The organism is Nonomuraea sp. NPDC050680, from assembly GCF_040654555.1.
Classification (GTDB): domain Bacteria; phylum Actinomycetota; class Actinomycetes; order Streptosporangiales; family Streptosporangiaceae; genus Nonomuraea.
Genome location: NZ_JBFAIF010000005.1, coordinates 285,760 through 343,430, shown reverse-complemented (window position 1 = coordinate 343,430; position 57,671 = coordinate 285,760). Strand labels below are relative to the sequence as shown.

At 68.7% G+C, this 57,671-nt stretch carries 48 protein-coding genes and 2 pseudogenes (1 of these 50 running past the window's edge); 24 read left to right on the top strand and 26 right to left on the bottom strand.

Annotated features, from left to right (window positions below):
• Together AB0H88_RS21510 and AB0H88_RS21505 are read left to right on the top strand one after the other, a co-directional pair.
• On the top strand, positions 1-306 hold the end of the coding sequence (locus AB0H88_RS21510) for a transketolase C-terminal domain-containing protein (protein ID WP_357646968.1). The gene continues 675 nt to the left of window position 1, outside the view; the window shows 306 of its 981 coding nt (coding positions 676-981); its start codon lies off the left edge, out of view; the stop codon is at positions 304-306.
• Positions 299-1,471 carry a 2-oxo acid dehydrogenase subunit E2 gene (locus AB0H88_RS21505; protein ID WP_357646966.1) on the top strand — a complete coding sequence of 391 codons (1,173 nt, stop codon included), beginning with the start codon at positions 299-301 and terminating at the stop codon, positions 1,469-1,471. The genes AB0H88_RS21510 and AB0H88_RS21505 overlap by 8 nt, the downstream gene beginning before the upstream one ends.
• Here the strand turns inward: AB0H88_RS21505 and AB0H88_RS21500 are convergent.
• The 4 genes and pseudogenes from AB0H88_RS21500 to istA form a co-directional block, all read right to left on the bottom strand.
• Positions 1,445-1,696, bottom strand: coding sequence for a hypothetical protein (locus AB0H88_RS21500; RefSeq protein WP_357646964.1), 252 nt, complete (start codon positions 1,694-1,696; stop codon positions 1,445-1,447). The two genes, AB0H88_RS21505 and AB0H88_RS21500, sit on opposite strands and share 27 nt — an antisense overlap.
• A 27-nt stretch (positions 1,697-1,723) precedes the next feature.
• Positions 1,724-1,861, bottom strand: a complete 138-nt coding sequence (locus AB0H88_RS21495; protein WP_357646962.1) for a hypothetical protein — start codon at positions 1,859-1,861, stop codon at positions 1,724-1,726.
• A 383-nt stretch (positions 1,862-2,244) separates the two neighbouring features.
• The gene (locus AB0H88_RS21490) at positions 2,245-2,598 is read right to left on the bottom strand and encodes a transposase (RefSeq protein WP_357646960.1); all 354 of its coding nucleotides are present in this window, start codon (positions 2,596-2,598) and stop codon (positions 2,245-2,247) included.
• A gap of 314 nt (positions 2,599-2,912) precedes the next feature.
• Positions 2,913-3,734, bottom strand: a pseudogene (gene istA, locus AB0H88_RS21485) (IS21 family transposase); the annotation flags it as partial.
• Positions 3,735-4,169: 435 nt separating this feature from the next.
• Here istA and AB0H88_RS21480 point away from each other — a divergent pair.
• The 4 genes from AB0H88_RS21480 (at position 4,170) to AB0H88_RS21465 (ending at position 6,618) form a co-directional block, all read left to right on the top strand.
• Complete coding sequence (locus AB0H88_RS21480; protein WP_357646958.1) at positions 4,170-4,367, top strand: transposase; 198 nt, start codon at positions 4,170-4,172, stop codon at positions 4,365-4,367.
• The gene (locus tag AB0H88_RS21475; protein WP_357646956.1) at positions 4,346-4,891 is read left to right on the top strand and encodes a transposase; all 546 of its coding nucleotides are present in this window, start codon (positions 4,346-4,348) and stop codon (positions 4,889-4,891) included. Before AB0H88_RS21480 ends, AB0H88_RS21475 begins: the two co-directional genes overlap by 22 nt.
• A gap of 302 nt (positions 4,892-5,193) precedes the next feature.
• Positions 5,194-5,502 (top strand): hypothetical protein, encoded by a 309-nt coding sequence (locus AB0H88_RS21470; protein WP_357646954.1) that lies wholly within the window; start codon positions 5,194-5,196, stop codon positions 5,500-5,502.
• A gap of 339 nt (positions 5,503-5,841) precedes the next feature.
• Complete coding sequence (locus AB0H88_RS21465; protein ID WP_357646953.1) at positions 5,842-6,618, top strand: hypothetical protein; 777 nt, start codon at positions 5,842-5,844, stop codon at positions 6,616-6,618.
• Positions 6,619-6,795: 177 nt separating this feature from the next.
• Here AB0H88_RS21465 and AB0H88_RS21460 read toward each other — a convergent pair whose 3' ends face one another.
• Positions 6,796-7,770, bottom strand: a complete 975-nt coding sequence (locus AB0H88_RS21460; protein ID WP_357646951.1) for a hypothetical protein — start codon at positions 7,768-7,770, stop codon at positions 6,796-6,798.
• A gap of 619 nt (positions 7,771-8,389) precedes the next feature.
• Between AB0H88_RS21460 and AB0H88_RS21455 the strand changes: the two genes are divergently transcribed.
• On the top strand, positions 8,390-8,824 hold the full coding sequence (locus tag AB0H88_RS21455) for a hypothetical protein (RefSeq protein WP_357646949.1): 435 nt from the start codon (positions 8,390-8,392) through the stop codon (positions 8,822-8,824).
• 3 nt (positions 8,825-8,827) lie between these two features.
• Positions 8,828-9,253: a hypothetical protein gene (locus AB0H88_RS21450; protein WP_357646947.1), complete on the top strand. Its 426-nt coding sequence runs from the start codon at positions 8,828-8,830 to the stop codon at positions 9,251-9,253.
• A gap of 233 nt (positions 9,254-9,486) precedes the next feature.
• Here the strand turns inward: AB0H88_RS21450 and AB0H88_RS21445 are convergent, their stop codons facing one another.
• Positions 9,487-10,587: an endonuclease NucS domain-containing protein gene (locus AB0H88_RS21445; RefSeq protein WP_357646945.1), complete on the bottom strand. Its 1,101-nt coding sequence runs from the start codon at positions 10,585-10,587 to the stop codon at positions 9,487-9,489.
• Positions 10,588-10,913: 326 nt separating this feature from the next.
• Between AB0H88_RS21445 and AB0H88_RS21440 the strand changes: the two are divergent.
• The 3 genes and pseudogenes from AB0H88_RS21440 (at position 10,914) to AB0H88_RS21430 (ending at position 13,485) form a co-directional block, all read left to right on the top strand.
• Positions 10,914-11,687, top strand: a pseudogene (locus AB0H88_RS21440) (transposase family protein).
• Positions 11,688-12,763: 1,076 nt separating this feature from the next.
• Positions 12,764-13,024: a winged helix-turn-helix domain-containing protein gene (locus tag AB0H88_RS21435; RefSeq protein WP_357646943.1), complete on the top strand. Its 261-nt coding sequence runs from the start codon at positions 12,764-12,766 to the stop codon at positions 13,022-13,024.
• A 95-nt stretch (positions 13,025-13,119) separates the two neighbouring features.
• Positions 13,120-13,485: a hypothetical protein gene (locus tag AB0H88_RS21430; RefSeq protein WP_357646942.1), complete on the top strand. Its 366-nt coding sequence runs from the start codon at positions 13,120-13,122 to the stop codon at positions 13,483-13,485.
• Between the two features lie 44 nt (positions 13,486-13,529).
• On the opposite strand, the gene AB0H88_RS21425 is transcribed toward AB0H88_RS21430, so the two are convergent.
• From AB0H88_RS21425 to AB0H88_RS21410, 4 genes are read right to left on the bottom strand one after another with little or no spacing between them, the layout of a single operon-like run.
• The gene (locus AB0H88_RS21425; protein ID WP_357646940.1) at positions 13,530-19,004 is read right to left on the bottom strand and encodes an amino acid adenylation domain-containing protein; all 5,475 of its coding nucleotides are present in this window, start codon (positions 19,002-19,004) and stop codon (positions 13,530-13,532) included.
• Positions 19,001-25,234: an amino acid adenylation domain-containing protein gene (locus tag AB0H88_RS21420; protein ID WP_357646938.1), complete on the bottom strand. Its 6,234-nt coding sequence runs from the start codon at positions 25,232-25,234 to the stop codon at positions 19,001-19,003. The genes AB0H88_RS21425 and AB0H88_RS21420 overlap by 4 nt, the downstream gene beginning before the upstream one ends.
• On the bottom strand, positions 25,231-26,730 hold the full coding sequence (locus AB0H88_RS21415; protein ID WP_357646936.1) for a condensation domain-containing protein: 1,500 nt from the start codon (positions 26,728-26,730) through the stop codon (positions 25,231-25,233). The genes AB0H88_RS21420 and AB0H88_RS21415 overlap by 4 nt, the downstream gene beginning before the upstream one ends.
• 2 nt (positions 26,731-26,732) lie before the next feature.
• Positions 26,733-28,145, bottom strand: a complete 1,413-nt coding sequence (locus AB0H88_RS21410; protein ID WP_357646934.1) for an AMP-binding protein — start codon at positions 28,143-28,145, stop codon at positions 26,733-26,735.
• 145 nt (positions 28,146-28,290) lie between these two features.
• Between AB0H88_RS21410 and AB0H88_RS21405 the strand changes: the two genes are divergently transcribed.
• Genes AB0H88_RS21405 through AB0H88_RS21395 form a run of 3 tightly spaced genes read left to right on the top strand, consistent with a single transcriptional unit; the run spans position 28,291 to position 31,629 of the window.
• Positions 28,291-28,530: an acyl carrier protein gene (locus AB0H88_RS21405; RefSeq protein WP_225290212.1), complete on the top strand. Its 240-nt coding sequence runs from the start codon at positions 28,291-28,293 to the stop codon at positions 28,528-28,530.
• Positions 28,523-29,767, top strand: a complete 1,245-nt coding sequence (locus AB0H88_RS21400; RefSeq protein WP_357646932.1) for a condensation domain-containing protein — start codon at positions 28,523-28,525, stop codon at positions 29,765-29,767. The genes AB0H88_RS21405 and AB0H88_RS21400 overlap by 8 nt, the downstream gene beginning before the upstream one ends.
• Positions 29,764-31,629 carry a N,N-dimethylformamidase beta subunit family domain-containing protein gene (locus AB0H88_RS21395; RefSeq protein WP_357646930.1) on the top strand — a complete coding sequence of 622 codons (1,866 nt, stop codon included), beginning with the start codon at positions 29,764-29,766 and terminating at the stop codon, positions 31,627-31,629. The genes AB0H88_RS21400 and AB0H88_RS21395 overlap by 4 nt, the downstream gene beginning before the upstream one ends.
• Positions 31,630-31,707: 78 nt before the next feature.
• Here AB0H88_RS21395 and AB0H88_RS21390 read toward each other — a convergent pair whose 3' ends face one another.
• Positions 31,708-32,313 carry a response regulator transcription factor gene (locus tag AB0H88_RS21390; RefSeq protein WP_357646928.1) on the bottom strand — a complete coding sequence of 202 codons (606 nt, stop codon included), beginning with the start codon at positions 32,311-32,313 and terminating at the stop codon, positions 31,708-31,710.
• A 167-nt stretch (positions 32,314-32,480) separates the two neighbouring features.
• Between AB0H88_RS21390 and AB0H88_RS21385 the strand changes: the two genes are divergently transcribed.
• Entirely contained in the window at positions 32,481-33,653 is a 1,173-nt protein-coding gene (locus AB0H88_RS21385) for an FAD-dependent monooxygenase (RefSeq protein ID WP_357646927.1), read from the top strand.
• Here AB0H88_RS21385 and AB0H88_RS21380 read toward each other — a convergent pair.
• The gene (locus tag AB0H88_RS21380; protein WP_357646925.1) at positions 33,644-34,312 is read right to left on the bottom strand and encodes a TetR/AcrR family transcriptional regulator C-terminal domain-containing protein; all 669 of its coding nucleotides are present in this window, start codon (positions 34,310-34,312) and stop codon (positions 33,644-33,646) included. The genes AB0H88_RS21385 and AB0H88_RS21380 overlap by 10 nt on opposite strands.
• A gap of 116 nt (positions 34,313-34,428) precedes the next feature.
• On the opposite strand from AB0H88_RS21380, the gene AB0H88_RS21375 reads away from it, so the two are divergent.
• Positions 34,429-35,844 carry an MFS transporter gene (locus AB0H88_RS21375; RefSeq protein ID WP_357646923.1) on the top strand — a complete coding sequence of 472 codons (1,416 nt, stop codon included), beginning with the start codon at positions 34,429-34,431 and terminating at the stop codon, positions 35,842-35,844.
• Between the two features lie 16 nt (positions 35,845-35,860).
• Entirely contained in the window at positions 35,861-36,697 is an 837-nt protein-coding gene (locus AB0H88_RS21370; RefSeq protein ID WP_357646921.1) for an NAD(P)H-binding protein, read from the top strand.
• Positions 36,698-36,815: 118 nt separating this feature from the next.
• Here AB0H88_RS21370 and AB0H88_RS21365 read toward each other — a convergent pair whose 3' ends face one another.
• From AB0H88_RS21365 to AB0H88_RS21350, 4 genes are read right to left on the bottom strand one after another with little or no spacing between them, the layout of a single operon-like run.
• Entirely contained in the window at positions 36,816-38,810 is a 1,995-nt protein-coding gene (locus tag AB0H88_RS21365) for an NAD-dependent epimerase/dehydratase family protein (protein WP_357646919.1), read from the bottom strand.
• A gap of 47 nt (positions 38,811-38,857) precedes the next feature.
• Entirely contained in the window at positions 38,858-39,790 is a 933-nt protein-coding gene (locus AB0H88_RS21360) for a methionyl-tRNA formyltransferase (protein WP_357646917.1), read from the bottom strand.
• Positions 39,787-40,476 carry a PIG-L family deacetylase gene (locus AB0H88_RS21355; protein ID WP_357646915.1) on the bottom strand — a complete coding sequence of 230 codons (690 nt, stop codon included), beginning with the start codon at positions 40,474-40,476 and terminating at the stop codon, positions 39,787-39,789. The genes AB0H88_RS21360 and AB0H88_RS21355 overlap by 4 nt, the downstream gene beginning before the upstream one ends.
• Entirely contained in the window at positions 40,463-41,467 is a 1,005-nt protein-coding gene (locus tag AB0H88_RS21350; protein WP_357646914.1) for an NAD-dependent epimerase/dehydratase family protein, read from the bottom strand. Before AB0H88_RS21350 ends, AB0H88_RS21355 begins: the two co-directional genes overlap by 14 nt.
• A 207-nt stretch (positions 41,468-41,674) precedes the next feature.
• On the opposite strand from AB0H88_RS21350, the gene AB0H88_RS21345 reads away from it, so the two are divergent.
• On the top strand, positions 41,675-42,484 hold the full coding sequence (locus tag AB0H88_RS21345) for a lysophospholipase (protein WP_357646912.1): 810 nt from the start codon (positions 41,675-41,677) through the stop codon (positions 42,482-42,484).
• Between the two features lie 91 nt (positions 42,485-42,575).
• On the opposite strand, the gene AB0H88_RS21340 is transcribed toward AB0H88_RS21345, so the two are convergent.
• From AB0H88_RS21340 to AB0H88_RS21320, 5 genes are all read right to left on the bottom strand, one after another.
• Positions 42,576-43,181, bottom strand: coding sequence for a hypothetical protein (locus AB0H88_RS21340; protein WP_357646910.1), 606 nt, complete (start codon positions 43,179-43,181; stop codon positions 42,576-42,578).
• A 202-nt stretch (positions 43,182-43,383) separates the two neighbouring features.
• Positions 43,384-43,713 (bottom strand): hypothetical protein, encoded by a 330-nt coding sequence (locus AB0H88_RS21335; protein WP_357646908.1) that lies wholly within the window; start codon positions 43,711-43,713, stop codon positions 43,384-43,386.
• A gap of 149 nt (positions 43,714-43,862) precedes the next feature.
• Entirely contained in the window at positions 43,863-44,345 is a 483-nt protein-coding gene (locus AB0H88_RS21330) for a hypothetical protein (protein WP_357646906.1), read from the bottom strand.
• Positions 44,346-44,605: 260 nt separating this feature from the next.
• Entirely contained in the window at positions 44,606-44,752 is a 147-nt protein-coding gene (locus AB0H88_RS21325; protein ID WP_357646904.1) for a hypothetical protein, read from the bottom strand.
• A 95-nt stretch (positions 44,753-44,847) separates the two neighbouring features.
• Positions 44,848-45,084: a CocE/NonD family hydrolase gene (locus AB0H88_RS21320; protein WP_357646902.1), complete on the bottom strand. Its 237-nt coding sequence runs from the start codon at positions 45,082-45,084 to the stop codon at positions 44,848-44,850.
• Positions 45,085-45,429: 345 nt separating this feature from the next.
• Between AB0H88_RS21320 and AB0H88_RS21315 the strand changes: the two genes are divergently transcribed.
• Entirely contained in the window at positions 45,430-46,245 is an 816-nt protein-coding gene (locus AB0H88_RS21315) for a hypothetical protein (protein WP_357646900.1), read from the top strand.
• Between the two features lie 36 nt (positions 46,246-46,281).
• Positions 46,282-46,878 carry a helix-turn-helix domain-containing protein gene (locus AB0H88_RS21310; RefSeq protein ID WP_357646898.1) on the top strand — a complete coding sequence of 199 codons (597 nt, stop codon included), beginning with the start codon at positions 46,282-46,284 and terminating at the stop codon, positions 46,876-46,878.
• Positions 46,879-47,121: 243 nt separating this feature from the next.
• Here AB0H88_RS21310 and recQ read toward each other — a convergent pair whose 3' ends face one another.
• Both recQ and AB0H88_RS21300 read right to left on the bottom strand, forming a co-directional pair.
• A complete protein-coding gene (gene recQ / locus AB0H88_RS21305) occupies positions 47,122-48,930 on the bottom strand; it encodes a DNA helicase RecQ (RefSeq protein WP_357646896.1) in 1,809 nt (602 codons plus the stop codon).
• A gap of 4 nt (positions 48,931-48,934) precedes the next feature.
• A complete protein-coding gene (locus AB0H88_RS21300) occupies positions 48,935-50,128 on the bottom strand; it encodes an MFS transporter (protein ID WP_357646894.1) in 1,194 nt (397 codons plus the stop codon).
• A 42-nt stretch (positions 50,129-50,170) separates the two neighbouring features.
• Here AB0H88_RS21300 and AB0H88_RS21295 point away from each other — a divergent pair, with 42 nt between their 5' ends.
• The 3 genes from AB0H88_RS21295 (at position 50,171) to AB0H88_RS21285 (ending at position 51,525) form a co-directional block, all read left to right on the top strand.
• The gene (locus tag AB0H88_RS21295; RefSeq protein WP_357646892.1) at positions 50,171-50,932 is read left to right on the top strand and encodes an SDR family NAD(P)-dependent oxidoreductase; all 762 of its coding nucleotides are present in this window, start codon (positions 50,171-50,173) and stop codon (positions 50,930-50,932) included.
• A gap of 28 nt (positions 50,933-50,960) precedes the next feature.
• The gene (locus tag AB0H88_RS21290) at positions 50,961-51,206 is read left to right on the top strand and encodes a type B 50S ribosomal protein L31 (RefSeq protein WP_357646890.1); all 246 of its coding nucleotides are present in this window, start codon (positions 50,961-50,963) and stop codon (positions 51,204-51,206) included.
• Between the two features lie 85 nt (positions 51,207-51,291).
• Positions 51,292-51,525, top strand: a complete 234-nt coding sequence (locus tag AB0H88_RS21285) for a DUF3040 domain-containing protein (RefSeq protein WP_357646888.1) — start codon at positions 51,292-51,294, stop codon at positions 51,523-51,525.
• A gap of 97 nt (positions 51,526-51,622) precedes the next feature.
• Here the strand turns inward: AB0H88_RS21285 and AB0H88_RS21280 are convergent, their stop codons facing one another.
• Together AB0H88_RS21280 and AB0H88_RS21275 are read right to left on the bottom strand one after the other, a co-directional pair.
• Entirely contained in the window at positions 51,623-52,330 is a 708-nt protein-coding gene (locus tag AB0H88_RS21280; protein WP_357646886.1) for a maleylpyruvate isomerase family mycothiol-dependent enzyme, read from the bottom strand.
• 166 nt (positions 52,331-52,496) lie between these two features.
• Entirely contained in the window at positions 52,497-53,234 is a 738-nt protein-coding gene (locus tag AB0H88_RS21275; protein ID WP_357646884.1) for a hypothetical protein, read from the bottom strand.
• Between the two features lie 191 nt (positions 53,235-53,425).
• On the opposite strand from AB0H88_RS21275, the gene AB0H88_RS21270 reads away from it, so the two are divergent.
• Positions 53,426-54,298, top strand: a complete 873-nt coding sequence (locus tag AB0H88_RS21270; protein WP_357646883.1) for a sugar kinase — start codon at positions 53,426-53,428, stop codon at positions 54,296-54,298.
• A gap of 60 nt (positions 54,299-54,358) precedes the next feature.
• Here the strand turns inward: AB0H88_RS21270 and AB0H88_RS21265 are convergent, their stop codons facing one another.
• Complete coding sequence (locus AB0H88_RS21265; protein WP_357646881.1) at positions 54,359-57,622, bottom strand: discoidin domain-containing protein; 3,264 nt, start codon at positions 57,620-57,622, stop codon at positions 54,359-54,361.
• Positions 57,623-57,671: the final 49 nt, after the last annotated feature.

Here is a 57,671-nt window from a genome sequence, read left to right as displayed (position 1 = left end):
TCCCACGACCTGGCCGGGGCGCTGCTCGTCCCGTCGCGCCTGTACCCCTTCGACCCCACCGCCGTGCTGCCGCTGCTCGGGCAGGTGGGGCTGGTCTGCGTGGCGGAGGACGGCAGCGCGGGCGGCACCTGGGGCAGCCACCTCGCCGCCGACCTGCACACCCGGCTGTGGGGCTCACTCCGGCGACCGATTCGCCTGGTCAGCTCAGCCGACAGCGTGATCCCCACGGCCGCCCATCTGGAGCGTGACGTGGTGCTGCAGGACAGCACGATCTGCCAGGCCGTACTGGAGGCGCTCGATGGGTGAGATCCGGGTCCCGAAGCTGAACAACAACGACTCGGAGTACACGCTGCTGGAGTGGCTGGCGGCGGACGGGGCGCGGGTGCGGTGCGATGACCCGCTGGCGACGCTGGAGACCTCCAAGGCGGTGGAGGAGCTGGTCAGCGAGCAGGACGGGGTGCTGACCCAGGTGGTACGCGCTGGCGCGCCGTGCGCTCCCGGCCAGCTGATCGCCCGGATCGGCCCGGCACCGGCCGCTCTTCCGGAGCCGGTCCAGGCGCCGATCCCCGCAGCCGACAGCGGGCCGAGGGCGTCGGCCGCGCTTCCGGAGTCGGTCCCGGCCGCCGATGGCGGGCCGATCATCACGGCGCCGGCCCGCGCGCTCCTGGACCAACTCGGCCTCGACCCCGCGCTGGTGGCCGGGCTGGACATCAAGGTGGTACGCCGTACCGACGTGGAGCGGCTCGCGGCGGCCACCGGCGCCAGCGAGGCCCCCGAAAACGCGGAGCGCGCCACACCCCCCGAGAGCGCCGTACCTTCCCACGGCGGGCAGACCCACCCGCTGTCCAACCACCAGCGCGCCGTCGGCAGGACCGTGACCCTGTCGCACCAGACCATCCCCGCCGGATACACCGCGATAAAAGTCGACGTAAGCCCCGCCCTGACGACCGCCCGAGCCCTGACCAGACGCCTCCGCAAGCTGGTCGGCCTTCCGGACCTGCTCATCGCCGCCGTCGCCCGGCTGCACGCCGACTTCCCATTGTTCTTCGCCGAACTCCTCGACGACAGAACCGCCCACGTACCCGACCAACCACGCATAGGCGTGACCATCGACATGGGAACCGGCCTCTACGTGCCGGTGATCCGCGACCGCCTGTCCGTGCCGGACATCGCCGAACGCCTGGCCGAGTTCCGCAAACTCGCCCAGCACGGCGGCTTCAGCGAGGCGCACCTCACGGGCGGGAACATCGTCGTCACCCTCCACCACGACGCCGACATCATCCTGGCCATCCCGATCGTCTTCCCTGGTCAGGCCTGCGCCATCGCCCTCACCTCCCCCCAGACGGAAGGCGAGCGGACGGTGGCGGCGATCGGCCTGGCCTACGACCACCGGCTGGTCAACGGCAGGGACGTGGTCCTGTTTCTGCAGGCGCTGAAGGAGACCCTAGAGAGTACGCCCGAGAGCCTGTAACCCGACCAGGTCGTCCGGGGTCGCGTCGGCGCTCCTGTCGAGCAGGCCCGGCAGCCGTGACCGCAGCGCGACCGCCGCGAGCACCGCCATCGCCACGGCGAACAGCACGTACATCAGGCCCACCCCGCGCCCGGCGCCGGTGCCGATGAGCGCCCCGACGGTCGGGGCGAGCGGGCCGTCGGGGGCGAGCAGCGGGTCGAACACCGCCGCGCCGTACGGTGCCACGAGCCCGAAGCCGAGCGGCAGTGTGGATCAGGCGATCAGGGTGTTCAGCGCGAACACCCGCCCGTGGAACCGCTGTGGCACCTTGACCTGCACGATCGTGGCGTAGACACCGTTCAGCAGCGTCACCCACAGCGATATCCCGAACGCCCCGACCCCGATCGTCACCAGATCCGCTCGCAACCCCGTGACCAGGCAGAACACCGCTAGCGCCAGCGCAGCCGATACGGGTGCGCCACCTTCGACCTTCTACGGGAGATCATCCTCTGCAGCTGCTGACGAGACGAGATCGCGCTCGGTTACAACGGTACACACTTTGCGCCAGAGTCACTTTTACACGGCCACGGACAGCAATACGGGCAAGGCCATGGATTGGGCCCAGGCGACCGCGCCCGCGATGGTCCAGCTAGGGGCCGTGGGAAATTCGCGGGATGATCTTGTATGGCCCGGGGCCCACGCAGGCTATTTGCCCAGTTCAAGCTGCCTAAAGAGACGAAATAGCCTCCACTCTCCTACAGCGGGTGCCGCAGACATCCGATCTGCCTAAGGTGTCAAGCCGTGGCCTTCGAACGCGGCGGGAAGGCCACATGTTCGTTGTAGGTCGCGCCTTTCTGTAGGCAGTGGTGCAGGCGTCCGAGCATCCGGTTGAAGGTGTTGCGGAGCGCGCTGGAGTGTCGATCGCCTTCGGCGCGTCGACGGTCGTAGTGGGCTGTGGGGCCTGGTGCTCGGAGGGAGGCGAAGGCCCAGACGTAGCCGGCGGCGGCCAGGCGCTGGTTCTTCACCTTGCGGTGATGGACGACCAGGCTCTTGCCGGAGGCTCTGGTGATGGGGGCCGCGCCGGCGTAGGCCTTGAGCGCGCGGGCGTCGGCCAAGCGGGTGCGGTCGTCGCCGAGTTCGGCGAGCACGCGGGCGCCGGTGAGGTCGGCCAGGCCGGGGAAACTGGTGATGATGGCGGCGTCGGGGTGCTGGTGGAAGGCTTGGCTGGTGGCGTCGGCGAGTTCGTCGGCGGCGCGGCAGGCGGCGTCCAACTGCAGCAGTAGGGCTTGGGCCTGGCGGCCAAGAGCTTCCTCGACCAGCGGCAGTTGGCGGAGGTGTTCTTCGCGAAACAGCGTCTGCAGCCGCTCGGTCCAGGTTTCGATGTTGCACTGGCGTCCCGTTCGCCGATCGGCCGGCCGTGAGTGCGGTGAACCTGGCCGCGGCGGATCGGCACCCACGTGGCAAACGCGGCATCCAGGTCGGCCAAGCCCTCGAAACGGCGTCCGGCCAGCACGTGATTGCGCACGATCTCCACCTGCCGCTCGACTCTGCCCTTGCCCGTGGGCCGATAGGCGGCCAGCGGGTCGACCTCGAAGCCGTAGTGCGCAGCGAATGCGACGGCGTCGGGGTGCAGCGGAACCGCCTGACCGGGCCCGACATGCCGTTTGACCACGGTCTTGGTCCAGTCGTAGACGATCGAGCCCGGCACGCCGCCGAAATGCGCGAACGCCCGCCGGTGACAGTCCCAGAAGGTCACCAGATCCATCGAGGCGGTGAAGCAGCAGAACGGGTCCCGCGAATACAACAACACCATGTGGAAGGAGTAGACCTTACCGATCCCGGCGTGGGCGAGCAGGTCACCTTCTTCGCCCCAGTCCACCTGGGCTTGGGCGCCCGGCGTGGTCTCGAACCGGCGGTGCAGCCCGCGCATCCGCTCGGTCGCCACCTCGGTGCCGGCCTCGGCGGCCAGACGAGGTCGCGCCTGGGCCACATACAGCTTCACCCGCTGGTAGGAGCGGTCATAGCCGTGCCCAGCGACCAACCGTTCGTAGATGACCGACGCCTTCATCATCAGATCAGCGCGGAGCATCGCGTCGATCACTCCCGTGTACGGGGCGACCACCTGCGGCTGAGTGCCCTTACGCGAGGGCGCTGCCGGAGGCGTCGCCCCGGCCGGTTCGGTGAGGTACTTCTTGACGGTGCGCCAGTCCACACCGCACGCCTCGGCGACTTCTTTGTAGGTGGCGCCCAACTCGTGCAGGGCGCGGAAACGTCGTATGTTCATCCAGGACTCCGGATCCAGGATCATGGAGGTGGTCATCCTTCGGGTTGTCTGCTTGGCCGCCGACAATCCGAAGGATGATCAACTTCATGGCGAGTAGTCAGGTCAACTCGCCGGAGCCCCACCGACATATGAGGTCGTATCCTCAGCTACATGTGAGGTCGTACGCGGACACCCCCGCCTTCACCGAGCACGCCCACCGGGTTCTTGCCGTCCAGCCCGGACCGGTCACGGTGCTGGGCATCGAGGAGGTACGCCGCGGCCGTGCTCGCTAGGTGCTGGAGGAGGCCACCGGCAGTTGGACGACGGCGGTGGATCGTAGGCATACCGGCTTTGTGGACCTGTCTGGCGAGCAGGGGCTGCCCGGCCAGACCGAGGGCCGCACCATCGCCGCGGTGACCGGCTGGCTCGGCCAGCGAGAGGCGGCCTGGCGCGCGGATGGCCTTGGTCGCGATCACCATGTGCACCATCTTCAAGGCCGCCGTACGTGCGGTGTTGCCCCACGCCACGCTGGTGGTCGACCACTTCCGCGCGGTGCAACTTGCCAACCAGGCCCTGACCGAGGTTCGCCGCCGCCTCGCCGTCCAAGTACGCGGCCGCAAGGACAACCGCCGATGGGGGTGCACAACCGGCTGACCTGCTCCGCGATGCGGATGCACGCCCGCCATCTGGATCCGATGATCGATGACCTGCACGCCAGCCTGGGCCGGCCGATCATGGCCGCCTGGAACGCCAAAGAAGATCTGCTAGACCTGCTCGCCCTGACTCGCCCCCACCCCGACCGGCACGTGATCGCCGACCGGCTGTTTCGCTTCTGCGACCGCTACGCCGCCTGCGGTCTGCCCGAACTTCACCGCCAGGCCACCACCATCGAGACCTGGTGGCCCGAGATCCTGGCTTTCATCCGCACTGGCATCACCAACGCCGGCGCCGAAGGCACCAACCGCGTCGTCAAAGCCATCGCCCGCGACGTCTACGGCTTCCGCAACCCCGAAACCCAGCGGTACGCACTCGCTGCGCAACCACCCGAAAAGGCCGCGGACACCTCAACCCCGCTTAAATTAAGTCGAAGAGCCCGAACGAGGCCAGTCAAGGGTAGATACGTAGTCGCCATAAAGGTTCGAGTTCCAGGAGGTCGACTGGATTGGCAACGGAGATAGCAAGGGCGCAAGTCCCTTGAATGAATGGCAATCCTGCTGCCTACGTAGCCGCGCCAGGACCTGATCGAGTTGGCGCACAGTCAGGACACCGTCGCCTGACCGATCAAGCCCAAGACGTCCACTTAAGATAGCGATGTCAGTTTCCATCCTTCTTTGTCCTGAATAGTCTCGCCAGTAGCGTGTTTTCCAGATTTCTCGCGACGTCAGGCGTGAATCTGATGGAACTACGCCAAATGAGGACGCATTGATGTGTGGGCTGGCATACTCGTGGCACGTCAGCGCGCCTTACCGGAGTACAGCTAATGAGTCTCAAAACCAGGCGAGGGATCGCCGCAGCGGTGGCCGTGGCGATCGCGGCTGCGGTGAACGTGGCCACTGGAATGCTCACCCAGCAGTGGGACCTCGCGTGGTGGATCGCGACGGCCGCGCTCGTGGTGGTCGGCGGAGGGATCCAAGCCTGGTTGACCATTGCCGATCCACCACCGCCCACTCGGACTCAATATATCAGCAACACAAGGGTTAATGGGTCGACGAAACAGATCATGAACGCTCCAGGCGAGCAAAGCGTGTCCGACTCCGACATAGGCGGAGATCTATCGCAGAGCCAGTGAACTGGAGAGATGATGGCTATCAGGCGCCGACGCGCATTATCGCCTTCGCCCGGAACGTGCGGGAACGACAAGCACGAGAAGACTCAAACGGTCGGCGATTCGATTATCCTCGGCAACGTCTATCAGACGATCAACGATTGGAGGTCTGCTCACCGGCTCAGCCTTTTTATACTGACACTAGTAGCACTTTTGGCGACCAGCGCCTTGGTTGTCGTTCTCATATATCCTCAAGGTGCTGGGTCGAAAACTGTTCCCACCTCCCCCCCATCGACACATGAACAAGCCTCACCTTCTGTGTCAAGTGAACGAGTCTCAACTCCAGCGCCAAGTAAACAAGATGTGCGGTTCGCCGTCGTCGGCATCTCAGAGGCCGGACCACTTCAATTAGCCACGCCGGTCGGCGTGCGCCTAAACTCGCAGCAACTGCGATATCTGAAAAAGTGGTCATATACGAACATGGACCCCGCGGGGTATGGCAACCACATCCGCGAAGATCTTCAGGCTGTCGGCGCTGCAAGCGTCGACAAACAGTACGTGAGTATCAAACTTGAAGGTGGACGAAACCGCTCGATATCCGTTGACGATATACGCCCAATCAACATTAAGCGAACAGCACCCCTCGCTGGCGCCTTCGTGAATTTCCCTCCCCAAGACGGTGGCGAAGCTCTTCAAATGATCTTCAACTTTGATGAGGCGCAACCTCGAGCTCGAGACAAGGCCGGTAAAGACTTTGAGGAAGCCAGACCAGGCGGTCTATATTTTCATAATCGTTCCATCACTCTGAGAGAGGGCCACGAGGACTCCGTCGTTATAAAGGCGATCACTACGCGATGGTCTGCCACCTTTAACATACGCATTGACTATCACGTTATAGGTGAGGCTATGGAGTCTAAGCATTTGATCTTAAGCAACAACGGCAAGCCATTTGCCCTCACGGCGCTCCACTGCACCCAGTCCACCAAACTTGTGCCAGACGGCTACATCAACGGGCGTATTTCCTATCAAGATATCTGGGAACTTGGCTCCACTGCAATGGTCCGCGCTGCCAATCCCCGTAACCATCCGATCGGCTCCCCATATTGCCTGCCCCCAGACGCGAAAAAGAGAGCCGCTTGAGAAAACTGTAAGCCAATCACGACAGGAGAAGTTCGGCGAAATCTCGACTCGGTATTCGGTGTTCAGGTTCGGTCTTTCAGCGGACGCGAGGGTAGTTCTGCGGCCATACCGCCGGCAGATTGTATCAGTGCCTGTCTGGGAAACCGGGTAGAGACGAAGACAGCAACCCTGCGTCACCTACCCTTTCCGTGGATCCATAGAGATGTCATACGTCTTTGGATTAACTTCAAAGAACTGCTGACCGTAGAGGACGTCAGCGATGTAGAGGCGATCCAGCGGTGCGAAAGAGCCATCGTGATACGGATCGCCACCAATCCCTGAAACCTTAAACGGGCTCCCGTTATTGTCTACCACTTGTCGCACCGTCTTGTCACCGTCGAGTACGACGAGGACTAGCCTGAACTCACAGTAGTACTTACTCACAACAGCGGCTACTTGAAAAACCGATTGCTCTCCTTGCTTCAGGCTCACACTGTTCTCGTCGAAGTACCGGCCGCGCCAGCGATCCTTTTCCTTTAGTTGCTCGTCTACTATTTGCGCCGAAGGCTTCGCCATGTCGAGATTGAAGCCGATGCCTATGCTAGGGTCGCCACCTTGCTCAAGCGCAATGAATGCAGTGCCTTGTAGAGGGACGCATTTCTTCTCGACCTGCATATCAAGTATGCGCACTGGAGACTCTCGTCGCCCTTCCGCTACTATCTTCAGGCTGAGCCCTCGCGTCCATACGCCACCAATTTTTGGCATGTAGGTGTCTGACTGCTCGCCAAAGAGCTGCGTCGTAATCTCCTTGAGGTCTTTTTTGGAGAAGTCGATCCGGTTTGGGATTGCCCAAGAATAGTCGCCGCTAACCTTTCGTTCAATGGCGACCGGCTTGATCCACACTGGATCAGAAGCTGCCACGGGCTTCTTTGGACTCGACGATGCGCTAGCCGACACGTAAACGCTCGGGGTCGTGGTATTTGCATCGCTTCCGATAACCTTCTTAGCTGTATCGGTCACAATGGTCGTTATCGCGGCTGTAAGTGCAGCAGCAGTAATGCCGGCAAGCCAAACCAAGGGCTTCCGTAGACTTCTTCCCCAAAAGCCTTCAGGCTTTGTCGGTCGCCGCCGCGGCACTCGTGGCGGTTTCTTGATCTTCTTAACCTGCCTCATTTGACCCCGGACTTCGATGAAATCACGCGATGCCTACATCGCCAGTAAACCCTCGCCTCCATGATCCGGATAGCTATTCACGTAGAGTGGACCATAATGATCTTTAACGATTTGGCGGAGGTCTGGCGTGCACCGCCCATTGAGGACGAATGCGGGATTAAACGGGACTGGGGCCAAGCAGTCAGGCTGGAGGCTCCGCCGGCATGCAGTGCGCGCAGGAAGGCGCGGGTCTCATCGTTCCCCAGACCAATGCCGTAAGCAGCGCAGGCCGACGCGCGGGGTCGCTATGGCGATACTTGCGATCGGGGTCGGCACGGCAACCGGCGGCGAACGCCTCGGGACAACCCATCAGCAAGGCATGTAGCCGATGCTGCTTATCGGACTGCCATATGGGGTCGGCGCCGCTGGGCTCGGCCATGACCTTGTCACCCGAAGGGGGAGCCATGGCGCGATGATAGTGGAGGTCACCGACACGTTCGCCGGATTCAAGGCGCCCCGGTTCCACTTACGACGGTGTTGGGCAACGGCCCCCGGCTAATGTGTGGATGTGTCCCTCGCCTCATAGCTCAGCGATCGCACCAGCCCACTCAGCAGGTTCTTGGACGCGGAGCTTTCCGGCGTGGCCGACCTGTCGGCGGATTACCGGGCTGTGCGGCCCGCCGATGCAGACGCGGTGCGCCCCGAAGCTCCGCAGGACGGCACCCGGCCGGCGTGGGGGACTCTAGGCGCCGCGATCGACCACCGGATCCGCCACGCATTCAGCGACCAGCGCACCCCCTCCGAATCGGTCCGCAAGGGCGTAGCGGGCGCTGCGGCTCGACCGTCCCGGCCGGTCCGCCAGGCGGTTACCCAGACCGGCGAGGCGTTATGTGCGGCATTGGCCGACCTCATCGAGCACGAGCGGCCCTACGACCGTGCACAACCGATTGCCCTCGCCTCAGCTTCCGAAGAGGAGCTCAACAGGCTCTGTTATGTCATGGCATGGTTCGAAGAGGTCTATCGTTCTGGCCGTTCATTCCGCGGACGCCGCTCGGCGAGGCCGACCCTGACCTGACCGTTGAGCGGTTACTCGCGACCGTACCCGACTACGCTGTCGCTGACCTGGCCGCACAGGTCCAACTGGCCGACTCCGCGCTCGCTCCGCTACGCGCAATATCGTCGCCCGGCCAGGCCGGAACGGGCCAGGTTCACTGGGTCAGCCGACGTCGGCGATGCCGACGCCGACCTGATCACTGGCGGCTTGCTGCTGGATGTGAAGGCCTCAACCAAGGCCACGGCAGGGCGCAAGGAGTTCTACCAGCTCATCGGATATGTCCTGCTGGATTATGACGACCGCTATCGGATCGACAGTGTGGGCCTGTACCTATCCCGTTTCGGCCGCCTGATCACCTGGACCGTGACCGATTACCTGCGACTGCTGGGCTGCCGCCAATCGCTGGTGGAACTGCGCGAGGGATGCACCGCCGCACTCTCAGCACCCTAACCGGTGCGCTCACATCGCATCGCTACAGCATGAGCACAGGCTCGACGGAGAGGGCTCCGCATGGGGCCGGGCCTGGGAAGAGGTCTGGGCGTTACTGGCCGGCCTGTGCGGAGCACAACCCTTGGTCTTCGCGCCACCTGTGTGGCTGACCGGGGCCAGTGCTCAACCTCCCGGTCCGGCGCTACCAGAATCGCCTCAGCTTCGGTAGAGACCTTGGTGTGCCCGGAGCCTGGTTAGGTGTCAATCTTGAAGTACTGGGTGGCTTCATCGATGCTGAACCTTGATCGGAGCCTGCAGGCTGAGTTCTGGTTAGCAAACATGCCCGGCTTCCACAATGCATGGTTGCGTGGAACCGTTGCTTGCCAATCCACAGGTACAACCCATTCACGACGATCTTGTTCGTCCTGGGGAACATTGGCGTGGACGTAGTTGCCCGCGAGATCGAGTTCCGTCATCCTGCGGGTGACTTCGCCTGTAGTCAGCAAGACCTCCGGGTAGGGACGTGCCTCAGCCGTGACAGTTCCGATACCGACATACCCCGACTGCGGGATGTGAACGAACACCCGCGCCCCGATCGGCAGGGCCCGCAGGGTCCTAGAGTAGAAATCTCCGCCACCAGCGGCGACGAAGCCATAACGGCGTGCGTCTTCCCAGTCGCGTCCCTCTGATTCCTCGCCAAAGCTGACGTACCAGTCCTGCCCGTTCCAGGCCTCTTTCTTGCTGCGGCTTGTGGAGCCAGCGGTTGGACTCGCGGCTTTGGCTTCATCCATCAGCCAGGTACGAGCCAGATAGGACCGGCCGTCGTCTTCGAAGTAGCGGAAGAACAGCACGTTGACTGGGACCTGGTGCTCCGTGGCCAGGTAAGTGACGATCCGCTCAGTGGCTGCATCAATCTCGCTAGCGACAACTGTCAAAGTGTGACCCGTGTTGAGTAATTCAGGAGGGTATGTGCCGAACCATTCCGCAAAAGCTTGATCGAATTCGCCTCCACGTCCCTGTTTTCTCGCATAATCGTCATAGATGGCGCGGATCTCCTCGTTGGCGAGGTTCCGCACCCACGAGCCGTAGTCCAAAACCTGTGCCACGACGTCCCGGGGAGTTCGGTCCCGCTTCAACTCCAAGATATGAAGCGTCCCCTCGGCGTCAATGCCGAGGAGGTCGACAAATTTGCCGTGTGCGGTGGGAACTTGCCTGCCGATCAGGAGTATGGGTAGCCCAAGGATGCTCGGGTCCGTCTCCAGCAACTCCTCCAGCCGTGACTCCAGGGGCATCTTGGATGTCCCTACTTTTGCTGGCCTGCCATCGACCCGCCACAACCCGATCTCCAACGGCACGGCACGTACCTCCAATCATCCAGACGCTGCAGGCTAATGACCAGACCGGTCCTACCAGCAGCCAGCAACTGCTAACAATGACCGTAGACCGGCTCCGATGGATCTGGAACAGGAAATAGCATTCACGCCCTCCCGCCAAGGACGAGGAGCGTTTCGCCTGGTGATCGGCACCTGATTGCAAGCTGCAGTGAGGCTCTTTCATCCTCTGGCGGCAGGGGTAGTGGTCACAGCATGATCGCGAGTTTGGCGTTCGCCTGGGGACGTAAGAAACCCCTGGTAGATGGTTTGATCACCACAACCAGATCCGTCACAACCAGGGGCCTCGGATGCTGTTCTATCGTGCCGCCGTCGATTTGTCGCGTGCAATGCTGAACTACGTCGCTGGGATGATCCGCCGGCGCCGCAAGGCGATCAGGTCGGCCTGGCGGCTGCTCAACCCCGGACAGCAGGCCCTGATAGTGCTGGTCTACCTGCGCAAGGGCGAGACGTTCACCGAGCTCTGAGCCGGGTTCGGCATCTCAACGGCGACCGCGTGGCGGTATGTGGAGGAGACGGTGACGCTGCTGTCGGCGCGCTCACCGAAGCTGGCGCAGGCGTTGCGTAAGGCCCTGCGGGACGGCCTGCACTACCTGGTGCTGGACGGCACGCTCATCCGCACCGACCGCATCGCCGCCGACCGGCCCTATTACTCCGCCAAGCACCGCGTGCACGGGATGAACATCCAGATCATCGCCACAGCAGATGGGACGATCGTGTGGACCTCGGCAGCGCTGCCGGGCAAGACACACGACCTGACCGCCGCCCGCATCTGGGGCATCCTGCGCGCGCTGGACAAGGCCTGGATCATCACCCTGGCCGACAAGGCGTATCAAGGAGCCGAGGGCCCGGTTGTCACCCCGTACAAGGGCAAGGACAAGCCCGAGTCCCAGAAACGGGCCAACCGCGCTCACGCCCGCCTTCGCGGACCGGGCGAGCGCGCGAACGCCCAGCTGAAGAACTGGAAGATCCTCCGCAAGCTACGCTGCAGCCCTTCCAAAGCCGGCCACCTATGCAAGGCCATCGCAGTCCTTCAAAACCACCGCGTCGCTCAGGCCGCCTGAGGATGAAAGGGGTCAGTCATGCCGCCGGGTCGAGACATGCGCGGGATGATCAAGCAAGTGATATGAGCCGTAAAGGCATTTAAGCAGGTCAGCTTGGTTGATCAGTCTGCTCTACCCTCGCTCTCCTAATGTGGGTGTCTTTGTCGAGTTCTACGGAGAGGCTGCGACGCTCGCTGACATGATGGCCGCCGTTGGCGCTGGGGCGATCGACGCGAAGCCCTTGAACGCGGCGCTCGATGCCTGAGCAGGGTGATTGGTCCGACGGCGGAGCGGACGATCAACCTGCTGTACATGCCGAAGGTGAGCGGATATGTGAAGACGGAGTTGACGCATTGGTCGGGACACTAGGTCGGCAGCTATCGGGGGCAGGGGAGGAGACTCTGGAGAGAGCGGGCCAGGAGTCGCCCGGTTGGCCCTTGGCACCTCGAGAGGCGTGGCGGCGCCGTCCCTCCAGATCCCACGCCGCCACGCCCGTCTACCGGACACCTCCGGACAGCAGGGCCATCCAGACGGTCCGAGCTTCATTGACCGGCCATCGCGGGGACTCGTGCACAGTGGCGTTGCCGTCGGACTGGACAGTCCGGCGGATGAAGGCTTGGCCGCCGCCGGCGCACAGTTCGTAGAACGTCGCCCTGCACGTGCAGGTCCATGCCATCGGCCGCACTCGGTCGGGCGTCCGGTACGGCTTCCGCCACTCCAGCCGCACATGGTCGCGTTGCGCCATCCCCACGTGTGGACTCAGGCACGGCTCAGCCCCGGTCAAGGTGAGTTCCCGGCGAGAAGTCACGGGCACGGGTCTGGCGGAGGAATCGGCCGATGCGCTTGGCGCGGCGGGTCAGTTCCAGGGATTTGAGGGTATCTGCGATCGCGTCCGCAGGGCCCCCGGCTGGCCTTTCTGTGAGTCGGGGATCCCATGCACCGTCAGAGCGCCGGATAACGTCGAACGCGGGGATGCTCCAGGTGACCACGCTCGTCATCATAGGAGAACATGTAAACACCTGTAAAGAGACGTTAGCTAACGTCATATGACGCCTGCTTCTATCCTTGCAAGTTAAGGCATATCTAGCCTAGGGATCATGTTCAGGTACGACCCGCGCAAGCCCAAGTGGTCGCAGATCGTCGAGGAGATCCGTAGACGGATCGACACGGGCGAGTACGACGCCGAGACTCTGCTCTCCGAGGTGGCGATGGAGGAGGAGTTCCAGGTCTCCAGGCCGACCGTCCGTAAGGCCATGAAGGTGCTCCGCGACCAGGGGTGGGTCGTGACCTCTCAGGGCGTCGGATCGTTCCCGACTACCGCAGAGGAGCGGGCGGCGAACCCGAGCGCTTCGCAGTAACCTCGCCTGCCCATCAAGCCCGAATGGGCGGGTGCGTGGCGGTAGCGTCGAAACAGCCTGGGCGAACGGGGAGGGGTGGCATGGTTTATCGCCCGATGACACTCGTCGACCTTGCCGCGCGCCTGGTGGCGAACACCCATGACAAGATTCGTTGGAAGCTTGTGTGGGAGTTTCTGGAGGAGTCCCGCTCGGAGACTTCCAGCCGGCAGCCCTCGTTGCTCCAGTCCGAGCCGGAATCCGTGGGTGACGAACGGTGGGACGCGTTGCTCGCCGCGCTGGCCGAGCATCTTGCCGCCAAACACGATCTTGCTCCGCCGCCGTGGACGGCGCTACGGGTGTTGCGGCGTCCCTGGTTCCCGGCGGAGCTGGCCAGTCAGCGTGCGGACGCGCTCGTGTGGGCCCCTGCGGCGTTCCGTAAGCACGGGGTCTACCTTTCGAGTAAGGACCTTGAGGCGGCATGAGCGAGGCAGACGGCGGACTGCTTGGCCGAGCGCTGAAGGAGACCCTAGAGACCTCGCCCGAGAGCCTGTAGCCCGACCAGGTCGTCCGGGGTCGCGTCGGCGCTTCTGTCGAGCAGGCCCGGCAGCCGTGACCGCAGCGCGACCGCCGCGAGCACCGCCATCGCCACGGCGAACAGCACGTACATCAGCCCCACCCCGCGCCCGGCACCCGTTCCGATGAGCGCCCCGACGGTCGGGGCGAGCGGGCCGTCGGGGGCGAGCAGCGGGTCGAACACCGCCGCCCCGTACGGTGCTACGAGCCCGAAGCCGAGCGGCAGCGTGGACCAGGCGATCAGCGTGTTCAGCGCGAACACCCGCCCGTGGAACCGCTGCGGCACCTTGACCTGCACGATCGTGGCGTAGACGCCGTTCAGCAGCGTCACCCACAGCGACATCCCGAACGCCCCGATCCCGATGGTCACCAGATCCGCCCGCAGCCCCGTGACCAGGCAGAACGCCGCCAGTGCCAGCGTGCACCACAGCACCGCCCGCATCCGCCCCCGGCTCGGCCCGCCCCAGGCCGTCATGGTCAGACCGCCGAGGAAGACCCCCAGCCCGGACACGAACGAGATCCGGCCCACGTCCTGCAGCGTGCCGAAGGAGAGCACCAGCGGCGAGATCAGCAGGAACAGGGGGGACAGGAAGACGTTCAGCACGGCGAAGTAGAGGAGCATCTGACGGAAGCCCAGGTTGCCCCAGGAGTAGCGGAACCCGGCCGCCATCTCCGCCAGCACCGGCTCCTTCCGGCGCCAGGCCATCGCGGCGGGGAAGCGCACCAGCAATGTCACGCCGATCGCGAACACGTAACTGGCCACGTCGAGCACCAGGATCCCCTCCAGCCCGATCACGGCCATCAGCCCGACGGCCGCGAGGGGGACGAGCAGCTGCGTCATGCCGCCGGCCATCTGGACGATGCCGTTGGCGTGCCCGAGGTACCGCTTGGGGACCAGCTGCGGCACCGCCGAGGTGTAGGCCAGTCGCTGGAACGTCAGCGCCACGGACAGCAGCGCGAGGAGCGGGTAGACGTGCCAGGTCTGCAGGTTCCCGGTCCAGAGCAGTGTTCCGAAGACGAGCTGGGTGCCGACGGCGGCGGCGTCACCGCCGAGCATGACGGCCCGCCGGTTCCCGCGATCGACGATCGCCCCCGCCAGCGGCGCCACCACCATCCCCGGGACCAGCCCGACCACCGACAGCAAGGCGAACTGCGCCAGCGAGCCCGTGGTCAGATAGATCCAGATGGGGATGGCGAACCCGGTCAGCGCCGACCCCAGGATGGACACCAGCTGACCACTGGCGACGGCCGTGAACCGCTTCATGCTGGGCTGCGGGCCGGTCGCGACGGCCGACACCCCGCCCCGCGACACCTCCCGCACCCGCCAACTGGCCCCACTCACTGCCTCGACATCGCCTGTGCCAACTGCCTCCGCGTCGCCTAAGCACACTGCCTCCGCGTCGCCTGAACCCACCGCCTCCGCGTCGCCTGACGCGATGGCGACATGCGTGCGGGTGACGATCTCGGCGAGCTCCGCCGCCCGATATTTCAGGAAAAAGTGTCCGGCCTCGTCCAGCTCCACCACGGCGGCCGTGGGCGCGAGGAAGTGCCACTCGCGGTACCGCTCCTCGAAGTACTCGGTCGCCGGATCGTGCTCTCCCGCCACGCTGACGATAGGCGCCCGCAGCCGCTCGACCGAACTCGCGAATAGCCCGGTGAAGTACTCCTCCGCCGCCTCGCTGTCGCGTCGCATATTCCTGATGATGTGCCGAGCCTGCCCCGGCTCCAGATCGCCCATGTCGAGCCCCATGGACGTCAGCCAGTTGACGTAGCTCCGGTCACTACGGAGGAACTCGCGCCTGGCCAGCTTGGACAGCAGCGCCATGGGCCCCTTACCCGGGCGGGCGAAGGGGAAGATCGCCCCGATGTACACCGCTTCGAGCTCGCGGCCCGCCGCCTCCAGCCGTCGCGCGATCTCGACGATCAGGGCCGACCCCACGCCGCAGTGCCCGTACAGCGCCACCGGGCCGCGTACCTTCTCCTGGATCTCGCTCACGCACCGGGCCGCCACCTCGTCCAGGGGCAGCCGCTCCTCCTCCAGGCCGACGTCGTGGCCGGGGATGGCCACCGACCACAGGGCGTATGTCGCGGGCAGGGCGTCGGCGAGCGGCTGGTACACCACCGCCGCGCCGCCGCCGTACGGCACGCACACGTAGGTCAGCTCGGCGGGAGAGGTACGGCGCGGCGTCAGTTCGTGCAGAAGCCCGCGCGAGGCGGTGGCGGTGCCGTCGACGAGCATGGCCAGCTCGCGGACGGTCGGGTGCTTGAACAGGTCCACCACGGCGATCGGCGCGGCGCCGGGCGGCAGCGCCCTGCGCAGCCTGGCCACCACCTTGATCGCCAGCAGCGAATGCCCACCGATGTCGAAGAAGTCGTCATCCACCCCGAAGTCGTCCACCCCGAAGTCGTCCACCCCGAAGTCGGCCATGTCGAGCGCCTCGGCCCAGACCGCGGCGACCAGGCGCTCCGCCTCCGTGGCCGGTGGGACGCGCCGGCCCGGTTCCGCGCCGTCCGCCGATGAGGTGGGGGCCGGGAGGCGCCGCCGGTCCACCTTGCCGTTGGCGGTCAGGGGCAAGTGGGGGAGGGGGACGAAACGGGTGGGGATCATGTACGCGGGCAGGGTCTCGGCGAGGTGGCCGCGCAGGCGGGTTGGATCCACCTGGCCCACCACGTACGCCACCAGCTGCGCCTGGGTGCCCGAGCCGTGGGTGGTGACCACGCACTCGCTCACGTCCGGGTGGCGGGCGAGGTGGGTCTCGATCTCGCCCAGTTCGATGCGGTAACCGCGGATCTTCACCTGCGCGTCGGCGCGGCCGAGGAACTCGATCGTGCCGTCCCCGGTGTAGCGGCCCAGGTCGCCCGTTCGGTAGAGGCGCTCGCCGGTGCGGGGGTGGCTGATGAAGGCGGCGGCGGTCCGGTCCGGGTCACGCCAGTAGCCGGTGGCCACGCCGACGCCGCCGATGTACAGGTCTCCGGGTACGCCGATGGGCACATCGCACCGGCCCCGGTCCAGGATGTGGAAGGACTGGTTGGCCAGCGGACGTCCGTACGGGATGGACGACCACCCCGGGTCCACCTCGCCGATCGGGTAGGAGATGGACCAGATCGAGCCTTCGGTCGCGCCGCCCAGGCTGATGATCTCGGCCGCCGGGGCGAGGGCGCGGATCCGGTCGGGGAGGGTCAGCGGGATCCAGTCGCCGGACAGCAGCACCAGGCGCAGCGAGCTCAGGTCGGTGCCTTCGTGCTCGGCGTGGTCGACCAGGAGCTCCATGAGGGCGGGGACCGAGTTCCAGACGGTGACGCGGTGCTCGGTGACCAGCCGGGCCCAGGCGGCGGGGTCCTTGTCGGCCGACGGCTCGCCCATGACGAGGGAGGCACCGGTGGCCAGGGCGCCGTAGACGTCGTACACGGACAGGTCGAAGCTGAGGGCCGACAGGGCGAGGAACCGGTCCTGGGGGCCGACGTGGAAGCGGTGGTTGAGGTCGCGGACGGTGTTCAGAGCGGCCTGGTGCTCGATCATCACGCCCTTCGGTGAGCCGGTCGAGCCCGAGGTGAAGATCACGTACGCGAGCTCGTCGGGCGCGGCCGGGCAGGCGGGGAGTGTCAGGGGAGCGGCCGGGTCAGGCGGGGGAGCCGGGGCGGACGGGGGAGTCACCGAAAGGCGGGTCACGTCGGCGGGCCAGGTCAGGTCCAGCCACGGCTGGGTCACCGCGACCCGGCACTCGCCGCGTGCCATCAGCTCGAAGCGCCGCTGGTCCGGCAGATCCGCGTCGATCGGCAGGTAGGCCGCCCCGGCCATGTTGATGCCCAGCACCGCCACGACCTGCTCCCACCCCCGTTCCATCACGACCGCGACCAGCTCGCCGCGCCCGACGCCCGCCGACGTCAGCTCGGCGGCCAGCAGCCCGGCTCGGCGGGCCAGCTCCGCGTAGGTGATCTCGCCGCCGGGGTGGGCCACCGCGACGGCGTCGGGCGCCTGCGGCACCCGCTCCTCGAACGGGCGGTGCAGGAGACCGGGTTCGCCGAGGTCGAGGGCGGTGTCGTTCCAGCGCTCCCGCTCCGCTCGCTCCGGCGCGGTGAGCAGCTCGATCGTGGAGACGGGGGCTGACGGGTCGGCCACGATCCCGCCGAGCAGGGCGGCGAAATGCCCGGCCAGGCGGGAGATCCGCTCGGCTGAGAACAACGCGACGTTGTACACGAACAGGAACGAACCATCGCCACCGGTGTACAGCTCCAGATCGAACCGGGTGGCCCACACCCCCGGCGAGAACCCCTCCACGGTCAGCCCACCGGACGACGGCTCGCCGCCGTAGTTCTGCATCGCGAACAGGACCTGGAACAGCGGCGACCGTGACACCTCCCGGGGCACGTTCAGCTCCGACACCAGCCGCTCGAACGGCAGCTCCTGATGCGCGTACGCGTCCATGGCCAGGTCACGCACCCGGTGCAGCAACCCCAGGAATGACGGATCCCCCGACAGATCCACCCGCATCGCGAGCATGTTGATGAAGCAGCCGATCAGCCCGTCCAGCTCCGGAAGCGACCGACCGGCCAAGGGGGAGCCGATGGCCACGTCCTCCTGCCCGGCGTACCGGCCGAGGAGCGCCGCGAAGGCCGCCAGCAGCACCATGTACGGCGTGGCGCCGTGCTCCCGCCCGAGCCGCTCCAGCCGCGCGACCAGAGCGGGGTCGATGGTGAAGGAGTGCGCCGCGCCGAGGTAGGTCAGCTCGGGCGGCCGGGGGAAGTCCGTGGGCAGTTCCAGCGGCGACAGCCCGGCCAGCCGTTCCCGCCAGTAGGCCACGTCGGCCGCGTCGCCGGGCCGCTCGCGCTGCCAGGCGGCGAAGTCGCCGTAGGTGACGGGCAGGTCGGGCAGGGGGTTCCGGTCGTAGCCGGTCAGGAGTTCGCGGAGCAGGATGTTCGCCGACCAGCCGTCGGCGGCGATGTGGTGGACGGCGATGGCCAGCACGTGGTCGTCGGCGGCCAGCCGTACCAGCAGAGCCCTGATCACCGGCCCGGTCACCAGGTCGAACGGCTCGGTGAGGAAGCGGTCGACCAGAGCGCGTGCCTCGTCCACGTCGTCGGCGGCGGCCACGGTGAACGGGACGGCGGCGTCGGCGGAGACCGTCACCGTGGGCTGTCCGTCGTCGCCGACCGGGAAGCGGGTCCGCAACGCCTGGTGCCGGGCGGCGACCTGGTTCAGCGCGTCGCCCAGCACGGAGGTGACGAGCGGGCCGCGCAGCCGCTGCACGAACGGGACCGTGTGAGCGGGGTTCCCCGGCGCGTACTGCTCCATGAACCACAGCCGCTCCTGGGCGTACGACAGCGGCGGCGCCTGACCGTCCGGCAGCGCCGGAATCGTCGACACGCTCTTGCGCCGCCGTAGCCGCTGGGTCAGCAGCGCCCGCTGGGCCTCGGTCAGCTCGGTCACAACGTGTCCTCCGGGTCGAGCATGCTGAGCGCCTGTTCGTCGGACAGCCCGGCCACCTCCGCCACCAGCGCCTCCTCGACGGCGCGCGCCAGCTCGGCGACGGTACGGCGGGCGAACAGCGTACGGATCGGCAGCTCCACACCCGCGATCGCCCGCAGCCGGGCCGCCACCCTGATGGCGAGCAGCGAGTGCCCGCCGAGCGCGAAGAAGTCGTCGAAGGCGCCGACCTTGTCCGCGCCGAGCACCTCGGCCCAGACGTCGGCGACCAGCTCCTCCGCGTCCGAACGCGGCGGCGTGGCGTCCGTGCCCGCGGCGCGGCCCGGCTCCGGCAGCGCGCCCCGGTCGAGCTTGCCGTTCGCGGTGAGCGGCAGCGCGTCGAGCACCACCCAATGAGCGGGGACCATGTACGGCGGGAGCCGCCCGGCCACGTGGTCGGCCAGCTCGGCCGTCTCGCCCACGACATAGGCGACGAGCTCGCCGTCCCTGGCGACCACCGCCGCCTGCCGTACGTCCGGATGCGTGCGCAGGCAGTGCTCCACCTCGCCCGGCTCGATGCGGAAGCCCCGCACCTTGACCTGCTCGTCGATGCGCCCGAGGAACTCCAGCAGCCCGTCGGGACGCAGCCGCACCCGGTCTCCGGTACGGAAGTACCGGCCCCCGTCGGGGAGCCGGACGAAGCGCTGGGCCGTCAGCTCGGGCGCGCCGAGGTAGCCGCGGGCGACGCCGGGGCCGCCGATGTACAGCTCGCCGGGGGCGCCGGGCGGAGTGGGCGTGCCGTGCGGGTCGAGGATCCGTACCGTGGTGGCCTGGATGGGGCGGCCGATCGGCGGATGCGGGTCGTCGCCGGTCAGGTCGGCGGCGGTCGCGACGATCGTGGTCTCGGTGGGGCCGTAGGTGTTGACCAGGCGTACCCGGTCGCCGAACCGTCGCCGCCAGCGGGCCACGGCGGTGGCGTGCACCTGCTCGCCACCGATGATGACCAGCCGGAGGGCCGCCGGCCAGGCGATCTCGTCGATCAGGTCCACGAGGTGGTGGAAGTAGGCCGTCGGCAGGTCGAGCACGGTAATGCCGGGCCGTTCGGCGAGCAGGTCGGGGAGGGTGGCGCCGCCGTCGGGCACCAGCACGACCGTGGCGCCGGTGGTCAGGGCGGGGTAGAGCTCCTCGGCGTGGGTGTCGAAGCTGAGGGAGGCCAGCTGGACGACCTGGTCGCCGGGACGCAGGCCGTACTCGTGACGCATCCACCGGACCCGGGCGGCCAGCCCGGCGTGCTCGACCGCCACGCCCTTGGGGGTGCCGGTGGAGCCGGAGGTGTAGATGACGTAGGCGAGGCCCGGCTCCTGGGCGCGGGGGTTGTCCGTGGCTGTCAGGTCGTCTACGGCGGTCAGGTTGTCCGCGGCTGTCAGGTCGTCCGGGACGATCAGGTGGGCGCCGCTCGTGGTGATCATGTGCTGCAGACGGGCGGCCGGGTAGGCGGGGTCGAGCGGCAGGTACGCGGCTCCGGTACGCCAGATCGCCAGCATCGCCACCACCGCGTCGATCGACCGGCCGAGACGGAGACCGACTATGTCGCCATGGCCCACGCCGCGCCCGGCCAGTTCGGTGGCCAGCCGCGACACCCGTTCGGCCAGCTCGCCGTAGGTCACGCTGTCGGGCCCGCAGACGACGGCCTGCTCACCGGGGTGGGCGGCGACGGCCGCCGCGATCATCTCCAGCACGCCGCCACCCGGCTCGGTGGTCCTGTCGCCGCCGGCCGAGGCGATCAGCGCCGAGTCGGCCGTGGTGAGCACCGGCAGGGCCGACACACGGGCGTGCCGGATGTCCGGGTCGGCGATCCCGCGTAACAGCACCGCGAACCGCTCCGCCAGCCCCGCCACCGTCTCCGCGTCGAACAGCCCCGCGTCGTACCCGAACGCCACCCGCAGCCGCCCCGGCGCCCGCCACGCCTCCACCACCAGGTCGAACTTGGCCTGCCGATACCCATCGTCGAAGTACGACATCTCCAGATCGTCGGCGAGCCGATCCCGCTCCCCGTCGGCCGTCTGGCTGTTCAGCGTCAGCATCGTCTGGAACATCGGCTTCCTGGTGACATCCCGCTCGATGTCCAGCTCCGCCAGCAGCCGCTCGAACGGCACGTCCTGGTGCGCCATCGCCTCCAGCACCGTCCGCCGTGTCCTGGTCAGCAGCTCGTCCAGCGTCGGATCGCCCGACAGATCGCCGCGCAGCACCAGCGTGGTGCTGAGGTAGCCGACGATCGGCTCCAGCTCCACCCGGTCCCGCCCGGCGGTGGGCGAGCCGACCAGGACGTCCGTCTGCCCGGTGTGCCGCGCCAGCAGCACCTGGTAGGCCGTCAGCAGCACCATGAACAGCGTGCTCCGCTGCCGCCGCGCCGTCGCGTCCAGCGCCTTGGCCAGGTCGTCGGGGATGTCCAGCAGGTGGAAGTCGCCGCGCCCCGGTCCCGGCTGGTGCGGCCGGTCGGTGTGCAGCGCCAGCGTGGGCGGGTCGGCGAGGCGTTCCCGCCAGAACTCGAGTGCCGCGCTCCCGTCCTGCTCCCGCTGCCAGCGCGCGACGTCTCCGTGCTGTACGGCCAGCGGTGCCAGGCTCCCCGTCCCGGCGTACAGCCTGGCCAGGTCGTCCAGGAGGACGGTGATCGACCAGCCGTCGGCGATGATGTGGTGCAGCACCACGCACAGCACGTGGTCGTCCCCGCCCAGGCGGATCAGCGTGATCCGGAGCGGCGGTGCCGCACCGAGGTCCAGCGGGGCGTTGGTGCGGGCGGCGACCAGCGCGCGGGCCTCCGCCTCGTCATCCGCGTCGAGCAGCTCGACGTCGGCGGGCCGTCCGGCGGGCTCGACGACGGCGACCGGCCGCCCGTCCACCTCGGGAAAGCGCGTGCGCAGCGACTCGTGCCGGGCGAGCAACGCCGTCAGCGCCCGTCGCAGCGCCTCGGGGTCGAGGGGGCCGCGGAGCCGGCGCACGATGTACATGTTGTACGAGGCGTCGCCCGGATCCAGCCGGTGCAGGAACCACAGCCGTTCCTGGCCCGCCGACAGCGGGGGCAGCGTGCCGGGCGGGCGCGGGGCGAGCGAGAGGCCGGGGCCGTCCGGCAGCCCCTCCAGCGTCGCCGCGAACCCGGCCACCGTCGGCTGCCCGAACAACGTCCGCAACGGTACCGTCGTCCCCGCGGCCGCCAGCCTGGCGATGACCTGGGTGGCCAGCAGCGAGTGCCCGCCCAGGGCGAAGAAGTCGTCATCCGCGCCGACGTCGCCGATCCTGAGCACGTCGCCGAAGATCTTGGCCACCTGCCGCTCGCGGGCGGTACGCGGCCGGCCGCCCCGTCCCGCCATCGGCCCCGCCGGCTCGGGCAGCGACAGCCGATCGACCTTGCCGTTGGGCGTCATCGGCAACGCGTCCAGCACCACCACGACACCGGGCACCATGTAGGCGGGCAACCACCCGGCCGCGTGTTCGAGCAGGTCGGTGGGGTGTTCCGGCGTGGTCATCGCGTCCGGTGTGGTCACCACGTCCGGTGTGGTCTCCACGTAGGCGACCAGTTCGTTCCCGCGGACGACGACGGCCGCCCGCCGTACGCCCGGATGCGACTCCAGCGCGGCCTCGATCTCGCCCAGCTCGATCCGGTGCCCGCGCAGCTTCACCTGTCCGTCGCCCCGGCCCAGGAACTCCAGGGTGCCGTCACCGAGCCACCTGACCCGGTCGCCGGTCCGGTAGAGCCCGTCCGCGAAGCGCTCGGCGGTCGCCTCCGGCCGGCCCAGGTAGCCGAGCGCGAGCCCGGCCCCGCCGATCGCCAGGTCACCGGGTACGCCGATCGGCGCCGACCGGCCGGCGCCGTCGAGCACGTGGACGCGGGTGTTGGCGATCGGCCGCCCGATGCTCACCCGGCCGGGCTCCGCGGGGACCTCCCAGGCGGTGGACCAGATCGTGGTCTCCGTCGGCCCGTACATGTTGAACAATCGCGCCACCCGCCGCCGCAACCGCCTGGCCAGCGCGAGCGGCAGCGCCTCACCGCCCGCCAGCGCCACCAGCCCGGAGGCGTCGAGCCCGGCGGAGAGCAGCATGTTCCAGCCCGAGGGGGTGGCCTGCACGTGCGTGACGCCCGACGCGGAGATCAGCCCGGCGAGCGCGGCGCCGTCCCGCGCGGTCTCGTCGTCGGCCAGCACCAGCCGCCCGCCGGTCACCAGCGGCAGGTACAGCTCCAGCCCCGCGATGTCGAAGGACAACGAGGTGCTGCCCAGCCACACATCGGCCGGCCCGGAGCCGAGCAGGTGCTCCATCCCGGCCAGCAGGTTCACCAGCGCCGAGTGAGGGACGACCACCCCTTTCGGGCGGCCGGTCGAGCCGGAGGTGTAGAGCACATAGGCGGCCGACCGGCCATCGGGCCCGGCGGCGACGGACTCAGGGCCGGGCTCGGTACCGGCAGCTGGGAGCCAGGCGTCGGTGCCGGCAGCCGAGAGCCGGGAGTCGTCCAGGGTGAACCGGGCTCCCGAGTCCGCCAGCATGTAGGCCACCCGGTCGGCCGGCAGCACCGAGTCGATCGGCAGGTAGGCGGCTCCGGCCAGCAGCACACCGAGCAGGATCCCGGGCAACTCCACCGACCGCCGTCCGCGTACGGCGACCACGGCTCCGGGCCCCGCGCCTCGCTCCCGCAGCTCGCCCGCCACTCCTACGGCCTGAGCGGCCAGCTCCGCGTAGGACAGGCGGCGGTCGCCGCACGAGACGGCGATCGCGTCCGGCCGCAGCTCCGCCTGCCGCATGACCAGGTCCACCACGGTCGCGGCCGGCACGTCCAGGTCGGTGCTGTTCCAGATCCGGTCGAGCAGTTCGCGTTCGGCGGCGGGCAGCAGGTCCAGCTCCGACAGACGAGCATCGGGAGCGGCGACGATCGAGGCGAGCAGGGTCTGGAAGCGGTCCGCGAGCCGGGTCACCGTCTCCCGGCCGAACAGCTCGGCGCTGTAGAAGAGCGCCCCGTGCCAGCCGCTGCCCGACGGCCAGAGATCCATCCGCAGGTCCACCATGGCCGGCGGCGCCCCGTGCGGGAACGGCAGGCTCTCCATCCCGGCGAACGACTCCGCCTCCGCGTACCCGACCGCGGAGTTGTGCAGCGCCAGCATCGCCTGGAACAGCGGCGTACGCGACAGGTCACGCTCGATGTCGAGCGCGGACAGCACCCGCTCGATCGGCACCTCGCGGTGCGCCATCGCCTCCAGCACGGTACGGCGGGTACGGCGCAGCAGCTCGCTGAACGGCGGATCCCCCGACAGATCCCCCCGGAGCACCAGCGTGGAGGCGAACAGCCCGACCATCGGCTCCAGCTCCGGCCGGTCGCGACCGGCGGTGGGCGAGCCGACCACGATGTCGTCCTGCCCGGCATGCCGGGCCAGCAGCACCTGGTAGGCGGCCAGCAGCACCATGAACACCGTCGAGCGCTCGGCCCTGGCCAGCCGGGACAGCGCGCCGGCGACTTCGGGCGGCAGGTCGAAGTGCACTTCACCGCCCGCGCTGCCGCGCTGCGCGGGACGCGGCCGGTCCGTGGGCAGCTCCAGGGGCGTCGCCCCGGCGAGCTTGGCCGTCCAGTAGTCGGCGTCGGGGACGGCCACCCGCTGGGCGTCGGCGTACTCGGCGTAGCTGACGGGCAGCTCGGGCAGCGCGGCCGGTTCGCCCCCCGTGCGGGCGAGGTAGCAGATGGCCAGGTCGCTCAGCAGCACGTTCAGGGACCAGCCGTCGCCGATGATGTGGTGCAGCACCACGCACAGCACGTGGTCGTCGTCCGCCAGCCGGACCAGGGTGATCCGCACGGGCGGAGCGGAGGCCAGGTCGAAGGGTGTGTTGACCCGCTCTTCAAGCAACCGCATGACCTCAGACTCGTCCGGGACCGTCCGCTCGGAGGACTCGTCCGGGACCGTCCGCTCGGAGGGCTCGTCCGGGACCGTCCGCTCGGCGCCCGAGGGGTTGCCGGGGACCGCCCGATCGAGGGCCACGAACTCCACCGGCACCGCCGCCCCCGGCGGGTCGATCACCGCGATCGGCAGCCCGTCCTGGTCGGGGAACCTCGTGCGCAACGACTCATGCCGCGCCACCACATCCCCGAACGCCCCGGTCAGCGCCTCGATGTCGAGCGCCCCCCGCAACCGCCGCACCGCCGCCACCCGATAGGCCGCGTCGGACGGATCGAGCCGCTGCAGGAACCAGAGCCGCTCCTGGCCCAAGGAGATCATGGCCGCAGCCCGCCGATGGCCGCCGCCACCCCGGTGATCGTCGGATCGTCGAGGAACACGTCGAACGGCACCTCCACCCCGAGCCGTTTCCTGATCCGCGCGCTGATCTGCGTGATGGTCAGCGAGTGCCCGCCGAGGTCGTAGAGGTCCTCGTCCGGCGCGATGTGGTCCATCCGCAGGACCTCCATCCAGATCAGCCGCACCTGCTCGACCAACTCCGCGTCGACCTCGTCATGCGCGGGCCCGGCATCCGGCGCCGCTTCTGGAGCGACCTCGGGAGCGACCTCGGGAGCGATCTGGGGGACGGCCGGGAGCGGCAGATCGGCGAGCCGTATGTCCGGATCGGCCGCGACCGCGCGCAGTACCGCCCTGAGGTGTTCCCCGGCCAGCTCGACATCCCGGCGGGGAATGACGTCCGGGCTGTAGTGCAGCGTCAGGTGCAGGCCGTCGTCGCCGTCGACGGCCTGGAGGTGGAGCGCGTTCCTGACCGTGTGGCTGGACATCTTCCACTCCACCGACAGCTTCAGCCCGGGGAAGACCTGTTCGGGCGCGCGCCGCCGGAAGCTGATGGACACCGGCGCCAGCGCCGCCCTCGGCTTGATCCCGCCCACCGCCCTGGCCACGGGCACCTGGCGGAAGGCGTTCAGCTCGCGCAGCTCGCTCCGGATGCTCAGGGCCAGCTCGCGGAAGGAGTCCTCGGCCGAGAACGACGCGAACACCGGCAGCTCGGTGGCGAACAAGCCGATGTCGTCGCGGGTCTCGGCGGTCCGGGTCGACATGGCCACGGCCACAGGGGTGCCGGCGTTGCCGTACCGGTGAAGGAGGGCGTGCACGGCGGCGAGGAAGACCTCGAATCTCGTCACACCGGATAAGTCGGGCATGTCGTTAGTCAGGGCGAGCAGGACGGTCTCGCCGCGCTCGGCCAGCCGCGGCGATCGCGTCGCCCCGTTGATCACCACCTGCGACACCTCGCGCCAGCGCGCCCGCCAGTACGCCGCCGCCTCCGGCGACGGCTTCTCCGCCGCCCCGTACGGCATGGGCAGCGGCGGAGTGGGCGCTCCGGTGTAGGCGGCGGCGAGATCCCGTACGAGCAGATCCTTCGACATGCCGTCGAAGACCAGGTGATGAGCCACGAACAGCAGCAGGTGCCGCGACGGCGAGACCTCCGCCAGCGTGAACCGGGCCAGCGGCCCGGCGGACAGCTCGAAGGGCCGCGCGATCTCCCGCGCGATCAGCGCCTCCGGGTCCGGCTCCACGACGAACGCGACCGGCGGGAGCTCCCTGGCGGGCGCCAGGTGCAGCACGCCGTCGCGCTCCTCGAAGGCGCAGCCCAGCACCGGGTGCCGCGCGAGCACCGCCCGGCACGCCGCCAGCATCGCCGCCCGCTCCAGCGGTCCGTCGAACCACATGGCGAACGGCATGTGGTACGCCGTGCCGGTGCCGTGCAGCACCTCGGTGATCCACATCCCATGCTGGGCCTGTGACGCCAGGACCATGCTCACTCCTCTGCCATACTGCGCAGTTCTCGCTTGATCACTTTTCCGGCGGCGTTCCTGGGCAGCGCGTTCACGCACAGCAGCCGGGTGGGCAGCTCGTGCTGGGCGAGCCGCTCGGCCAGGAAGGCGCGTACACCGGCCAGCGTCACCGGCTCGCGGGACACCACCGCCGCCGCCACCACCATGCCCATGACCGGGTGCGGCACGCCGAACACCGACGCCTCGGAGACGGCCGGATGCTCATGCAGCGCGGCCTCGACCTGCAGCGTCGAGACCTTGAAGGCGCCCGACTTGATCACGTCGCTCTCCCGGTCGACCAGGTACAGGTAGCCGTCGTCGTCCAGGTAGCCGAGGTCACCCATGCGTACCCAGCCGTCCTGGAAGGTGTCCTCCTGCCGCTGCTCGCCGTAGTAGGCACGGGAGTGCGCGGCGGCGCGCAGCCACACCTCGCCGCTCTCGCCGGGCGGGGCCGGGTCGCCGTCGGCGTTCACGATCCGCAGGCTGCCGGCGGCGTGCCCGAGCGCGCCCGGCCGGTCCGGGTCGTAGATCATGATGGTCTGGGCGGGGGCCGCCTCGGTCGAGGTGTAGTAGTTCGCGACCGTCGCGTTCGGGAACGCCTCGGTCAGCTCGGCCGCGACGCTCGGTGGCAGCGCGGCGGCGGCCGAGCCGAGCAGCAGCACGTTCGACAGGTCGTGCCGGTCCTGGACGCGTGCGCCGAGCAGCTCGATGGCCATCGCGGGCACCACGAACACGGTTCCGGCCGCGTACGACTCGATGAGCGCCGCGAAGCGGGCCGGCGTGAACAGCGGCAGGGTGACCACGGTGGGGGCGGCGCTCAGCGCGTGGAGCAGCATGACCTGGCCGGCGTTCGTGCCGATGGGGAAGGCGTGCACGAGATGCCTGGAGTGAGCGAACGGGCGGCGTTTGGGATGTACGGGCGGGGAGGTGAGGTTCGCGTGGCTGGCAGCCACTCCCTTGGGCTGCCCGGTGGTGCCGGAGGTGTAGAGGATCTGGGCGTAGCCGAGCGGATCGACCTCGACCGGGACCGGGCCGGTCGGGCCGCTGAGCTCGTCGCCGCTGCGGATCACCATGGTCGCACCGCAGTGCTTGATCAGGCGGGCCAGCTCCGGCTCGGCCAGGCGGTCCGACAGCGGGACCGCGACCGCGCCCGCCTTGAGCACCGCCATCCAGCTCACCGCGTAGTCGAGCCAGTCACGGCCGCCGAACACCAGCGCGACTCTGTCTCCTGGCCGTACGCCCTGGTCGAGCAGGCCATGGGCGGCGGCGTCAGAGCGCTCGTCCCACTCGGCGAGTGTCAGGGCGCCCGTTCCGGTGACGATGAGGGCTTCGTGGTCGGGGTCGGTGGCGGCGCGTGAACTCAGCAGAGCAGGGACAGGACGGGCCGACTGAACCACCCCCCAAAATTATTATCGGGATGTCGCAAGACGCTAGAAAAAATGCACAATTGCGTCAACCCCTTACCGCCAGGCGCTTGCCGCCGTCAGGCCCCGCGTGACACACTCGCCCCGGATTTCCCTGGAAACGGGAGGGCTTCGCCAGGTGCAGACGGACGGGGAACTACGCGGACGCCTCGCCGAGATGGTGGCCGAGGCCACCGACGGCGCGGTCGAGGCCGCCGACGTGCTGGCCGGGGAGACCCGGCTGGCCGATCTCGGCGTCACCTCGCTCGGCTATCTCAGGCTGATCGACGCGGTGGAGGCGGAGTTCGGCATCGAGCTCGACATGACCTCGGCCGACAGCTTGGACGAGCTGGTGGACTACTTACGGCTCCATGCTTGAGTCGCCGCTGACCTGGGGGCAGCAGGACATCTGGCGGGCCGTGGTGGCGGCGCGGCCGCAGGAGCACTATCTCAACATCGGCCGGATCTTCGCTGCGCCGAAGCGGCCCGTCACCGTAGAGCGCGCCGTCAAGGCCCTGGACGACCTCGTCGCCAGGCACGAGGCGCTGCGCACCCGGCTCAGCGGGCCGCGCGACTGCCCCCGGCAGCGGGTCTCGCCCATCGCCCGGCCATACGTCGAGGTGACGGACGAATCGGCTCAGGTGGTGTGCGACCGGCTGTCGGGCGAGCCGTTCGACTACTGGGAGGAGTGGCCGCTGCGGGTGGCGTTCCTCGTGACCGGCGACTATGTCCGGCATGTCGTGCTGGTGCTCTGCCACCTGGCCGCCGACGGGCACGCGGCCGATCTCCTGGTGAAGGACTTCCGGCTGCTCCTGTTACGCGACTCGCTGCCGCCGCTGGACAGCGCCACGCCGTGTGAGCTGGCCGAGTGGCAGCGCTCGGCCGAGGGCAAGCGTACGTCCGAGGAGGCCGTGGCCTTCTGGCTGTCCGAATACCGGCGGATGGATCCCGTGACCCTGGCGGACGTCCCGCGGCGCCCCCGGTTCTGGGAGGCCACGATGACCTCCACAGCCATCGCCGCGGCGGCGCAGGCCGTGGCCGCCCGCGAGCGGGTGAGCTCCTCGACGGTGCTGCTCACGGCCGCGGTCCGGCTCGCCGGGCGGCTCACGGGCCAGCGGTTCTGCGGCATGCGGGTGATCGTCAACAACCGGTTCGCGGCCGAGCGCCGCGACGTGGTCTCCACGATCTCGCAGGAGGGGCTCGTCCTGCTCGACCTGCGTACGCCGGACTTCGGGGAGTTGGTCCGGCAGGGCTGGCAGGTGGCCTTACGGGCCTACCGGCAGGCCCAGTTCGATCCGTACGCGATGGAGGAGGCGGTGTCGGGCATGGGGCCGGGGATCAGGTCGTTCGGCTGCTTCAACGACCAGCGGCTGGTGCAGCGCGACGAGGTGACGGGTCTGGACGAACGGGCCGTACGTACCTCGATGGAGCGGACCGAACTGGTCTGGACGGACACCATGGACCGCAACATCTGCGACTTCCGGCTGCACGTCGGCGGCGAGCCGGGGCGGATGGAGGTGTCGCTGTACGCCGACACCGGGCTGCTCGCGCCGCCGGGGATCGAACGCTTCCTGTACGACATGGAGTCGACGCTGGTCGAGGCGGCGTTCGCATGAGCCTGTACGCGGCGGCCACGTCGTGCGCGCAGGGCGAGTCGCTCCGGTTCCACCTGCTCGGGGGCGGCGGCCCGATCACCGTGGAGGACGTGCCGTCGGGCCGGGTCGTGCTCCGGGACACGGCCGAAGTCGACACCTGGACGCTGAAGGTGGGCGCGGACTGGCCCAGCTCGCTCTACCGCGCCGTCTTGGGCGACGAGTCCGCATATTTCGTCGTACGTGCGGCTGTGCCTGCTTCGCCGGTGATGGTGGCGATTCCCTTTCCCACCTGGGAGGCCTACAACCGGCCCGGCGTGCCCGGTGAAGGGCTCTACCAGGCCGAGCAGCCCGATCGGGCGGTCAAGGTCAGCTTCGACCGGCCGGGGGCGGGGCCGCAGATCGAGGAGTGGGAGCTGGGGCTGCTGCGGTGGCTCGGGCCGTCGGGCCATACGGTCGACTACTGCTCGGGGCTGGACCTGCACGACGGTCTCGACCTGCTGAGCCGTTACCGGCTGCTGGTGATCAACGGGCACGACGAGTACTGGTCGTGGGAGATGCGGGACGCGGTGGAGGCGTTCGCGCGGGCCGGTGGAAATATCGCCATATTCTCCGGCAACACCTGTTGGTGGCAGGTCCGCTTCGAGGACGACCTCCGCACGATGGTCTGCTACCGCGACGCCTTCGCCGACCCCCTGGCCGCCAGCGACCCCGGCCGGGCCACCGTCGAATGGCCCAGCGAACCCGTCAACCGCCCGGAGAACACCCTGACCGGCGTCACCTTCCGGAACGGCGCGGGCTGCTGGGTCGACTCGCGGGTGATGGCCCACGAGTCGTACACGGCCCGCTTCGCCGGTCACTGGGTGTTCGAAGGCACCGGGCTGGCCGACGGCGACACCTTCGGCAGGGGCGCGCTCGGCTACGAGACGGACGCGGCCGACCTCGAATGGGTGGACGGCGTGCCGAGGGCGACGGGCCGCGACGGCACACCGCCGTCGTTCGTCGTACTCGCCACCGCCGACCTGAGCCACTGGCGCCGGTACGGCAGGGGCGGCGCGGCCACCATGGGCGTACACCGCCTCGGCGCGGGAACCGTCTTCAACGCCGCCACCATCAACTGGGGCAACACCCTCCACGACCCCGTCCTGGACAGGATCACCCGAAACGTCCTCGACCGCCTGTCCCGACCGCCAAGCCACCCACCCTCCTGGGACCCGATCGGTCCCGCCCCGACCAGCCCATCTCCACGCGAGTCGGCTGCTCGCGAGTCGTCTTTTGACGCTGTCGGCGGCACGCGTGATGGTGCCGGCGGCACGCGTGCTCTGGTCGCCTGCGACAACCGGCTCTTCGCCGCCTGCTCGGACGGGACACTCGCCGTCCGCGACATCTCCGGGCAGAACCTGCCATGGCGGGTGATCGACGAGACCGACGTGATCGCTCTGGCGGCCCCCCGAGAGGCGCACGGCGGCCCACCCGCCGGCCTGTACGGGGTGGCTCCCGACGGCACGATCCGCTACCGCGACCCCGTCCTGGCCAGGTCCACCTGGCAGGACGTCAGCCGGGCCCCCGAGGGCGCCACCGGCCTGGCCGCCGTGGACGAGGGCCTGTTCGCCGTCACATCGGCGGGCGAGCTGTGGCACCTCCCGATCCGGCGGCTCGACACCCACGACTGGGCCAGAGCGGGCTCGGCCGCGGGCGCGGTGAGCCTGACCGCGATGAACGGGCGGCTGTTCGCCGTCTCCGCCGACCGGATCCTGACCAGGCCGGCCGAGCGACATGAGACCGACTGGCAGGACCTGGGCCCGGCCGGGGGCCACACCATTCTCGCCGCCGCCGCCGGACGACTCATCGGCACCGGACCGGGGACCGGCCTTTCCTGGCGGTAGGAGGGCAGCCCACCCGTCACCGCGAGCCTGGTCCAAAGGTGGCCCGACGCCCCGCCCTCAATTCCGCGCAGTCGTCGGTCACATCCAGCCCGCCTCGATGGCAATCCGCACCGCGTCCACCTGGGTGCGGGCGTTGAGCTTGGCTCTGATCGAGCTGAGGTAGTTGCGGACCGTGGCGGTGGAGATGAACAGTTCCGCCGCGATCTGCTTCGCAGCCGAGCCACGGGCCGACAGCCGCAGGACCTCGATCTCCCGTCGGGTCAGCGGATTGGCCGGGAGCGTGAGCGCCTCGGTGGCGAGCTGCGGATCCACCACCCGCAGTCCGGCTGCGACCTGGCGGATCGCGTCGGCGAGGGTCTCGGGCGCCACGTCCTTGGTGAGGAAACCGGAGACCTGGTTGCCGAGGGCTCTGCGGAGGTTCCCCGGGCTGCATAACGCGGTCAGGATCAGCGTCCGGCAGGAGGGAAGTCGCTTGCCGAGTTCGGCGGCGGCGGTCAGGCCGTCCTGGCCCGGCATGTCGATGTCGATCACGGCGACGTCCGGCCGGCACTCCAGCGCGGTGGGCACGATCAGGTCGCCGCAATAGACCTGGGCGACCACCTGGAGGTCCTGGTGCCGGTCCAGCAGGCTGGTGAGGGCGGCCCTGATGAGTTTCATGTCATCGGCCAGCAGAATCCGGATCACAACGTTCCCCTCTGCGGTAGCCGTTCACCCTGGTGCTCTTTGCTCGGTCCCAGAGGATTGGGGTGTGACATTTTCACAGGCCAGAAGGTGATCACGTAACTGTCGGTACGTCCGCTCTCGCAGCAGACTCTCCGCATCAGGGATTGTCCAGAGCGGAGATTGCCGAAGTGCGTGTTCTGATCATGGGTGCCGGAGTGGCCGGCACAGTGGCCGCGATGGCGGCGCAGAAGGCCGGTCTGGAACCGGTCGTCTTCGAGGCGTACGACGAGAGTGCGGGCCTCGAGCACGGCATCTACCTCGGGGTAGCCGTCAACGGCCTCGCCGCGCTCAAGCTGGTGGACGCCCACCAGGTCGTCCTGAAGGCGGGATTTCCCAGCGGGCGGATGAACTTCTTCAGCGGCACCGGCAAGAAGCTTGGCGAGATGGCGATGGGCCCGGCCCTCGGCGACGGTACCGTCACGCACACGATCCGCCGAGCGGACCTCTATCGGGGGCTTTACGAGGAGGCGGTCAGAAGAGGAATTCCGATCGAGCACGGCAAACGGCTGGTCAGCGCCGAGGAGACACCGGACGGGGTCGTCGCCCGGTTCGCCGATGGGACGCTCGCCAAGGGGGACGTGCTGGTCGGGGCCGACGGTGTGCATTCGGCCACCCGGAGGGTCATCGACCAGGCCAACCCCGGTCCGCGCTACACGGGGCTCGGCAACACCGGAGGCTTCGCCCGGGGCGTCGCAGTCGAAGCCGAGCCCGGCTCGTACGTGATGATCTGGGGAAAGCAGTGCTTCTTCGGCTACACGGTGAGCCCGGACGGCGAGATCTGGTGGTTCGCCAATCCGCCGAGCCGCACCGAGCTCTCCCGCGACGAACTGCGGGCACCCGGTCTGCGCGAAAGGCTCGTCGCGCTGCTGGAGCCGGACCGTACGCCCGGAGCCTCGATCGTACGGGCGAGCGAGGAGTTCCGGCTGAGCAACCAGTACGACCTGCCGCTCGTACCGACCTGGAGCAGAGGGCCGATGGTGATCATCGGGGACGCCGCCCATGCGGTCTCGCCCGCTTCGGGTCAGGGAGTCTCGCTCGCCTGCGAGGACGCGGTCGTGCTCGCCAGAAGCCTGCGCGACCTGAAGGACGTGCCCAAGGCGCTCGCCGCCTATGAGCTGGCCCGCAGGGAACGGGTCGAGCGGGTCGTCAAGTGGGGTTCTGGCATGAACAACACCAAGAAACAGGGGCCGGCCGGCCGGATGGTCAGGGATCTGATCCTGCCGGTCATCCTCAAGAAGGGTGCGAGCCCGGCGGAGGCGGCGAAGATGAGCTGGCTGTTCGACCATCGTCTTCATTGGTGAACGGGAGTGTTGAGGATTCCGTTGATGAGGACCTGAAGGCCCCAGCGTTCGCGGTCCCCGCCGGAGAGCAGTTCCTCGCGCATCGAAGTGATCATCGGGTAGCGGTCGGCGGGCAGCGCGGCGTAGTGCCGGTCGACTTCGGCGATGTGGGCGTTTTGCTCCATCCCCTTGGTGTTGTAGGCGCTCTGCTCGGCGCCGCCGGCCGTGATATGGAGATAGATCAGGTCGACGGCCCAGGTGGCGGTGGTGTCGTCGAGGCCGCCCTCCTTGAGCAGGGCGAGCATCCGGTCGAGGACGAGCAGGGCGTTGGCTCCGGTGGGGATGGAGCCAAGCGCCACCAGGGCCAGGCCCTCGTGCCTGCTCATCTCCTCGGTGGCTGAGTCGACCAGGGCCCGCAACCGCTCCTGCCAGGTGCCCTCGGCGGTGAAGCCGACCCGGCCCAGGGCTTCGTCGAGCATCGCGGCCATCAGATCGTCGCGGTCCTTGACGTAGACGTAGAGCGAGGCGGCTCCGGTGTCGAGTTCCTGGGCGACGCGGCGCATCGTGAGCGCCTCCAGCCCGTCGCGGTCGAGGATCCGCAGCCCGGCCTCGATGATCGCGTCTCGGCTCAGCGGGGCCTTGGCGGGGCGGGCCCGACGGCTCACCGGTTCGGCACTCATACCTCGGAGATTACTACCGAACACCGTTCGACACGAACGTCGTTCGTCATCCATCGCCATGAGCGAACATTGTTCGTCACGATCGACGTTCGCCCATATAGGAAGGGAGTCCAGCCATGACCACGCCCACCAGCCCCGCCACAGCGGTTCCGGTGGCCCGTCGATGGGCGATCCTCGCCGTGATCCTCGCCGCGGACATCCTCGACCTGCTCGACTCGACCATCACCAGCATCGCCGCCCCATCCATCACCAGGGCCCTGCACGGCGGTGACTCCCTCGTCCAGTGGCTCGGCACCAGCTACGCCCTCGCCCTCGGCGTCCTGCTGGTCGTCGGCGGCCGGCTCGGCGACAAGTTCGGCCGCCGCAGGCTCTTCCTGATCGGCCTCACCGGATTCACGATCGCCTCGATCGCCTGCGGTCTCGCGTTCGACCCGGTCTCGATCATCGTCGCCCGGCTGGTCCAAGGGGCCTTCGGCGCCCTGCTCATCCCGCAGGGTTTCGGCATCCTCGGCTCGGTCTTCCCGCGTGAGGAGATCGGCAAGGCCTTCAGCGCCTTCGGCCCCACTCTGGGCCTGTCGGCCGTCGGCGGCCCGATCCTCGCGGGCTTCCTGATCGACGCCGACCTGTTCGGCCTCGGCTGGCGCGCGATGTTCCTGATCAACATCGTGCTCGGCGGCACCGCGATCGCCGCCTCCGTCAAACTCCTTCCTCATGACGAAGGCGACCCGGACGTCTCTGTCGACGGCCTCGGCTCCGGCCTGCTCGGCGTCGCGATGTTCGGCCTGCTCTTCGGCCTCATCAACTGCTCCGCCAACGGCTGGACCCTCGGCCCGGTCCTCTCCCTCGCCGCCGGTCTCCTCTTCGCGGGCCTCTTCGCCCGCCGTCAGGTGACCGCGGCCAACCCGCTCATCCAGCCGTCCCTGCTGAAGAACCGCGGCTTCACCTCGGGTCTGATCCTCGGCGTCGTCTTCTTCGCCGCCGTCGCCGGGCTGCTCTACGTGCTCTCGCTCTTCCTGCAGAACGGGCTCAGCAACACCCCTCTCCGCGCCGCGCTGGTCGGCATGGCCCCGGTCGCCGCAGGCATCGTGATCTCGTCGATCGCCTGCTTCACACTGATCGCCAAGCTTGGCCGGACCCTGATCTTCATCGGCCTGCTCATCACACTGACCGGCACCGGCTGGCTCTACGCCCTGGTCCACACCTCAGGCGACTCGATCGGGGCCTGGGAACTCGTCCCCGCCGTCTTCGTCATCGGCCTCGGCATGGGTACCTGCTTCGGCACGATCTACGACGTCACGATGGGCGACACAGACCCCGAGGAGGCAGGCAGCGGCAGCGGATCGCTCTCCGCCGTCCAGCAGCTCGCCAACGCGATCGGTGCGGCGGCCGTCACCACCGTCTACTTCAAGTCCCTCGGCGGCGGCCAGGCCCACGCGGTCACCACCAGCCTCATCGTCGTCGCCGGAGTCACCCTCCTGAGCTGCTGCGTCGTCTGGCTGCTGCCCCGCCACGCCCCCACCCAACACCACTGATCCCAAGGAGTACCAAATGATCCTCATCACCGGAGGCCGCGGCGCGGTCGCCGCCCACCTGCTGTCCCTTCTCCACGAGCACGACCTCGCCGTCCGAGTCGCCTCCTCGGACCCCGGCAAGCTCGAGCTGCCCCAGGACGTCCCGTCGATCAAACTGGACCTGACCGACCCCGCCACCTTCCCGGCCGCCCTCGCCGGAATCGGCTCGGTATTCCTCTACGCCGAGGCCTCGCACATCACGCAGTTCGTCGCCGAAGCCGCCGCCGCCGGAGTCCAGCACATCGTGGTCCTGTCCTCTGCGGCGGTCCTCGGCCCCAACGCCGAAAACGACCACCTCGCCAAGGGGCACCTGGACGTCGAGAACGCCGCCTGGAACTCTCCGATCACCACGACGATCCTGCGTCCCGGCTCCTTCTCGGGCAACGCCGGCGCCTGGGCCTGGCCCATCAAGTCCGGCCGTCCGGTGAGCCTGCCGTTCCCCGGCTCCTACAACGACCCCATCCACGAGAAGGACGTCGCCGAGGCCGCCTTCGCGGTCCTCACCAAGCCGCGGTTCCAGCAGCAGAAGTACACCTTGAGCGGACCTGAGTCCCTGACATTCGGCGAGCAGATCGACCAGCTCTCCCAGGTGACGGGTCAGCCCATCACGATCAAGCAGGTCTCCCCTGAGGAGTGGAAGCAGGAGATGGCGGAGTACATCCCAGACCTCTACGCCGACGCTCTCATCAACTGGTGGAAGTCCAACGACGGCAACCCCACCCCACTGACCCACACAATCGAAGAACTCACCGGACACCCCGCCCGCACTTTCGCCAGCTGGGCCCAAGACCACGCCGCCGACTTCAAGCACTGACACCAGAGCCATCGCGCTCACCGCCCCGGCCTATGCCGGTTCGACTGGCCGGACCATCGCTCAAGGTCGCCGTCTTGGTCGTCCCGATGGTCTTCACTGTGCGCTACGTCGCCCACGTCTATGAGCGGTCGCTTTCGTAGGCCAGCCACTGCGCGCAGGTGTGGAGCCCGTAGTCCAGTGTCACGCTCGGCCGCCAGCCCAGCTCGGTGGCGGCCGGCTCGACATCGACCAGTGGCTTCGGCGGGCCGTCTGACGTTTCGACGTCCAGTGGCCGCACCGCTCCTGACACCGCCTCGGCCAGCTCCCGCATGCTCAGCCGTTCCGGGTTGGCGATGTTGAACACCCGCGACTCCGGATTCCCGGCCAGCGCCGCAAGCACCGCGCGAGCGATGTCCTGGACGTGCACCAACTGCACGGCAGAGCCCGTGACGGGCGCGGGACGGTTGAGCGACGACCGCAGCACCAGCTCCGCGACAGCGCCCCGCTGCGGCATCCCGGGCCCATAGGGCTCGCCCAGCCGCAACACCACGGCGCCGCCCGCCGCCTCCTCCACCTGCCGAATGGCCCGCACCAGCGGCGTGGCGGCGGGGGCGTCCGCGAGTGGCGAGGAGGGGGCGGCATCCCCGAGCGTAGAGGAGGGGGCGGTATCCCCGCGTGGCGAGGAGACCGCGTGCTTCTCTTGCCCGTAGACGGCGCAGGAGCTGAGCAGGACGCCGCCGCGCCCGTCGGCGAAGGCCGCTCGCGCCAGGCGCAGTTCCTCCTCCGGGTCGGCGTCCTCGTCCCAGCCAAGCGCGCAGACATGCACCACCACGGCGGCACCCGCCTCGGGGCCGGCCCTTCGATAGCCGTGGTCGGCGAGCGCGCCCGCCAGGTGGTCGCGGACGAATGTGTCGGCGCCCGTCAGGGCCACCACGGGGCGGTCGGCGAAGGCCGGGGCGCGGTGTGCGGGCCGGTCGGCGAGGCCCGCTTCCAGGCCCGCGCGGGCCGCCTCGTGCAACTCGGGCGCGAGCCGGGCGAGCTCCCGGGCCCCGAGCTCATGGCAGAGCCCGCCGGGACCCATCGTGGCGAGCGCCCGGTCCAGCACGCGCGGGTCGCCGCGCACCCCGCCACGCACGTCGGCGCGCACCCCGCCACGCACGTCGGCGCGGTCGCGCGGGTCGGCGTCGTCCCCAGCGCTATCCGGGGCACCGTCTCCGCCGGTCTGGCCGTGGACGATGCCCATGGTGTAGGCCGTGAGCCAGAGCGGCCAGTGCCGGGTCGCCGCCCTGGCCCGCAGCGACTCCGCGTCGATGCCCCGCCCCGCCAGGTAGTCCTCGCAGCGGATGTCGCGCCACCGCCCGGTCCCAGGGACACGGACGGCACACTGGGCCACCCCACGCTTGAAGAACGGGATCACCGGCAGCTCCCCGAGCACGCGCTCCTCGGAGCACCGGTCCGCCTGGGAGCCATCGGGGAAGAAGCCCTGTGGGTGGTCCGGGAACATGCCCTCCGAGCCGCCGGGGAAGGAGCCCTGCGGATCGTCGGAGAAGAAGCAGGGGGAGCGGCGCAGCCCCTGGAAGTCGTTGTCCACCAGGCTCGCCAGGTCCTCGTGCTCGGCCAGGCTCGGCACCGCCACGAACACGGGCACCCCCGCCTGGCGTAGGTACCGCCCCATGAGCACGTCGTCGGGCCAGGTGTCGCCCCGGTCGCGGGCCCATTCCACGTACCCGCCCGCGACCTGTCGAGGCAGCAGCAGGGCCGCAACCGGCGTGTACTCGCCGGCCCCGGGCACCCATCGAGCCCCGGCGAGCGCGCCCTGCCGGACGGCGGCGCCGTTGCGCGAGTTCCAGAAGGCGAACAGGGCGAGCGCGGCGTGCGGCATGGCGCGGGCGGCACTCTCGGCGCGTTCGAAGAACGTGCTTGAGAGCACCATGTCGTCGTGCAGCAGCAGATGGTGGGTGGCGTCCGAAGGGATGCTGGACCAGGCGAGCAGCGAGGTGCGGAACGCCGACGGACGCCCGGCCGGGTCGGGATCGGTGACGACGTCGAAGACCCCGCCGGCCAGCCGGATGGCCGCCTCTCTGCGCTGGGGATGCGCCATCACGGCCCCGGTCAGCTTCACCTGCTCAGGCATCGGCTCCACCTGCTCAGGCATCGGCTCCACGTGCTCAGACGTTGGCTTCACGTGCCCAGGCATGCGCCTGCCGCGAGCTCGCCCGACTCCAGCAGGTCGAGGGCGTCGCGCCGGTCCCCGCCGTCCCACTGCACCTCGCGGACGACCAGCAGCCCCGAGCCGCACGCCACCAGTACTCCGCCGACGCCGGTGGACCAGACAGGCGCGAGTACGGTGCCGGGCGGTTCTTGGCCGCCGTATTCGATCAGGTCGGCGGTGTGCACGAACAGCTTGCGGCCGCCGACGAAGGTGAAGGCCCCCGGGTACGGCGCGGCCAGCGCGCGGATCCAGTCGTAGAGGTCGTCGGCCGGCTTGGACCAGTCGATCACCCCGTCCTCCGGACGGCGCTTGTCCCACCACGAGCCGCCCGGGGGCTGCGGTCGTGCCACCACTTGTCCCGCCAGCAGCAGCGGCACGTACTTGGCGAGCAGCTCGATGTTGATCTCGGTGACCTTGCGGTACACCTCGGTGACGTCGTCGCGGCGGCTGATCGTGAACTCCCGCTGCGCGATGAGGTCCCCGGTGTCGGCGCCCTCGTCGAGGAAGAACAGGCTCACCGCGCTCGTCGTCAGCCGCTTGATGATGGTCCACGGCAGCGCGGCGCGTCCCCGGCCCTCCGGCAGGCGGGTGGGGTGCAGGCCGATGGAGCCGAGCGGGCAGACCGACAGCAGCGGCTCGCGGACGAGCTGCGACCACCCGGCGATCACGAACAGGTCCATCTCCTTGACCCGCTCGTACGCCTCGCCGTCGTTGATGTCGGCGGTCTCCAGCAGCGGGATGCCGTGCTTCTCGGACGCTTCTCGCAGCGGGGCGTACCCGGAGCGGTGCTGCAGCTTCGGCGGGTAACCGATCAGCAGCGACGGGGGAGTGCCCTGCGCGGCCAGTACGTCCACAGCGGGGGCGGCGAACTCCATGCCCGTGGCGAACGCGAACGTCTTCACAAGACCTCCCTCAGCACCCCGAACGCTTCGGCGTGCGTGACACCGATCTCCGCGCCGCGCAGTGTCGCCAGCGCCGTCACCGACTCCTCGCTCCTGATGTGCGGGGAGGGCCGGTGCTGGCTCTTGTAGCCGCGCAGCGCCTCCAGTTTGCGTGCTAGGTGGGCGCTGATGTCGCAGAACGCCGTCGATCGCGGCATCGGCTCGGCCGCCCACTGGATCTTCGACATCTCGTACAGCAGCACGGTCGGCACCAGCCACTTGCCGAACTGCTGGGCGATCGGCCTGGCGGCCGCGAACCCGGCGCCGAACACCGCGAGATGGTCCTGGTCGTAGTCGGCGAAGCTGGGCAGCAGGAGCAGGTCGGGCCGCCGCTCGTTCAGCGCCCGCTCGAACAGGTCGACCAGTTCCCTGCGTGGCAGCGTGTCCAGCCGCTCGGTCAGGTCCATGTCGCCGTACGCGATCTCGTACGAGAAGCCCAGTGTGGCCCGTACGGCCTCGATCTCGTCCAGCCGCTGCCGATAGCTGGTGGCGCCGTCGAGACCGTAGTGCCGCATCCCGTCGACCGCCAGATACAGGACGTGGACCTCGGCCCCCGCCTCGACCTGCGCGGCGATCAGGCCGCCGCAGCCGAGTACCTCGTCGTCGGCGTGCGGGGAGATCACCAGCACCCGGTCAAAGCGGCGCATTCACTGCCCTCCGGTCCTCGCGGGCGCGATAGTACTCGGCGGTGCTCAGGATCAGCTCGTCGAGCGCGATCCGGGGCCGCCAGCCCAGGTCGGTGGCCGCCCGCAGCGCCGGGATCTTGTGGAACGACTCGGCTTCCGCGTAGTAGGGCCCGTGCACGCTCCTGCCGTCGACGCTGACGATCGGCGACGGGCTGCCGAGTAACTCCTTCACCCGCTGGGCCAGCTCCATGATGGTGACGGCGTTCGCCGGGTTGCCGACATTGATGATGATGTCATCGCAGTTCAGCGCCGCGTCCATGTAGTCGATGAGGAACCCGGTCAGGTCACTCGCCGCGATGAACGCCCTGACCTGCTCGCCGCCCGCGAACACGGTGATCGGCTTCTCGGCCAGCGCCTGCTGGACGAACGTGGGCATGACGAACCCGCCCGCCCGCGACTGTCGCGCCCCCGCCACGTTGAACGGCCGGATGACCACCCCGCGCAGCCCGTGCTGGCGGCTGTTGGAGACCATCGCCTCGGCCAGCGTCTTGGCGATCGCGTACTCGATGCGGGTGTTGTACTGCGTCGGTACGACGATGTCGTCCTTCTCGTCGAGCACCCCACTGCGGCCGTACACCTCGGCCGAGCTGAACAGGCATAACGGCGCATCTGCCCGGATACAGGCGTCGATGACCGGCGCGGTGCTGCCGATGATGTCGTGGCCGAGCCGGCCCGCCCTGGACAGGATGCTCGCGGGGCCGACGTAGGAGGCCGCGTGGATGACGCGGTCGGCCCCCGCGAAGTCGCCGCCGTCCGTCAGGTAGTCCTCCACCCGCTGCCGGACGACCGTGCAGCGAGGGTCGGCGTCGTAGTCCTCGCCGTCGATCACCGCACCCGCGTTGGAGTCGATGATCGTTACTCGGTGGCCCGCGTCGAGATACGCGTCCACCAGATGTGAGCCGATGAAACCGAGACCGCCCGTGACGATGACTTCGCCACTTGGAGCTCCCACGGGCCTGCCTTTCCCACGAAGCCGTGATTTCGAGGAAAAAAGGTCACTCGGGGCCTGTGCCGCCCCGGTGGCACCTAGCGTGGGATTAAAACAGTTTTCGCCACGCTTGTCACGCGTGGCACAAGTTTTCATGGTTTGACGCTGGCTTCCTGGACCGATCAGCCGGATCGGGCGTACGCTCGCCGCAATTCGGGCACAGGGAGTGACATGGCCACGTCGAGGGAACGCACCTTCACCGGCACCCGCGCCGCGAACGTGGTGCGCGAGTGGCCCCACGAGCAGCCGCGCTACGTCGCCATCCTGGTCCACGGGTACGGCGAGCACATCGGCCGGTACGAGTACGTGGCCGACGCCCTGGTCCGGCACGGCGCCGCGGTGTACGGGCTCGACCATGTCGGCCACGGCAAGTCGGCGGGCGACCGGGTGCTGGTCGTGGATTTCGAGGACGTGGTGACCGACGTACACGCTGTGGAGGAACAGGCCCGCGCCGACCACCCGCGCGTACCGGTCGTGCTGATCGGCCACTCGATGGGCGGCATGATCGCCGCCCGCTACGCCCAGCGCTACGGCGACGGCCTGGCCGCGCTCGTCCTGTCGGGCCCGGTGATCGGCGAATGGGAGGTGATCCCCGTCCTGCTCGCCCTCGACGAACTGCCCGACGTCCCCATCGACCCGGCCACGCTCTCCCGCGACCCGGCCGTGGGCGTCGCCTACGCCGAGGATCCGCTGGTCTGGCACGGACCGTTCAAGCGGCCCACGCTGGAGGCGTTCGCCACGACGATCGCCACGATCGCCAAGGGCGGGTCGCTGGGCAGCCTGCCGACGCTCTGGATCCACGGCGCCGACGACCAGCTCGTCCCGCTGACCTCCAGCCGTACCGGCATCGAGACGATCCGCGGCGACGACCTGACGGAGCGAATCTATCCCGACGCCCGGCACGAGGTGTTCAACGAGACGAACCGGGACGAGGTCCTGACGGACGTCACGACCTTCATCGACCGCGTCCTCGGCCACTGACGAGCGCTTGGCCACTGACTCAGCCACGTTTGACTCAGCCACGTTTGACTCAGCCACGTCGCAGCGCCCTCCTTGGTGCCTCGCGGCGGGGTCATTTCACGGGCAGCCACAGGTGTCCGGATCCGTGGGTCCGCGTCAGGTTCACGCGGTAGCACCCGGCCTTGGGGAAGACGAAGCCCGTGCCCCACTCCTCACCCGGCCGCCGCCAGGTCGAGCCGCCGTGCTGCTCGGGACCGAATGTGGGCTTCGCGCGGGTGCCGTCGGGCAGCGCGGCCGTGACCTTCAGCGGCCCTTCACCGGTCATCCGCCACACGATCTTGACCTCCTTGCCCCGCTTGAACGGAACCGGAGCGAACAGCAGCCCCCACACCTCAGCGCCCTGCGAGACGCCGCGCACCTCGGGAAACCCGTCCCCTTGGGTGATCAGCGGCGTCCCGTGACACGCCACCCCGGTGGTGGCGGGCGTCGGAGTCTCCGTCGCTGATGTCGGTGCCCCGGCCGGCGTCGGTGTCCCGGCTGATGTCGGTGCCCCGGCCGGCGTCGGTGTCCCGGTCGCTGTCCGTGCTCCGGCTGGTGTCCGCGAGCCGGCCCCGCCGGTGGCGGGCGCTGTGGCCGCCTCTCGCGGCTGCGCCGCCTGGCCGCTGCTCGCGCAGCCGGCGGCCACTATGAGCACCACGCCGATTGTCATCCGTCTCATCGAACCTCCTTCGCTCTCACGACACGTACTCCGGAGAGCGGCAAGAGGTTCCTGGTTCAGGGTTCGGCGCGGATCTAGGAACCCGCCCGTGGCCTCGCGCCCGTGGAGCGAGAGGCCCGTACTCAGCTGGCGCCCGTACCCGGCTGGCGCCCGTACCCGGCTGGCGCCCGTACCCGGCTGGCGTCCGTACTCGGCCGGCGCCCTACGAGGCGTCTTCGCAGCGGACCGTGACCACCGCGAACCACACATGCGAACGCGCGTCCTGGGACGCCACCGACTCGAACACCTCGCACGCCGTGAACCCGTGGTTCAACGCGTTCTGCCTGGCGGCGGCCTCGGCGCTGGCGAGCGCGGCGTCCTCCTCGATGCCCTTGCCGAACCCGTCGAACAGCGCGCCGCTCCGGACGGTGACGTTGGTGGAGGCGTCGGCGGAGGCGGGCAGAGCGGCGACGAGGGCGCCCGCGACGATGCCGGAACCGGCCAGCGTCGTCGCAGCCAGCGCGCCCAGCAGCTTTTTGGTCAGGTACTTCATGGGATCTCCCCGAGCTTCGATCGTTGGGGCTTACGCCTGAGAGGCGTTCCATCCCGTTCCACCTGTCACCGGATGCCTTTTCACCGGATGCCTTCGCGGTCAGCAGCCCGGAAACGGTCGGAGCTCGTCACGCGGAAATGGCCGAGGTCCTATTCCTCTCCCGATTCGAAAATAAGCCAGCTCCTTCTCGGTGGGTCTCTTTCGAGCCAGTAACCCCAGCTGTATTCATACGGCGCGTTTCGGTCGTGGCTTTTGAGTTCGAGTCTTACCGAGACGTTCATTACGGTTGTATACCTACCCGTGCCATCCACATCAGGATAGGCCGGATGGATGGTGACTGCCGTAAGATCGGTCCAGCTACAGAATGGACTGTCGGCCATAGACTCCTCGCGATCGGCGAATTCTGAGGTGGACAAGCGGCGGGCAGTGCCGATGTCTCTCGCTATGATCGCCTTCAGGTAAGTCCTTACGACGTCTTCGGGTGAGGTGCTTTCCGCCGGCGGTCGGATGTCGTGAAGCTTGCGGGGAACGCAGTAGAAGCCAGTGAATTCACCGATGGCCGGATAGAGCAGGCCGAATGAGGCGGCGAACAGCACTGCTAAACCAGCGGTGACATAGGTTTTCGGCTTCAAGGCCGCTCCCCGGACCAGCGCTTTCCAGGCACGAACGCCGTATGCATGAGAGGAGGGCTGCTCGCGTCACCATCGTTGAGCATCTCCAGTGCCCTATCCACCAGGCCACCGTACAAGCCGGACGCCGACCGCGCGCCTGCCCGCAGTCGTCGCCCTGTGTCATGAGCGTAACGGGCAGCGAGGTCCGCCCACGGGACATCTGCCCCACCGCAAGCATGAAGATCCCTCCGCCCCGTCCGCCCCAAGGCCCCGGGAGAGCTTTATGATCGTAAAAAGAAATACCAGATCAGGCCCAGGGCAATCAGCCAGACAATGGCGCCGACGCCGCAGACCACCAGGCAGCCGGTGATGACTGTTCGTTTTCTGCCTCGATCGCCCCATTCGTGACGACCACGATCTGGATCCATGCTAAGAGGCTACTTCCCTCTCGCCTCGAATAATCGACCATGGCCATAATGGAGGGGCATTTGTGGCATTTATCTATTTCCGAGGATGGGAAGGATCATTGCGGAGGGATATTCCTGACCATGAAAGACCTCGAACCGGGTACCCCGTGTCCGCACGGCCCCCGCCGCCGGCTCCCCGGTCCCATGGTTGCGCGCGAGCTGACCAGTACGCTCGCGAACGCCTTCGCGTCGATCCGGTGCTTTCCGTACGGCGTGCGCATCAACACCACGGGCAGCGGCCCGGCACCGCGCGGTCGGTAGCGATCGGCTAGCAGCACCACGCCGTCGGGCATCGAGACTCGCAGATCACGAGCGACGCCACATCATCGACCACCGCCTCCGGCAGCCCGAGGAACCTGTCGAACAGCCTGCCGAGCATGCCCATGAGATGTCCTCCAGCTCGGCCCCCAGAGTAGAGCTCCGGGGCGGAAGGAACAGTGGTTGACGGTGAGAAGGATGTTGCCTCAACGGAACCAAGGCGCCTGCCGGCAGTCGGCGGGTCTTCGAGCTCGTACGCGCATACGGCGTCGGCCGACGGCCACCGGAGACCGTCGGCCGACGTGGGACCGGTGACTTCCTCCTCGTCGCCTTGTCTGCACAGACGAGACATGACGAGGACAGACGAGAAGGAGGCGAAGATGCGAGAGCCCCCACCCACGAGCCACGCCAACACCGCCGGTGACGCGTGGCTCGGCGGGGTCGCGCTGCTGGGCCGGGCCGCCGACTACGCGCTGGACTGCCTGCGCCTCGCCACGTCCGCCGATCTGGACCGTCCAACCCCGTGCCACGGCTGGGACCTACGGACCTTGCTGGCACACACGAACGACTCGTTCGCGGCACTGACGGAAGCCGCAACCTTAGGACATGTCGCCCTCGTCTCTTCGCTGAGCGACGACAGGGGCGACCGCTACAGCGCTGGCGGCGACAGCGGCGACCGCCACGGCGAAGGCGACGGCGACGGAGACAGCGGTGACCGCCACGACGGAGACGAGCGCCACGACGGAGACGAGCGCCACGACGGAGACGAGCGCCACGACGGAGACGAGTGCCACGACGGAGACGACGGCGACGTCCACGGCGGCCATGACGTCCACGGCGAGGGCGCTGACGGTTTGCGAAACCGCGCCACCAGCCTGCTCCACGCCTGGGCAGGGGCCAAGGACGCGGTGATCTCCGTCGGCGGCTGCCCCTTGACGGCCGCGATGGTGTCCGCCGTAGGCGCCGTCGAGGTGGCCGTGCACGCCTGGGACGTGTCCCAAGCGTGCGGTCACCCCCGCCCCATCCCGGACGACGTGGCGGCCGAGCTCCTCCCGCTGGTCCGCCTCTTCGTCACGGACGCCGACCGGCCCGCCCGATTCGCCGTACCCCTGAACGCCGCCCCCCGAGCCCCAGCTCAGGACCGTCTGCTCGCCTACCTGGGCCGCGACCCCCACTGGACTGACAACAGGAAGTAGCTTGACAGCATTAATTGTCGGTGTCAGCGTGGAGCCATGTACGAAGTCGCGGTGATCGAGGACCCGGCCGCCGCCGAGGCGTCGCTGGATCCGGTACGCGCCCGGCTGCTGGCCGAACTGGCCGAGCCGGGATCGGCCACGATGCTGGCCGCCAAGGTCGGTCTGGCCAGGCAGAAGGTGAATTACCACCTCCGAGCCCTGGAAAGCCACGGTCTGGTCGAACTCGTCGAGGAGCGGCGCAAGGGCAACTGCACCGAACGCGTCATGCAAGCATCGGCTGCCTCCTACGTCATCTCGCCGACGGCCCTGTCGGCGGTCCAGCCCGACCCGTCCCGTTCCCCCGACCAGCTCTCGGCCCGCTGGCTGCTCGCCCTGGCCGCTCGCCTGGTACGTGACGTGGGCGCCCTCATCACCGGTGCCACGAAGGCCAAGAGGCGGGTGGCGACGTTCGGCATCGACGGCGAGGTCCGCTTCGCCTCCGCCGCCGACCGTGCGGCCTTCGCCGAGGAGCTGTCCGGAGTGGTGGCCGCGCTGGTCAGCAAGTATCACGACGAACAGGCCGAGGGTGGACGGCCCCACCGTCTGGTCATCGCTATCCACCCATCTGTGGGGAAACAGAGCACCGACGGGTGATCTGCTCGCTAATCAGGGGTTCCGCCGACGGATGATCCGGCCGAGATGCGGGTACGGATAGCGGCGCATGAGTGCGAGGGCGGCCCTGTACCCCAGGCCGTACCAGACCGATGAATGCATGTGCGGCCTTGTCGACGCGGCGGTGAAGCCCAGCGCCGAGACCAGGGCGAGCAGCGTGGTGGCGACGGCCGATCTTCGTGCGGCCGTCGCCCCCACTAACGGCCGCCGAACGAGCGGACCATGTCACGACGCGAGCGTCTCCAGGACCTGGTCGCCGTACTTGGCCAGTTTGTTCTCGCCCACCCCGTTGACCGTCCCCAGCTCCGCCAGCGTCGACGGCGAAAGCGTCGCGATCTCCCGCAGTGTCGCGTCATGGAAGATCACGTAAGCCGGCACCCCCTGCTCCTTGGCCGTCGCCGCCCGCCACGTGCGCAGCCGTTCGAACACCGGTGCGGCGTCCGCCGGCAGCTCCACCACGGGACGGTCCTTGGCACCGGTCTTGGCGGTCTTCGCCCGCGCGGCCCGCTCGGGGTCGCGGCGCAGCCGCACCTCGCGCTGCCCGCGCAGCACGTCGGCGCTCGCGTCGGTGAGCACCAGCGCGCCGTAGTCGGACTCGACGGCCAGCAGCCCCTGCGCCAGCAACTGGCGCACCACCCCGTGCCACTCGGTGTTGCCCAGATCGGCGCCCACCCCGAACACGCTCAGCGAGTCGTGGCCGTGCTGCAGCACCTTGGCCGTCTTCTTGCCGAGCAGGATGTCGGCGATCTGCCCGACGCCGAACTTCTGCCCTCGCTCGCGGCGCAGCCGCAGCACCGTGGAGAGCACCTTCTGGGCGGGGACCGTGCCGTCCCACGACTCGGGCGGCGCCTGGCAGGTGTCGCAGTTGCCGCACGGCTCGGAGCCCTTCTGCCCGAAGTAGTCGAGCAGCATCACCCGGCGGCACTCGACCGTCTCGCACAGCGCCAGCATCGCGTCGAGATGGAGCACCTGGCGGCGCCGGTGGGCCTCGTCGCCCTCCATGGCCAGCCGCCGGTGCTGGACCACGTCCTGCAGGCCGTAGGCCATCCAGGCGGAGGCGGGCAGCCCGTCGCGCCCGGCCCGGCCGGTCTCCTGGTAGTAGCCCTCGACGGACTTCGGCAGGTCGAGATGGGCGACGAAGCGTACGTCGGGCTTGTCGATGCCCATGCCGAACGCGATCGTGGCCACCACGACCAGCCCGTCCTCACGCAGGAAGCGCGCCTGGTGCGCGGCACGGGTGCGGTTGTCGAGGCCCGCGTGGTAGGGCACGGCGGCGATGCCGTTGTCGACCAGGAAGGCCGCGATCTTCTCGACCGAGGAGCGCGACAGGCAGTAGACGATGCCCGCGTCGCCCTCGTGCTCGGTGCGCAGGAAGTCGAGGAGCTGGCGTTTCGGCTCGCTCTTGGTGGCGATGCGGTAGTGGATGTTGGGCCGGTCGAAGCTGGCCACGAAATGCCGGGCCTGCTCCAGCCGGAGCCGTGAGGCGATCTCGGCGTGGGTGGCCGGGGTGGCGGTCGCGGTCAGCGCGATGCGCGGCACCTCCGGCCAGCGCTCGTGCAGCTCCGACAGCGCCAGGTAGTCGGGACGGAAGTCGTGTCCCCACTGCGACACGCAGTGCGCCTCGTCGATGGCGAACAGCGAGATCTCGCCCTTGGCCAGCAGCCGCAGCGTCGTCTCGACCCGCAGCCGCTCCGGCGCCAGGTAGAGCAGGTCGAGCTCGCCCGCGAGGAAGGCCGCCTCGACCCGTTGTCGCTCGTCGAAGTCCTGGGTGGAGTTGAGGAACCCCGCGCGCACGCCGAGCGCCGTCAGCGCGTCGACCTGGTCCTGCATCAGCGCGATCAGCGGTGAGATGACCACCCCGACCCCGGCGCGGACCAGCGCGGGGATCTGGTAGCACAGCGACTTGCCGCCGCCGGTCGGCATGAGCACCAGCGCGTCGCCGCCGTCGACGACGTGATCGATGATCTCCTGCTGTCCGGCCCGGAACGAGTCGTAGCCGAACACGCGGTGGAGAGCCTCGGTTGGGGTATCCATGCGGCTACCTTACGTGTTCGCCGGAGGCCGTTCGCTCTGTTCGCCCACGGCGATCGTAGGCCACCAGGCAGAGAGCGCCGAGCCCGCAGGCCGCCGCCAGCGCCACCATCACCGCAGAGTACCCGGCCAGCTGCGCGACGCCCGCCGCGAGCAGCGGGGCGACGCCCTTGGCCACGGTGATCGGCAGGGCCAGGGCCCCGCTGAGCGTCGCGTAGGCGCTCGTGCCGTACCGCTCGGTGAGCAGCGCGGGACGGGCGATCGTCGCCACCCCGAACCCCAGCCCGAACAGCACCACGCCGCAGACCGCGCCCGCCACGCTCCGCCCGGCCACCGGCAGCAGCAGCGCGGCGGCGCCCTGCGACCCGAACACGGTTGCGGTGATCAGCGCCACCGGCCATCGCCCCTGCAGGCCCGTGGTCACCAGCCGGCCGGTCACCGACAGCACGCCGAGCAGGCCCGCCACGCTCGCCGCGAAGAGGGGCGAGTGGCCGAGCGCGATCAGGTACGTCACCAGCAGCACGCCCATGACCGACACGGCGCCCGTCTGCGTCAGGAACGCCGCCGCCAGCAGCCAGAACGGCCGCTCCCGCAGCGCAGCCCCGACGACGCCCCGGTCCACGACCCCAGGAGAGGGGCGGTTCCGTACCGCCAGGAAGTGCAGGGGTATGGCCGTCAAGGCGTAGCCGATGGCCAGGATGACCAAGGCCTGCCGCCAGCCGTACCGATCGACGAGGAAGCCGGTCAAGGGTAGGAAGATGCTGGAGGCGAAGCCGGCGACGACGGTCACGGCGAGCAGGGCCCGCGACCGTCGCGCCGCGTCGAACCAGGCGACGATCACCGCGAACGCGGCCTCGTACAGCACCATCGCGGAGGCGACGCCGAGCACCACGCAGACGAGATAGAGCTGGGCCAGGGTGTGCACCTGCGACCAGGCGAGCACGGACGCCGCGCCGAGCGCCGAGCCCGCCGTCATCAGGCCGCGCCCGCCGTGCCGGTCGAGCCATCGGCCGATGGGCGGCGCCACGACCGCCGACACGAGTACGGCCAGCGTTATCCCGCCGGTGAGTTCGGCGACCCCCGCGTGCATATCGCGAGCCATCGGGGTGATGAAGACCGAGAAAGCGTAGTAAAGGATGCCGTATCCGGCGGTCTGGGTGATCGCCAGCGCACCGACCAGGCGAGCAGACGAGGCGATCACGCATGATGTCGTTCCCGTTCACCAAGCTATGGACACTGTGACATGAATCCCACCTTTGTCGTCACCGGCGGCGGCCGGGGCATCGGCCGGGCCGTGGTGGAACGGCTCCTCAAGGACGAGGCCACCGTGGTCGCCGTCGAACGCGACCCCGCCGCGCTGGACTGGGCGGGCCCCCGGGTGATCCCGGTCGTCGGCGACGCGGCGGACGAGACGGTCACCGAGCAGGCCGCCGACCTCGCGCAGGACGCGGGCAGGCTGTCCGGCTGGGTGAACAACGCCGCCGTCTTCAGGGACGCGTCCGTGCACACCGCCACGACCGCGGAGATCCGCGAGCTGATCGCCGTCAACCTGGACCTCGCCGTCGTCGGCTGCGCCACCGCCGTGCGGCGCTTCCTCCAGTCCGGTACGGCCGGCGCCATCGTCAACATCACCTCCCACCAGGCGCGCAGGGCGGTGCCCGGCAGCCTGCCCTACTCCACCGCGAAGGCCGCCATCGAGGGCCTGACCAGGGCGTTAGCCGTCGAGTACGGCAGGCGCGGCATCCGGGTCAACGCGGTGGCCCCTGGTTCGGTGGCGACGGAGAGGTACGCCGAGTTCCTGGCCGCTCAGCCGTCCGAGGTGGCGGCGGGAATCGAGGCGGAGATGGCCAGGTTGCACCCCCTCGGCAGGGTCGCGGGAGCGGACGAGGTGGCCGACGCGGTGGCGTATCTCCTCTCGGACGGCGCCGCCTTCGTCACGGGCGCGACCCTCCCGGTGGACGGCGGCCGCGCGGCACTCGGACTCGATCCCGAATTCAGGGAATGAAAACCATTGTCGTACGGTTGCAGGGGGCATGAGAAAGAACCTGCACCCCTCGTACCAGCCAGTCGTCTTCCGCGACCCGAGCGTCGGGTTCGCCTTCCTCACCCGCTCGACCCTGACGAGTGACAGGACCGTCGAGTGGGCGGACGGCCACACCTACCCGGTTGTCGACGTCGACGTCTCCTCGGCGAGCCACCCCTTCTACACGGGGCGCGGACGGGTCCTCGACGCCGCCGGGCGCGTCGAGCGCTTCAAGCAGCGTTACGGCAAGGTCTGATCGCTACTTCCGCCGGTGGAAGCCCGCATGTGCCGGTTACTAGTGGGTACATGGCTTTCACCGGCGTGGAGTGATGGTGGTCAGAATGAGTCTAACCGGAAGGGAACGCCGCATCCTCGGGGAAATCGAGCAGGCACTTGAGCTGGAGGACCCCGACATGGCGCGGCGGGTAGCCGCAATCAACAAGATCGAGACAGGGTCGGACGCGGGGGCTTACCGCGAGCGCATGCAGTCGTGGGCCGGGGCGCACATCTGGCTGATCGCCTTGCTCGGGGTGATCGCCGTGCTGTTGCTCGTGCTGGCTGTCATCACCGCCTGAGCGAACGCGTCCGCCTTCGCGCAAAACGCAGCCTTCACACAAAACGCACCCTTCACACAAAACGCACCTGAGCCCACGCACCTCAAAGCCCGGTAGCTCAGGCCAAGCACCTCAGGGCCGAGGCGATCCGCGGGTCGAGATCGTGGCCGGCCGGCAGGCGCCCCACCGTGGCCTCGACGAATTCCTGCGGCGCCAGCGTCGCGCTCAACCCGTCCGTGCGCACCACGACCTGCTCCTCGGCCGTCTGCTCCACCTGGACATCCGCCTCCTGCTCCGACAGGGCGAACCGGCCCACCGCCACCCGCCAGCGCGTCCGGCCCTCTGCCTCCTCCGCCGTCACCGGCGCGCCGACGTCGTCGGCGTGCGTGGCGTACTCGGAGTCGTAGTGGAGGGCCTGCAACCCCACCGGGTACGGGCCGGCCATCGTGTCGAGCGAGGCGTCCCGGCCGAGCTCCCGCATGCGGCGCCGGGTGTCGGCGTTCTCGGTCCGCCATTCGGCCAGCACCTGTTCGACGGGCATGTCCCGGCGCTGTCGTACGCTCCACTCGTTGAAGTCGTGGAAGCCGTTGACGCCCTCCCTGGCGAGGCGGGCCAGCAGGTGCTGCACATTGCCGTCGAGGCAGGCGTGGTTGTAGAGCTCCTCACCCGCCAGATGGCCCAGGACATCGCGGACGGACCATCCCTCGCAGCGCGACGGCCGCGCCCATCCGGCGTCATCGAGACCGGCGAAGAAGCGGTCGAGCCTGGCCGCCTCCGCGTCGAAACCGTCGAACGGATCGAACTCTTTCAACAGATCATCAGCCATACCTCGAAGCTACCCGTCGGCTGTCGTCTCTCACGAAAGGCGCGGCGCAGAACGGTCAAGCTCCGGACAAGACGGAAGCCCGGCCCCCACAGGGGGACCGGGCTTCCGCTCAGATGTGTCCAGCCAGGTTTCCGCTCAGACGTGCTCAGCGGAGCCGGCATGGTGCTTAGCGGTACCAGCGCGGGACGACCCGCACGTAGTCGGTGCCGCTCGTGGCGCCGTCGAGCTCGTCGTCGCCCGCGTACACGGCCTTGAACACGCCGCTCTTGTAGGCGCGCGTCCTGGCCTCGATCTTGCCGTTCCAGCCGGTACGGTCGGAGGCGACCCACTTCCAGCCGCTGGAGCCGTTGGCCTTGTAGAAGATGCTGACCCGCTCACCGCGGACGCCCTTCCAGCGGTCGTCGTCGTTGACCTGGAGACGACCGGAGAACCAGATGGTCCTGCCCTTGCGGACCTTCGACGGGTCGGCGCTGAAGCGCGAGATGCGCGTCTCCGCCTTGCCCTTCTGGATCTCGACGGCGAAGAACGCGGTGTCGGTGTCGACGACCTTGCCGTCCTTGTCGAAGGCCTGGGCGGTGGCCTTCCACTTGCCGTCCTGGTCGTTCTCGTTGAACGGGACGGAGAAGCGCCAGCTCTCGACCTTGTTGACGTCCTTGGCCCGCAGGGTGCGGGCCTGCGGGTTGACCGGCTCCACACTGAGCTGGACCTTCTCGACGTCCGAGCTGGCGTCGACCTTGAAGAAGGCGTCCGTCTCGCTACCGGCCTTGACCACGACCGGGTTCGGTGAAATGTCCCTGATGTCGACGGTCGGAGCCTTCGTCGTAGCCGACGCGGCCCCGGCGCCCGAGATCAGAAGTGTCCCGCCCACAAGGGCAGAGACGAGTCCTACAGCGATGTTCTTCATGAGGGTGCTGATTCCTCTCGTTCCCCGTTTCGCTGAGGCCGGCTCGGGATAGCCAACCTCCTCTACTACTTTGAGGCACAAGATGGGGAAAAGGTTGTCTAAAGTTACAGAAAATCTTTGATCACGGTCTTGACCAGGACCGTTACCAAAAAATCCGATTTGTGACCCCCTGACCGGCTACAGTCTGCCGCATGACCGACGTCTACACGCTCGGCGAGGCGCTGGGGGTCGTGTCCAGCGGCCGGGTACGTCATGAGACCGAAGCCCGGTTGGACGTCACCGGCCCGGAGTTCAACCTCGCCATCGCCCTGTCCCGACTCGGACATAAGGCCGCCTACCTGGGCAAAGTCGGCAACGACGAGCTGGGCGCCAGAGTCCTCACCGTGCTGCGGGGCGAGGGCGTGGACGCGGCGGACGTCAGGGTCATCGAGGGCGCGCACACCGGGTTGCTCCTCAGGGAGGCGCGGGTGGGCCGCGAGCAGCGCCTCACGCACTACCGCAGCGGATCGGCCGGTACGAGCCTGAAGCCCGGCAACGTGCCCATCGACCGTATCGGCTCCGCGAAGATGCTGCACGTCACCGGCCTGACGGCGGGGCTCGGCAGGGACACCCTGGAGGCGGTCCGCACGGCCGTGAGCGCGGCCAAGACCGCCGAGGTGGCCATCTCCTTCGCCGTCGACTACGTACCCGAGCTCTGGCCGTCGGTACGCGAGGCCGAGGAGGTGCTGGGCGAGCTGGCCTGCGCCTCCCACCTGCTCTTCCTCGGCCAGGACGAGCTCGACCTGGTCAAGCCCGCGCTCACGCCGGAGCGCGAGGTCGTGGTGAACCGCGGCCTGAAGGGCGCGAGCGTACGGGCGGACCGCATGCGCTACGACGCGCCCGGCCCGCAGGTGCCGATCGTGGACACCGCGGGCGCGAGCGACGCGTTCGTGGCCGGCTACATCAGCGCGGCCCTGGACGGGCTGACCCCACCCGAGCGCCTGCACCGCGGGACGCTGCTGAGCGCCGCCGCGGTGACCAGCGCCAGCGACTGGCAGGGCCTCCCCACCAGGGCCGACATCTAGCGCACGGCCCGTTTTTCCGCTCCCCGGAAGGGGGGCCCTCCAAAAGGACCCCAGCCGCTGTCAGGGGGTGACCGTGATCGTGAAGGTGGACGTCGTGTTCTTGATGTTCTGCGCGTTGTTGCCGAACCTCAGGTTGTTGAACGTCACAGAGCCCACAGCCGGCCCCTGGCCCGGCTCAGGAAGCTCGTTGGCCCAGACTCCGAAACCGGACTTGGCGTCGAAGGCGTCCCCGCTCTTCTGAGCCCCACTGATCGACACGTTCGTGAAGATCGTGTCCTTGACCGGGTTCTGCGGCTGGTTGCCCACGTAGTTCGTCTGGAACATGATCCCGTGGTAGGTCGGATCGACGATGTCCAGGTTGCTGACCCTGATCCCCTGGAACACCTTGGAAGCGGAGAACACCCACATCGCCGGGAAGGTCTGCTGGCCCCAGAAATGCCCGCCGGCCCTGACCAGCGAGATGTTCTCGAAGCTCGTCGGCGGGCTGGCCCCGAACCCGAGCATCTGGATGCCGAAGTCCAGCGAGCTGATCGTGACGCCCGAGTAGACCAGGGTGTCGGCGACGTAGATGTTCCTGAAGGTGTTGGCGTACCCGCCGTAGACCGCCACGCCAGCGGCCCGCCAGGTGAGCAGCGACGTCAGGTTCTCGAAGACGTTGTCCCGCTGCTCGCCGTTGTTGATGTCGATGGCCGAGAACAGCGCGAAGCTGTCGTCGCCCGTCGAGCGGGCCTCGATGTTCGTGACCAGGTTGCCGGTGCTGCCGTTGGTCATGTTGATGCCGTCCGCGAAGGTGTCGCGGATGCGCGAGTTCTTGATCGTCATGTTGTCGGTGTTGGTGCCCCAGAGCAGGCACATCTGGTGCTCCACCCAGATGTTGTCGATCACCATGTTCGCCACGCCGGCCAGGTCGAAGACCTTGCCGGGGCCGTCGTTGCGGGAGGTGTAGTTGCCGAAGGAGGCGAAGTTCGCGAACGTCGACCCGTTGGCCGTGGCGTCCGCGCGGAAGCCGGTGTCGGTGTTCTCCTGCCCCGACGGTGAGACGAACCTGGTGAACCACGGCCCGGCCCCGACGACCTTGACCGCCTTTCCGTACACCTGGAACTTACTGGCCGTCTGGTAGTCGCCCGCGGGCAGGTAGACGCCGACGAGCGTGCTGTCCTGGCGCGCCTTGTCGAGCGCGTTCTGCACGTCCTGGTGGGTGAAACCGGCCGGTACGGCATAGTGCGCCGGGTCCGGGTTGGGGATCTGCGTCACCTGCTCCAGGTCGACGAAGTCGATCGTGTACGTCGAGCCGTTGGCCGCGTCCTTCTGCAGCTTGATCTTGTGTCCGGCCTGGACCGTGGTGCCGAGCAGCAGGTTGGCCTCGTCGTAGATGTGCCTCGGCGCCCCGGACCCGGGGGAGTTTCCGGGGCCCGCCTCAGGGCCGTAGAGCCAGGCGTAGCGGGAGGTCAGGTCGATCGTCTTGAGGAAGGTTCCGTCGACGTAGACGTTCAGCGACGAGCTGGTCCCGCCGCCGCCCGCCGCGTCCGGGATGGAGAACCTGGTGACCAGCGTGTTCGTGGCCGCCCTGGTGGTGAACTCGACGTAGGAGCCGTTCGTGCCCAGAGTCACCGCCCGGCGTCCGGACGCCTCGCCGGCCAGATCGCCGACGGTCCTGTTCGGGCCGATGCGGGTGGCGCCGCCGCCGATGGTCGCGTCCTCCGCCTCATAGGTGTCGTACGGCATGTGCGCGCCGCGCCCGACGAACAGCTGCTGCGTGCTGGTGTTGTTGGCCCGCTTGACCGGCAGCTCGTTGGCGTCGTCGGCCAGCACCACCTTGACCGTGTACCTGCCGTTGGCGGCGGTCCAGGTGCCGAGCCCGGCCGGCCCGGCGGTGGCGCCCGGCGCGATCGCGCCGCTGGTGGCGCCGGTCAGCGTCTTGACGACCGTGCCGGACTCGTCGGCGACGGTCAGCGTGATGCCGTGGGAGCCGCCGCTGGAGGCGAGGCTGCCCTGGTTCTTGATTCCCACCGAGAACGTCACGGTGTCGCCCTGGCCGGGATTGCCCGGCGTCCAGGCCACCGGCGCCGCGACCAGGTCGGCGGTGTCGACCGGCTTCACGGTCAGTGAGGTGGTGGCCGTGTTGTTGCCCTCGTTCAGCTCGACGACCTTGCCGTCTTCGTCGACCTTGGCGCTCACCTGGTAGGTGCCCGCGTCCCGCGCGCCGATGGCGCCCGACACGGTGGCCGAGGCCCCGGCGGCCAGGGCGCCCACGTTCGCGGTGCCCGCCTTGACGGTGCCCAGGTAGAAATTGACGGAGGTCGCGGCGGAGGGGGCGGTGCCGGCGTTCTTGACGGTGGCCGACAACGTGACCGCGTCGGTCTCGACCGGGGTCGCCGGCGACGAGGTCAGCCCGCTGACCGTGAGGTCGGGGTTGGCCGACGGGGTGCCGAAGACCTGGAACTCGGCGACCTGCCCGCCGGGCGCCCCCGAGTTCGTGGTGATCTTGAGCTGCACGTCCGCGACCTTGGCCGTCACCGGGATCGTCACGGAGTTCCCGGTGGCCGGGTCGAAGGTGTAGACGGCCTGCGCCACCAGGCTCGACAGGCCGGTGGCGCTCTGCTCGCGGCCGAGCACCTGGATGGTCTGCGTACGCCGGGCCCAGGCGGGGTCGGGGTTGAGCTTGAGCACGATGGAGGTGAGGTCGGCGTTCGCGCCGAGTCGCACGGTCAGCGTGTTGGGATAGGCGGCGCCTTCCCAGTACGTCTGGACGTTGCCGTCGTTGGCGTTGGCCGCCACGTAGGTGTGGGTGTGCGACGACTCGGTCATTGGCTTGCCGGTCGCCAGGTTCGTCCCGTCACCTGGATCTCCGGGGCCCGCCTGGCCATACACCTCGAACTCGGAGAGCTGACCGGCGGGCCAGGCGCTGTTCGCGGTGATCTGGAGGCGCACGTAGCGCGTGCCGGAAGCGCTGAGGGGGATCGTCGCCGTGGGGTTGAAGGTGTAGGTGGCCGCGTCCTTGATGGTGCTGAAGCTCGTCCCGTTCGCGCTGCCCAGCACGGTGAGCGTCTGCGTACGGCTGGGCCAGCCGCTCGGGAGCTTGAGCGTCAGCTGGTTCACGGTGGCGGCGGAGCCGAGGTCCACCTGCACCCACTGGGGGAAGGCGTTATTGGCCGACTCCCAGTAGGTCGCCTGGTCGCCGTCGGTGACGTTGGGGGCGGGATAGACGTCGGTGAAGCTGCTGGCGGTGGCGGTCTTGCCGGCGGAGAGGTTGGTGTCGGCCGCCCACGCTGGGGCGGCCAGGACTCCGATGACTAACGCAAGGGCGGCTAGGACAGCTCTCATGGGGGATGGCCCTTCGAGGAAGACGATGGCCGAACCATAAGATGTCCAG

Bases quoted from the DNA above. Each gene is read 5' to 3' on its own strand.
- AB0H88_RS21475 (WP_357646956.1), top strand. From the start codon at position 4,346: ATGGGGGTGCACAACCGGCTGACCTGCTCCGCGATGCGGATGCACGCC.
- AB0H88_RS21395 (WP_357646930.1), top strand. From the start codon at position 29,764: ATGAGCCTGTACGCGGCGGCCACGTCGTGCGCGCAGGGCGAGTCGCTC.
- AB0H88_RS21345 (WP_357646912.1), top strand. From the start codon at position 41,675: ATGGCCACGTCGAGGGAACGCACCTTCACCGGCACCCGCGCCGCGAAC.
- AB0H88_RS21355 (WP_357646915.1), bottom strand. From the start codon at position 40,476: ATGCGCCGCTTTGACCGGGTGCTGGTGATCTCCCCGCACGCCGACGAC.
- AB0H88_RS21370 (WP_357646921.1), top strand. From the start codon at position 35,861: ATGATCCTCATCACCGGAGGCCGCGGCGCGGTCGCCGCCCACCTGCTG.
- AB0H88_RS21320 (WP_357646902.1), bottom strand. From the start codon at position 45,084: ATGCCCGACGGCGTGGTGCTGCTAGCCGATCGCTACCGACCGCGCGGT.
- AB0H88_RS21375 (WP_357646923.1), top strand. From the start codon at position 34,429: ATGACCACGCCCACCAGCCCCGCCACAGCGGTTCCGGTGGCCCGTCGA.
- AB0H88_RS21280 (WP_357646886.1), bottom strand. From the start codon at position 52,330: ATGGCTGATGATCTGTTGAAAGAGTTCGATCCGTTCGACGGTTTCGAC.
- AB0H88_RS21505 (WP_357646966.1), top strand. From the start codon at position 299: ATGGGTGAGATCCGGGTCCCGAAGCTGAACAACAACGACTCGGAGTAC.
- AB0H88_RS21340 (WP_357646910.1), bottom strand. From the start codon at position 43,181: ATGAGACGGATGACAATCGGCGTGGTGCTCATAGTGGCCGCCGGCTGC.
- AB0H88_RS21325 (WP_357646904.1), bottom strand. From the start codon at position 44,752: ATGGATCCAGATCGTGGTCGTCACGAATGGGGCGATCGAGGCAGAAAA.
- AB0H88_RS21415 (WP_357646936.1), bottom strand. From the start codon at position 26,730: ATGGTCCTGGCGTCACAGGCCCAGCATGGGATGTGGATCACCGAGGTG.
- AB0H88_RS21430 (WP_357646942.1), top strand. From the start codon at position 13,120: ATGACACTCGTCGACCTTGCCGCGCGCCTGGTGGCGAACACCCATGAC.
- AB0H88_RS21420 (WP_357646938.1), bottom strand. From the start codon at position 25,234: ATGATCTCCTTGGGCCAGGAGCGGCTCTGGTTCCTGCAGCGGCTCGAT.
- AB0H88_RS21270 (WP_357646883.1), top strand. From the start codon at position 53,426: ATGACCGACGTCTACACGCTCGGCGAGGCGCTGGGGGTCGTGTCCAGC.
- AB0H88_RS21265 (WP_357646881.1), bottom strand. From the start codon at position 57,622: ATGAGAGCTGTCCTAGCCGCCCTTGCGTTAGTCATCGGAGTCCTGGCC.
- AB0H88_RS21480 (WP_357646958.1), top strand. From the start codon at position 4,170: ATGGCCTTGGTCGCGATCACCATGTGCACCATCTTCAAGGCCGCCGTA.
- AB0H88_RS21335 (WP_357646908.1), bottom strand. From the start codon at position 43,713: ATGAAGTACCTGACCAAAAAGCTGCTGGGCGCGCTGGCTGCGACGACG.
- AB0H88_RS21435 (WP_357646943.1), top strand. From the start codon at position 12,764: ATGTTCAGGTACGACCCGCGCAAGCCCAAGTGGTCGCAGATCGTCGAG.
- recQ (WP_357646896.1), bottom strand. From the start codon at position 48,930: ATGGATACCCCAACCGAGGCTCTCCACCGCGTGTTCGGCTACGACTCG.
- AB0H88_RS21285 (WP_357646888.1), top strand. From the start codon at position 51,292: ATGAGTCTAACCGGAAGGGAACGCCGCATCCTCGGGGAAATCGAGCAG.
- AB0H88_RS21295 (WP_357646892.1), top strand. From the start codon at position 50,171: ATGAATCCCACCTTTGTCGTCACCGGCGGCGGCCGGGGCATCGGCCGG.
- AB0H88_RS21275 (WP_357646884.1), bottom strand. From the start codon at position 53,234: ATGAAGAACATCGCTGTAGGACTCGTCTCTGCCCTTGTGGGCGGGACA.
- AB0H88_RS21380 (WP_357646925.1), bottom strand. From the start codon at position 34,312: ATGAGTGCCGAACCGGTGAGCCGTCGGGCCCGCCCCGCCAAGGCCCCG.
- AB0H88_RS21470 (WP_357646954.1), top strand. From the start codon at position 5,194: ATGAGTCTCAAAACCAGGCGAGGGATCGCCGCAGCGGTGGCCGTGGCG.
- AB0H88_RS21460 (WP_357646951.1), bottom strand. From the start codon at position 7,770: ATGAGGCAGGTTAAGAAGATCAAGAAACCGCCACGAGTGCCGCGGCGG.
- AB0H88_RS21315 (WP_357646900.1), top strand. From the start codon at position 45,430: ATGCGAGAGCCCCCACCCACGAGCCACGCCAACACCGCCGGTGACGCG.
- AB0H88_RS21400 (WP_357646932.1), top strand. From the start codon at position 28,523: ATGCTTGAGTCGCCGCTGACCTGGGGGCAGCAGGACATCTGGCGGGCC.
- AB0H88_RS21365 (WP_357646919.1), bottom strand. From the start codon at position 38,810: ATGCCTGAGCAGGTGAAGCTGACCGGGGCCGTGATGGCGCATCCCCAG.
- AB0H88_RS21290 (WP_357646890.1), top strand. From the start codon at position 50,961: ATGAGAAAGAACCTGCACCCCTCGTACCAGCCAGTCGTCTTCCGCGAC.
- AB0H88_RS21310 (WP_357646898.1), top strand. From the start codon at position 46,282: ATGTACGAAGTCGCGGTGATCGAGGACCCGGCCGCCGCCGAGGCGTCG.